This window comes from Microbispora cellulosiformans (assembly GCF_008728085.1).
Classification (GTDB): domain Bacteria; phylum Actinomycetota; class Actinomycetes; order Streptosporangiales; family Streptosporangiaceae; genus Microbispora; species Microbispora amethystogenes.
Window position 1 is genome coordinate 455,964 of record NZ_VYTZ01000007.1, and the last position, 56,049, is coordinate 512,012.

Consider the following 56,049-nt stretch of genomic DNA (forward strand, 5'->3'; position numbering starts at 1 on the left):
GGGGCCCACCGTGCCGAGCGCGTAGTCGCCCATGTGGACGCGTGCGTTGGCCGTCGCCAGACGCCGCGGCGGCACCAGCGTCGGCAGGATGCTCTGGAACGCCGGTTGGTAAAGCGGCTCGGCGCACGCCAGCAGGAAGGTGAGCGCGAAGACCAGCCAGACCGGCCGCGCTCCCGCCATCACGAACAGGGCCAGGGCGCAGGCGACCGCCCCGGCGACCAGGTCACCCGCGATCAGCACCCGCCGGTGGTCGAACCGGTCGGCGATCACACCTCCGAACATCGCGAGCAGCAGATAGGGCAGGTACTCCAGCGCGTACAGCGCGCCCGTGGCCAGGGCGGAGCCCGTCAGGTGCAGCACCAGCAGCGGAAGGGTCAGCCGGTACATCCAGTTGCCGACGGACGAGGTGAGATAGGCGCCCAGCAGCAGCCAGTACCGGTGGGTGGGATAGGCGGCCAAGGCCTCGCCCGGCACCGTGTCGTCAGGCATCTTCCAGAGCCTGCCGCACGTCCGCGTCGTCCGGCGCCAGGTCCGCCGCCCGGAGAAGGTCGGCCCTGGCCGGTTCCCGCCTGCCCAGGGCGCGCAGTGCGACGGCCCGGTTGAACAGCAGCGCGGCGTCCTCGCCGAGTTCGAGCGCCCGGGTCAGGTCGGCCACGGCACCTTCTGGGTCTCCGGTCTCGAAGGCGAGGGCACCCCGGGCGGCCCACGCCGACGCCAGCGCGGGGTCCCGGTCCAGCGCGGCGTCGAGCGCCTTGCGCGCCTCGGCGTGCCTGCCCTCCGCCGCCTCCACCTGACCCAGCACGCACAGCAGATGGGCGTTTCCCGGATCCAGCGCCAGGCCCAGCTCCACGTCCTCCCTGGCCCTGCCGTACTCCCCGGCGGCGGTGAGCAGTCCCGCCCGGTTGACGTAGGCGAGTGCGAATCCGGGGTCCAGCTCCAGGGCGTGGTCCAGGTCGGCCAGCGCCCCCTCGTGGTCCCCCTCGGCGAACCGGATCTCCGCCCGGTTGTAGTACGGCTCGGGGAAGGGCGGGCTCACCCGCATCGCGGTCTCGTAGTCGGCCGCCGCCTCGTCGTGCCTGCCGAGGCGGCACAGCAGGTTGCCGCGGTCGATGTAGTAGTCGGGATACTCCGGGTCGGCCTCGACCGCCGCCGTCAGGTCGGCCAGCGCCTCGTGCGGCCGCCCCAGCAGCACGCTCAACTGGGCCCGGTTGGCCCACAGGACCAGCCGGTGGATGGGGTGCTCGCCGGGGTCCAGGTCGCGTTCCGCCAGCTCGATCGCCGCCTCGACGAGCCGGTACGCCTCGGTGAGCCGGCCGCGGCGGCTCACCACGAGCGCCTTGCCGTTGAGGTCGAAGCCCAGGTGGAAGGCGCGCAGCCGGCGGTCGGGCAGCAGAGAGGTGAGCGCCACCGCCTCGTTGATCCAGGCCAGCGCCTCGTCGGCGTCCCGCCGGGCCGGGTCGTGGTGACGGACCAGCAGCATCGCGGTGGCGTAGGCCGCGGTCGCCCGGTCCTTCGGGTCGACGATCTCCCTGCGGGCCAGATCGAACAGCGCGCGGGCCGCCTCCTCCCGCTCGGTGGCGCCGAGCGCGGACGCGGTGCCGTGCAGGATCCGCCACCACGCCTCGGGGTCGGCCTCCCGCTCGATGATCCGCAACGCCCGCTCGCCCAGCTCGGCGGCGGCGTGGTGGAAGCCCTCGGTCAGGCACCGGTCCACCGCGAAGGCGAACGCGTCGATCACCGCCCGTGGGTCGCCCCCCTGCTCCAGGTGACAGCGCTCGCGGTGGTAGGGGATCGCACCGAGCCGCGGCGCGACCAGCCCGGTCGCGGCCAGCGCGTCGGCCCTCTCCCGGTGTCTGCGGGCCCGTTCTCCGGGACTCGCCCGCTCGTACGGCTCGCGCACCGAGGGCGCGTCGCAGGTGCCGTCGAGCTCGACATAGTCCCCCTCGGCGTCCCCGTCGGTGACGTGATCCCTCCTGGTGACCGGTCGCTCGGCGTACCGTTCGAGGGCGGCGGCCAGTTCGGGACCGGGATCGGCCGCGCAGACGACGAGCGTGAGCAGGGCGGGGTCGAGGCGGCGGAGCAGGACGGTGAGAAGCTCGCGGTCGGTGTGGTCGGCGTGGTCCACCTGTTCCACGACGAGCGCGCGCGGCCCCCGCGCCGGGTAGTCGCGGAGGAACTCGGCCAGGCCGTTGGCGATGCGCAGCGTGCGCCGTGGCGCGGGCACCAGGATGCGCTGGCTCCTGGGCAGAGCGGCGGCGATCGACTGCCGCCGGGCCGGGACCACATCGCACAGGTCGGGGGCGGCCGCACGGATCTCGATGTCGTGCGCGGACACCAGGTCGGGCCGGTGCTCCAGGGCCCGCGGCACCAGCGCGTGCAGCAGCGCGCCCGCCGCGGTGTACGGCCCGCACCGCCGCCGGTGTGCGTCGATCGGAGGCAGCAGCGGCTCCGGGACCGGCTCCCCCGCCCAGTGTGTTGCCCTGATCCACAGATGGCGCACGCGATCGGCCTCCCCGTGATCGGCGCCGGAAGATCCCCGCAGACGAGAACGGAGCCGGCGCCCCGGGTCGAACCCCTCGGGCGCCGGCTCCGTGATCGATCAGGTCAGGTGCCGGGGACTGGCGGCGGCGGACAGCTTGGCCGTGCCAGGCTTGTGGACGATGATCTTCTTCATGGTGCCCCCTTCGACCATTGTTCGAATGAGGGATATATCAACACGAACGAGACCGGCCAACAAGGCATGATCGGGAAATGCCCATAGTCGGATAGCGCCTCAGTCGCCGATCAGGGCGTCCACGAAGACCTCGGGGTCGAACGGCGCGAGGTCGTCCGGGCCCTCGCCGAGGCCCACGAGCTTCACCGGCACGCCCAGCTCACGCTGGACCGAGATCACGATGCCGCCCTTGGCCGTGCCGTCCAGCTTGGTCAGGGCGATGCCGGTCACGTTGACCACCTCGGCGAAGACCTGCGCCTGGCGCATGCCGTTCTGGCCGGTGGTCGCGTCGAGGACGAGCAGCACCTCGTCCACCGTCGCCTTCTTCTCGATGACCCGCTTGACCTTGCCCAGCTCGTCCATGAGGCCGGTCTTGGTGTGCAGCCGTCCCGCCGTGTCGATGATCACGGTGTCGGCCTTGTCCTCGATGCCCTTGGCCACGGCGTCGAACGCCACGGACGCCGGGTCGCCGCCCTCGGGGCCGCGTACGACGCCCGCGCCGACCCGGTCGCCCCACGTCTGGAGCTGGTCGGTCGCGGCGGCCCGGAACGTGTCGGCGGCGCCGAGCACGACCTTCCCGCCGTCGCCGACCAGCACCCGGGCGAGCTTGCCCGAGGTGGTGGTCTTGCCCGTGCCGTTGACGCCGACGACGAGCACGACGGCGGGCCGCTCACCGTGCGGCCGGGTGTGGAGGGTGCGGTCGAGGTCCGGCGCGACCTGCGTGAGCAGTTCCTCGCGCAGCAGCCTGCGCACCTCGTCCGGGGTGCGGCTGCCGAGCACCTTGACCTTCGTCCGCAGTTCCTCCACCATCGCGCGGGTGGGCGCGACGCCGACGTCGGCGGTGATCAGAGTCTCCTCGATCTCGTCCCAGACGTCGTCGTCGAGCCGGTCCCGCGACAGCAGTTCGAGCAGTCCGCGGCCGAGGACGTTCTGCGAGCGGGCCAGGCGGCTGCGCAGCCGGATCATCCGTCCCGCCGAGGGCGGCGGGACCTCGATCTCCGGAGCCTTGATCAGCTCCTCGATGGGGGGAGGCGGCAGCGTGGTCGTCGTGCCGCCGTCCTCCTCGCCCAGCCCTCCCTTGAGCGGCTCCTCGACGACGGGAGCCTTCGGCTCGGGCGGGGCCGGCGGCGCGGGCGGCAGGTCCTTCGCCTTCGGCCGGAACAGCAGCCACAGGCCACCCACCGCCAGTATGGCGACGATGGCCACGATCACGATGATGCCGAGGTAACCGTCCACACCATGCAGTTTCCCAGACAACCGGCAGTGCTCGGTCGCGCGGACCCGCTCGTCGCGCGCCTCCGCCGCGCCACGGCCCCGGGTTCACCGCCGACGACCGGGACCCGGTTTTCCTACACCTTCTCCCGCAGGCGCTGACTCACGACCTGGGTGACGCCGTCACCGCGCATCGACACGCCGTACAGCGCGTCGGCGATCTCCATCGTGCGCTTCTGGTGCGTGATCACGATGAGCTGTGAGGCTTGTCTCAGTTCCTCGAAGAGAGTCAGCAGCCGCTGGGTGTTGGTGTCGTCCAGGGCCGCCTCGACCTCGTCCATCACGTAGAACGGCGACGGGCGGGCCTTGAAGATCGAGATCAGGAACGCCACCGCCGTCAGCGACCGCTCGCCGCCGGACAGCAGCGACAGCCGCTTGACCTTCTTGCCGGGCGGCCGGGCCTCGACCTCGACCCCGGTGGTCAGCATGTCGGAGGGGTCGGTGAGCAGCAGCCGGCCCTCCCCGCCGGGGAAGACCCGGCCGAAGATCTGCTCGAACTCGCGCGCCACGTCCTCGTACGCCGCCGCGAAGACCTGCTCGACCCGGTCGTCGACCTCCTTGACCACCAGCAGCAGGTCGCGCCGGGTCTTCTTGAGGTCCTCCAGCTGGGAGGTGAGGAAGGCGTGCCGTTCCTCCAGCGCGGCGAACTCCTCCAGGGCCAGCGGGTTGACCTTGCCGAGCTGGGTCATCTGCCGCTCGGCCGTCCTCGCCCGTTTCTCCTGCTCCTCCCGCACGTACGGCACGGGCGGCTCGCCCGGCACCGGCGCCGTGGGGCCGTACTCGGCGAGGAGGGGTTCCAGCTCGATGCCGTACTCCTCCAGGGCCCGCTGCTCCATCTGCTCCAGGCGCAGCCGCCGCTCCGTCCTCGCCATCTCGCTGCCGTGGACCCGGTTGACCAGGGCGTCCAGCTCGGAGCCGAGCTCGCGGACGCGCAGGCGCACCTGCTTGAGCTCGGCGTCGATCTGCCCGCGCGCCCGCTCGGCCTCGTCGCGCTCCTCGGCGGCCCGCGCGAGCGAGCCCTCCAGGGCGGTCAGCGCGGTGCGGGCGCCCTCGGCGACCGCGGCGGCGATCTCGGCCTGCCTCCGCCGGCGTTCCCGGTCGGCCGCGGCCCGCGCGCGGTCCTGCCGCTCCCGCTGGGCCGCGCGGAGCAGGGCGTCGGCGCGGCCCGCGATGCCCCGCGCCCGCTCCTCCGCCGTACGGACGGTCAGCCGGGCCTCCATCTCGGCCTGGCGGGTGACGCCGCAGACGGCGGCGAGATCGTCGCGGGTGTCGGTGGTCGGCTCGGCCTCCAGCTCGGCGGCGTACTCCGCCTCGGCGAGCTGTTCCTCCAGCTCCACCACCACGGCCTGGGCCTGTTCGCGGGCCTCCTCCGCGTCGCGCACCGACCCGCCCAGCCGCGCCGCCTCGTCCTGGGCGGCCTTGACGGCGGCCTCCAGCCGGGCGAGCTGCTTGGCCGCCGCGGCGGCCTTCTGATCGGCCTCCCGCTGCCTGCCGCGCAGCCGGTCGAGCACGGCCTGGGCCGCGTTCAGCCCGTTCTGGGCGTCGTTGACGCCGTTCTGGGCGGCGCTGACACCGCTCTGCGCCTCGGCCACCCGCGCCTGGGCCTCCTCCAGCGCGAGCTGGCACTCCCGCTCGGCGGCCACGGCCTCCGTGAGCGCCTCGGCGTGCCGCTCGGCCCCGGCCCTGGCGGTGGCCAGGTCGGCGGCGGCCTCGTCGAGGGCGGTTCGCATCTGCAGCAGCGAGGACCCGCCGCCGGAGCCGCCGTGCGCCGCGTGGACCCCGAGCAGGTCGCCCGACGTGGTGACGGCCCGCAGGCCCGGATGGGAGTCCACGACCTTGCGCGCGGAGGGCAGATCGGGCACCACGACCACGTCGGACAGCAGCGCCTCCACCGCCGGGCGCAGCTCGTCCGGCACGGCCACCAGGTCGGCCGCCCACTCCGCGCCCGCGACGGGCGGCTCCGGCCGGTCGTACGCCTCGTGCCGGTCGGCCGCGACGAGCAGGGCGGCGCGTCCGGCGCCGGTCTCGCGCAGGTGCTCCACGGCCGCCACGGCCGCGGTGAGAGAGGCGACGGCCACGCCGTCCACGGCCAGCACGGCCGCGACGGCGGCCTCCGCCCCGGGCCGTACGGCCAGCAGCGTGGCGACGGGGCCGAGCATCCCGGGCAGGCCCGCCCCGAGCAGGGCGGCGGCTCCGTCGGCGCCTCCGGCCAGGCTCATCTCCAGGGCCTCGCACCGCGCCTGCAGGGCGGCGACGGCGCGCTGCGACTCGGAGTCGGCGGCGCGGGCGGCGCCGACGGCGGCCTTCGCGGCGGCCAGCGCGTCGCCCGGCGCGGCCAGGGCGGCCCGCTCCCGCTCCACAACGGCCCCGGCCTGCTCCGCTACGGCCCTGGCCTCCTCCACCGCGGCGCGGGCGAGGTCGACGCCCTCCTGCGCGGTCTCCAGCTCGGCGGCGAGCTCGGGGTCGGCCGGGGGCTCGTCGAGCGCGCCCGTGTCCAGCTCGTCCTGGGCCTGCTCGGCGCGGCGGGTGGCGTCCTCGACGGCCTTGGTGAGCCGGCCGATCTCGTCCCCGGCGGCCCTGGCCCGGCTCCTGGCCGACTCGACCTGGCCGCGCAGCCGGGCGAGCGCCTCCCTGCGGTCGGCCGCGGCGCGGGCGGCGACCGACAGGCGCCGCTCCTCGGCGGCGAGCGCCTCCTCGGCCTCGGCGCGCACCTCGACGGCGGCGGCGAGCCGCTCGCGCGCCTCGTCCAGCTCGTCGGCCAGCACCCGCTCCTGCTCGCGCACCTCGGCGGCCTCGCGCTCCAGGTCCTCCGGGTCGCGCCCGCGCCGTTCGACCGACGCGGCGTCGGCGGCGTGCCTCCTGCGCTCGGCCGCCAGGCTCTCCACGCCACGCAGCCGTTCCCGCAGGGCCGAGAGGTGGTAGAAGGTCTCCTGGGCCGCCTTCAGCCGCGGCTGCGCCTCGTTCTCCGCGGCCTCCAGCTCGGTTTCCCGCCGCTGCCCCTCGGCCAGCTCGGCCTCCACCCGGGCCCGCCTGGCCTGTACGGCCGCCTCGTCGGCCTCCTCGCGCTGCAGGGTGTCGCGGAGGGTCACGACGTCGTCGGCGAGCAGGCGCAGCCGCGCGTCGCGCAGGTCGGCCTGGATCACGGCCGCCTTCCTCGCGATCTCGGCCTGCCGGCCGAGCGGCTTGAGCTGGCGGCGCAGCTCGGCCACGAGGTCCTGGACGCGGGTGAGGTTGGCCTGCATCGCGTCGAGCTTGCGGAGCGCCTTCTCCTTGCGCTTGCGGTGCTTGAGCACGCCGGCGGCCTCTTCGATGAACGCCCTGCGCTCCTCGGGCCCGGCGTGCAGCACCTGGTCGAGCTGGCCCTGGCCGACGATGACGTGCATCTCCCGGCCGATGCCGGAGTCGGAGAGCAGCTCCTGGATGTCGAGCAGGCGGCAGGTGTCGCCGTTGATGGCGTACTCGCTCTGGCCCGACCGGAACATCAGCCGGCTGATCGTGACCTCGGTGTAGTCGATCGGCAGCGCGCCGTCACCGTTGTCGATCGTCAGAGTGACCTCGGCGCGGCCGAGGGGCGGGCGGCTGGAGGTGCCCGCGAAGATGACGTCCTCCATCTTGCCGCCGCGCAGCGACTTGGCGCTGTGCTCGCCCATCACCCAGGCGAGGGCGTCGACGACGTTGGACTTGCCGGAGCCGTTGGGGCCGACCACCGCCGTGATCCCGGGCTCGAAACGGAGGGTGGTGGCCGAGGCGAACGACTTGAAACCGCGTAAGGTGAGCGTCTTCAGGTACACGTCCGCCCCCCTCGGTGCCGCCCGTCGGCTGGGGGGAAAGACTACAGGTCCCGAAGCCGGGGTACGCGGAATAGACGCCGCTTGACCTCCGGCCGGCCGGGGTGGCAATTCCCGTGGAACGGTTCCGGAAATGGCAAGGGACGCCTTTGCGGGGCGTCCCTACAATCCTTTTCCCGTTCCGGCCGGTCCCTCAGGTGAGAGCCGGCTCGCGATCCTGCAGCCGGACCAGGGCCTCATCACGAGTTTGCGCTTCGAGCGCGTCGTTCTGGGCCTGGAGCCGGTTGAGTTCTGCCTCGAGGTCGCGGATGCGCTGCTGGAGGCGACGCATTTCCGAGATCATTCGAGGATCAGGACCGCCGACGTGGCCGAGTAGAGCCTTCGCCATAGTAAAGGGTCCTCCACGCTGAGTGACCAGACTGGTTCGCGCACTTCATGCCGCGGGAGGGGTGCGCGTGGTTCCTCTCAAGAGTCGCACCGGCATTGGAGACGGTCAAGTTGAACGCTCCGCACGATGAAGCCGGTGGGCACTCTCGCTAGGTAAATATACCGGATTTACGGGGTTTGAGGGAAGCCCTACCTCTCGACAAACCCGGCGATACTCCGCTTCGCTTCGCTCCAGCGCTCGACCACCCCCTCGACGTGGCCGGGCGTGTCACCGGTGCGTAACAGGTCCAGGAGCTTGTCGCACGACTCCCTGGGACCTTCGGCGACGACCTCGACCCTTCCGTCGGCCAGGTTCGCGGCCCACCCGACCAGCCCGAGTTCCAGCGCGCGGGCGCGGGTCCACCAGCGGAACCCCACACCCTGCACCCGTCCCCGGACCCATGCCGTCAACCGAATCACGAATACAAGTATCCAGATCGGCTCCGGCCGCGATCGCCGGGGGTGGCGCTAGGAGCGGCCGGGCTAGGGGCGGGCGTTCCTCGGGCGGGGCTGGCACTTCGGGCAGCTGTAGGAGGAGCGGTTCATGAACGCCTCCCGCCTGACCGGCGTGCCGCAGCGGCGGCAGGGCTCGTCGCGCCTGCCGTAGACGGCGAGCGACCGGTCGAAGTAGCCGCTCTCGCCGTTCACGTTGACGTACAGGCTGTCGAAGGACGTGCCGCCCTGGCCGAGAGCCTCGGTCATGACGGCCCGGACCGCCGCGAGCAGCTCGAAGATCTTCGGCCGGGTCAGCGTCTCGGTCGGGCGCGCCCAGTGCAGCCGCGCCCGCCACAACGCCTCGTCCGCGTAGATGTTGCCGACCCCGCTGATCAGCGACTGGTCGAGCAGCGCCCGCTTGATCCCCGTACGGCGCAGCCGCAGCCGGACGGCGAACTCGGCGTCGTCGAAGGCGTCCTCCAGCGGGTCGGCGGCGATGTGCGCGACCGGCTCGGGCACCGCCCGGCCCCGGCCGGCGGTCATCGGGGCGACCAGCAGGTGCCCGAAGGTGCGCTGGTCGACGAAACGTAACTCCGGGCCGCCGTCGGCGAAGCCCATGCGCACCCGCAGGTGCTTCTCGATCGGCGCCATCGGGTCCTCGACGAGAAGCTGACCGCTCATGCCGAGGTGGGCGAGCAGCGCCTCCCCCGCGTCCTCCGGCTCCTCCGGCTCCGCGGGGCCGTCGAGCAGGGGCAGCCACAGGTACTTGCCCCTGCGCTCCGCCGAGGCGAGGGTGCGGCCCTTGAGCTGGGCGGCGAGATCGCCGGGGTTGCGGCGGACCGCGCGGGGATTGAGCACCTCGGCCGCGGCGACCGTCCGGCCGGCGACCCAGCGCTCCAGGCCCCGGCGTACGACCTCGACCTCGGGCAGTTCGGGCATGTTCCCTCCCCGGGCGGGGTCAGGCGCGGACGGGCCCGGCGCCCTCGCGGGCGTCGCGCAGCGCGCGGATCGCGGTCCAGGCCGCCTCGGCCGCCTGCTGCTCGGCCTCCTTCTTGCTGCGCCCGGCGCCCTTGCCGTACTCCTTGCCGCCCACGCGCACGACGGCCGAGAAGGACTTGGCGTGGTCGGGCCCGCTCTCGTCGACGTGATACTCCGGCACGCCGAGCATCTCGGCGGCGGTGAGCTCCTGCAGGGAGGTCTTCCAGTCGAGCCCGGCGCCGAGCGACGCCGACCGCGTGATGAGGGGATCGAACAGCAGGTGGACGACGCGGAACGCCTCGTCCAGGCCCTTGTCGACGTACACGGTGCCGATCAGGGCCTCCAGCGTGTCGGCCAGGATGGACGACTTGTCCCGTCCGCCGGTGCCCTCCTCGCCGCGGCCGAGCCGCAGGTACTTGCCGAGGTCGAGCGCCCTGGCGACGTCCGCGAGCGCCCGCATGTTGACCACGGCGGCGCGCAGCTTCGCGAGCTGGCCCTCCGGCAGGTCCGGGTGGTTGCGGAACAGCGTGTCCGTCACCACCAGGCCCAGCACCGAGTCACCCAGGAACTCCAGGCGCTCGTTGGTCGGCAGGCCGCCGTTCTCGTACGCGTACGAGCGGTGCGTCAGCGCCCGCTCCAGGATTCCGGTGCTGAGCCGGACGTCCAGCACCTGGTGAAGCTCGTCTCTGGCGATCTCGACGGGCACGGGTTTCGCCGATGGTGCGGCCATGGAATCCTCCCAATTCCTCCGCGGGACAAAGCCGTGCGCGGGAGGCAGGTGGATCCGCCGATGGCCCGAAGGCGTGGTGGACGCCGGTCCGCCGGGAGCCGATGGCCCCGGCGTCCACCACGGCCGCGGGCGTGCATGCCGGTGCGTGTCTACCGTCCTACCGCCGCACGTTCCTGAAAGCACGGTAACGCCGGCCGGGTCCTGTTGACGATCCGGCCGGCGTCCCGATTACCACGCGCGGCCCGGAGATCCGGTCTCCGGAGCGCGCTTGCGGCAGCTTGCGCGCGATCAGGCCGACGGCTCGACGACCTGACGGCGGTTGTAGGTGCCGCAGGTCGGGCACGCCACGTGCGGGCGCTTGGGCGAGCGGCACTGCGGGCAGCTCACGAGTGCGACCGCCGCCGCCTTCCACTGGGACCTGCGGGCGCGGGTGTTGCTCCGCGACATTCTCCGCTTGGGGACGGCCACGTCAACCCTCCTGATCGTCTTTCTGTTCCTCAACCAAACCCTGCAGCGCCGCCCAGCGGGGGTCGACCGTCTCGTGCCGGTGGTCCGGGCCGGCCTCCGCCAGCCTGACTCCGCACTCCGCGCAGAGACCGGGGCAGTCTTCACCGCACACCGGGCTCAGCGGCAGTGCGAGCACCACCGCGTCACGGAATACCGGCTCGAGATCGAGCAGTTCGCCGTCGAGGAGCAGATCGTCCTCTCCGGCGTCCTCCGCCGAGTAGAAGTAGAGCTCCTGGAAGTCGACCTCGATCTCCGAGGTCAACGGGTCCAGGCAGCGCGAGCACTCCCCCGTGAGGGGAGCCTGCGCCGTGCCCGTCACGAGCACGCCCTCCATCACCGCCTCGAGCCGGATGTCCAGCTCGACGTCGGCGTCCTTGGGAACGCCGATCATTCCGACCGCGAGGTCCACCGGCGCCGGGAGGGTCGGGGTGAGGGTGCGCATCGATCCCGGTCGGCGTCCCAGATCGTGGGTGGAAATCACCCAGGGGGCTCGGGGATCGAGGCTGCGCAGACTCATCCTGCTCTCGTTAGGCATGGCGAATCACCGCCGTCGTGCAAGGCTGAAAGGCAAGAATACCAGCCCCGTTCAGCCTCTGAGCCGCTCGATGAGCAGCTGGTGGACGAGGTCCGGGACCAGGCCCGACACGTCGCCGCCGTACCGGGCGATCTCCTTGAGCCTGCTCGACGACAGGAACGAGTACTCCGGGTTGGTGGACATGAACAGCGTCTCCACCCCCGACATCCGGTAGTTGAGCTGGGCCATCTGCAGCTCGTAGTCGAAGTCGCTGACCGCCCGCAGGCCCTTCACGATGGCCGGGATGCCCTGCTGCCTGCAGAAGTCCACCAGCAGCCCGTGGAACTTCTCCACCCGGATGTTGCCGTACTCCTTCGTCACCGCCTGGAGCATCTCGATGCGCTCGTCGACGGTGAACAGGCTGTGCTTCTCGATGTTGATCAACACGGCCACGACGACCTCGTCGTACAGCCGTGACGTCCGGCCGATGATGTCCAGATGTCCGTTGGTGACGGGATCGAACGACCCCGGGCAGACGACGCGGCGCAACGCGCACCCCCATAGATTCACGGGTTCCCGGCGGCGCGACCGTACCAAACGGCCGCTTCGCCGTACCGGCGGACCCTGTCCTCGGTGAATCCCTCCGGCCACACCAGGTCCTTACCCCTGGACTCCCGCTCCACGGCCACCAGCGCGCCCTCCGCCAGCCAGCCGTTGTCGCGCAGCGCCCTGAGCACCCGCGAGACGGCCTCGTCCGAGACGGCGTAGGGCGGGTCGGCGAAGACGAAGTCGTACGGCTCCTCGCACGGGCGGCCGACCACCCGCTCGACCTTCTCGGCCCGCAGGAACGCCCCCGGCAGCCCGAGCGACGCGATGTTCTCCCTGATCGTCCGCGCGGCCCTGGCGTCCGACTCGACGAGCAGCGCGTGGACGGCTCCCCGGCTCAGCGCCTCCAGGCCCACGGCGCCCGACCCGGCGTACAGGTCGAGCGCCCGGGCCCCGTCCAGCGGCCCGAGCGTGGAGCCGACCGTCGCGAACACGCCCTCCCGGGTGCGGTCGCTCGTCGGCCTGGTCGATCTCCCCGGCGGGACGGCCAGCCTGCGGCCGCCCGCCGTCCCTGCGATCACCCGCGTCACGTCCTCATTGTCCCGCCCGCGACGGCCGCCGCGGCACGCCGGGGACGGGCCGGACGTAGATCAGCGGGGTCAAGAGTGGGCAAGCGGCGGCGAGGAAAGGGTAAGAGCCGTATCGCGGGCTCCGTCCCATGCGCATCATGAGTTCTGCGGCCTCCACGGTGACCCAGCGGGAGGCCGGCCGGCGTGATCGTGAGCCCTTCCGCACGTCGGCGCCTCCGGCACCTGACCCGGAGGCGGGCCCGGCCGGGGACGGCATTCGGGGGGAGGCCGTCCCCTGAGCCGGGCTCTGGGTCGTCACACGGGCGTCGTGTTCGCACGACGCCCGTTCCAATTCCCGGCCGCCTCCGATCTCCCCCGGCCACCTCGGACTACCCGGTCTCCCCGGGTCTCCCCGGGCTCCCGTCGAGCCCCACCCATCACCGAACGGCGCTCCTCGGCATCCACCCCGCCGAGGTCCGAGCGAGCCGGTCAGGCCTTCTCCAGGAACTCGGCGCGCTCGTCGGAGACCAGGGCGTCGATCTCGGCGCGCAGCGCCGGGTGACCCGACAGCCCGGGATCGGCGGACAGCAGCGAGGTCGCCTCGGCGCGGGCGGCCTCGATGACGTCCTCGTCCCGCAGCAGCTGCAGCAGCTTGAGCGACGACCTGCGCCCCGACTGGGCGGCGCCGAGCACGTCGCCCTCCCGGCGCTGCTCCAGGTCGACCCGGGACAGCTCGAAGCCGTCGAGGGTCGTCGCCACCGCGTCGAGCCTGCGGCGCGCGGCCGTGCCCTCCGGCGCCTCGCTCACCAGCAGGCACAGCCCGGGCAGGCCGCCCCGCCCGACCCGGCCGCGCAACTGGTGCAGCTGGGAGACGCCGAAGCGGTCGGCGTCCATGATGACCATGACCGACGAGTTGGGGACGTCGACGCCGACCTCGATGACCGTGGTCGCCACCAGGACGTCGATCTCCCCGCGGGCGAAGGCGCGCATCACCGCGTCCTTGTCCTCGGGAGCCAGCTTGCCGTGCAGCGCCTCGATCCGCAGCCCGGCGAGGGGGCCCTCCGCGAGCGTCCGCGCGACGTCGAGCACCGCCAGGGGCGGCCGGCGCTCGTCGTCGGCCTTCGCCAGGTCGCCCTCGTCGCCCTCCTGGTCGCCGATGCGCGGGCACACCACGTACGCCTGGCGGCCGAGGCCGGTCTCCTCGCGGACGCGCTGCCACGCCCGGTCGAGGTAGTGGGGCTTCTCGGCGGCGGGCACCACGTGCGTGGTGATGGGAGCGCGGCCGGACGGAAGCTGGGACAGCGTCGAGACCTCCAGGTCGCCGAACACGGTCATCGCGACCGTGCGCGGGATCGGCGTCGCCGTCATGACCAGCACGTGGGGCCGCCCGCCGCCGCCCTTCTCCCGCAGCGCGTCGCGCTGCTCGACGCCGAACCTGTGCTGCTCGTCGACCACGACCAGCCCGAGGTCGAAGAACTGGACGTGCTCCTGGAGCACGGCGTGGGTGCCGATCACGATGCCGGCCGTGCCGGAGGCCGCGTCGAGCAGCGCGCTCCTGCGCGCCGCCGCGCCCATGGACCCGGTGAGCAGCGCGACCGCGGTGCCGCCGAGCATGCCGCCGCCCGCGAGATCGCCCAGCATGGCCACGATCGACCGGTGGTGCTGCTGGGCGAGCACCTCGGTGGGGGCGAGCAGCACGGCCTGGCCGCCGGAGTCGACCACCTGGAGCATCGCGCGCAGCGCGACCACGGTCTTGCCCGCGCCGACCTCGCCCTGGAGCAGCCGGTGCATGGGGTGGGCGCGGGCGAGGTCGGCCGCGATCTCCTCGCCGACACGCTTCTGCCCCTCGGTGAGCTCGAACGGCAGCCGCTTGTCGAACTCCCCGAGCAGTCCGCCCTCGCGCCGGGCGCGGGGCGTGGCGGCCCAGGCGGAGGCGGCCATCCGCCGCCGCACCAGGACGGCCTGCAACACGAACGCCTCGTCGAACTTCAGCCGGTCGTGGGCCCGCGCGACGTCCCCCTGGCCGCGCGGCCGGTGGACCAGGCGCAGCGCGTCCTCGATCGGCAGCAGGCCCAGCCGCTCCCGCAGCTCGCCGGGGACGGGGTCGTCCAGGCTGAGCACGTCGAGCACGGTCTGCACGGCCCGGCGGATCTTCCAGCTCGGCAGCCCCTGGGCCGAGGGGTAGATCGGCACCAGCGCGGAGGCGAACTCCTCGGCCGTCTCCGCCGTCTCGTCGAACGACTCGTACTCGGGATGGGTGAGCGACACGCGCCGGGACTTCCCGGCCACGAAGACGTTGACCTTCCCCGAGAACATCGCCTCGGTGCCCGGCGGCAGCCGCTGCTCGGCGACGTAGGCGCCCTTGCCGAAGAACGCCAGGTGCAGCCGCTCCCTGCCGTCCGTCACCACCATGTCGAGCCAGGTGCCCTGCCGGTTCTTCATCGGCCTGCGGACCGCGGACGACACCTTGGCGACCACGGTCACGTGCTCGTCGTTCTCCAGTGACGCGATCGGCGTCAGCTCACCCCTCTGGGCGTAGCGCCGCGGATAGTGGCGCAGCAGTTCACCGACCGTGCTGATGCCCAGCGCGCTCTCCAGTGGGGCGGCGGACCTGCCGACCGCCTTCTTGAGCGGCTCGTCGAAGCTCGTCACGACACTCATTAGTACCCGTACGCGCCGACAATCGGGCTCACTCGGCCCCGATCAGGAGGGGATACCCGCCCTGCCCGCCCTCGTACACGACGATCTCGAGGTCGGGCCGCGTCCGCTCCAGGTCGTCCTCGACGGCCCGCGCGACCTCGGGCGGCGCGCCCGCGCCGACGACGAGGGTGACCATCTCGCTGCCGCCCGACACCAGGCGCCGGGCGACCTCGACCGCGGTCGCGGCCAGGTCCGCGCCGATCAGCGCGACCTCGCCGTCCACCACCCCGAGCACCTCGCCGGGACGGCACAGGCCCGCGCTGGTCACCGCCGCGCGGTCGGCCACCCACACGTGCCCGTGGCGGGTGTGCCCGGCCGCGTCGGTCATCGCCACGATGTCGTCGTCGAACCGGCGGAGCGGGTCGTGCACGGCCAGCGCGGCGAGTCCCTGCACGGAGGCCCGGGTGGGCAGGACGCTGACCGTCGCGCCCTCCTCCCTGGCGATCTCGGCGGCGGCGACGGCGACGTCGTACACGGCGGCGTCGTTGGGCAGCACCGCGACCTCCGCGCCCGCGTCGCGGATCCCCCGCACCAGCGCGGCGACCGGCGGAACCGCCCCCGGATCGCGCCGTACGACCACCGCGCCCGCCTCCGCGAACAGGCCCGCCAGGCCGTCTCCGGCGGCGACCGCCACCACTCCCCTGGCCGGGCCCGGCTCGTGCGGCCGCGCCCCGAGCCAGGTGACCTTGATCCGGTGCGGGCGTCCGGCCCGGAGCCCGGCCTCGATCGCCGCGCCCGCGTCGTCCACGTGGACGTGGACGTTCCACAGGGCCTCCCCGCCGACGATCACGAGGCTGTCCCCGAGCGCGTCCAGCTCCGCCCTCAGCCGGCTCACCTCGTCCGCGCCCGCGTCCAGGAGGTACATGACCTCGTACCCGGGGCCGTCCGCGTGCCGCCCGGCCACTTCCGGCGCCACCGTCCCACGAGCCTCCGGCGTGAGCCCATTGCGCGCCTCCGGCGCGCCCCGGCCGGCCGGGGCGGGCACCTCGTGCCGCTCGCTGTAGGCCTCGGTCACCACCTCGGCCAGGCTCTCCAGGACGATCACCAGCCCGGCCGCGCCCGCGTCGACCACTCCGTTGCGGGACAGCACGTCGAGCTGCCCGGTCGTGCGGCGCAGCGCCCGCCGCGCCTCCTCCGCCGCCAGGCGGGCCACCCCGGCCAGGTCGTCCGGCGCGTCCCGTACGGCCCGCGCGGCGGCGGACAGCACGGTGAGCAGCGTGCCCTCCACCGGCCTGGCCACCGCCGCCCTGGCCGTCTCGGCCGCCCTCGCGAGGCCGGCGCGCAGGTCGGCGCCGTCGCCCCGGGCCGGGCCGAGCGTGTCGGCGAGGCCCTTGAGCGCCTGGCTGACGATCACGCCGGAGTTGCCCCGCGCGCCGAGCAGCGCCCCGCGGGCCAGCGCGGCCCAGGTGGCGCCGCCGTCCGCGCCCGCGGGCAGCGCGTCCAGCGCGTCCGCCGCGGACAGGAGCGTGAGGTGCAGGTTCGTCCCGGTGTCCCCGTCCGGCACGGGGAAGACGTTGAGTGCGTCGATCTCCGCTCTGGCCCGGCCGAGTGCCGTGGCGCAGTGCCGGGACCAGCGCCGTACGGCAGGGGGATCGAGCTCCTTGAGCATCCGCCGTCCTTCCTTCCGCGCGCTCCGGGCCCTCGATGCGCTACCGTTGGCGGGTACGAGACTATCCCCGTTCGTCGGCCTCCCGTTTGGCGTGGACCGGCGCACATCGGATATCCTCGTGTGGCCAGCCGGTTGTCCCGGCATTGCTCGGATGAGCCGCTGCACCGGCGCCGGGCCGATCGACTGATTCAAAGGAGCGATTACCGTGGCTTCCGTCTGCGACGTCTGCGCCAAGAAGCCGATTTTCGGCAACAACATCTCCCACTCGCACCGCCGCACCCGCCGCCGCTGGAACCCCAACATCCAGACCGTGCGCGCGGTGGTCAACGGGACGCCGAAGCGGATGAACGTCTGCACCTCCTGCATCAAGGCCGGCAAGGTCACCCGCTGACCCGCTGACCCGCTGACCTACTGACGCTTCGCCCGAGCCCGTCACCTCTGCCGGTGACGGGCTTTCGCGTGCCCGGACCCCGGCTGCGCGCACGCGCTGACCGCGTACGACTCCAACGGAGCCGGATTCCGGTCCGGGATCATCCGCTTCGGCGAGCCCGCGCACGCGGGATCATGTGGATCCGGTCCGTGACGCCGACGCCGTTCCAGGAATCGGCGAGCCAGGAAGGATTCAGGCTGTTGAGCGAATACACGCTGCGCGTGATCGGTCGAGTGGAGTCACCCCTCACCGATCGGGCGACGGCACCCCTGCAGGCCGACGAGGGCGCCCCCGGCGCCTGGCTGGTCTTCGACGAGCGGTACGCGTCCGCCCTGGAGGGCCTGTCCCCGGGCACCGACGTGCTCCTGCTCACCTGGCTCGACCGTGCCGACCGCGACACGCTCACCGTCCACCCGCGCGGCGACATCACGCGTCCGCGCGCCGGCGTCTTCACCACCCGCAGTCCCGACCGGCCCAACCCGATCGGCCTGCACGAGGTCCGCATCCTCGCCATCGCCGGAACGCGCGTCCAGGTCGGCAACCTCGAAGCCCTCGACGCGACCCCGATCCTCGACGTCAAACCTCTCCTCACGCCGGAGCGATGACACGCCGGACCGTCGCCGACCACGCCGACCGCGCTACGGGTGCGGTCGGCGCGGTGCTCGCTCAGGCGTCCCGGCGCAGGCGCCAGCCGTGGTCGACCGGGCCGATGCCCGCGCCCAGCGGGAACCCGTGCGCGATCGCGCCGGTGACGTACTCCTTGGCCCGCCGTACGGCGCCGGGGACGTCCTCGCCGAGGGCGAGGTAGGACGCGATGGCGGAGGCGAGCGTGCAGCCGGTGCCGTGGGTGTGCCGGTTGTCGAGCCGCTCGGCGGTGAAGCGGTGCTCGGCCGACCCGTCGGTCAGCAGGTCGACCGGCTCGCCGGGCAGGTGCCCTCCCTTGATGAGCGCCCACTTCGGGCCGAGCGCCAGCACCGCCTCGGCGGCGCGGGGCAGGTCGGCCTCGTCCTCGACCTTGACGTCCGTGAGCTGCTCGACCTCCCACAGGTTGGGGGTGACCACGGTCGCCGTGGGCAGCAGCGCCCTCCTGACGGTCTCCACGGCCTCCGGCCGGAGCAGGCTGTCACCGTGCTTGGACACGCCGACCGGGTCCACCACGACGGGAACGGCGACGCCCGCGAGGACCTCGGCGACGGTCTCCACCAGCACCGGCGAGGCCAGCATGCCCGTCTTGATCGCCTGGGCTCCGATGTCGCCGAGGACCGAGTCGAGCTGGGCCCGCACCGCCTCCGGGGGCAGCTCCCAGTAGCCCTGGACGCCCAGCGAGTTCTGCGCCGTCACCGCGGCGATCACGCTCATGCCGTGTACGCCGAGGGCCAGCATGGTCTTCAGGTCGGCCTGGATGCCGGCTCCGCCGCCGGAGTCGGAGCCCGCGATCGTCAGAACACGTGGTGGGGTGGTCATGGCTTCCATCCAACCAGGTCCCCCTCGACGCGAGCCGCACCCCTTCGGGCGCACCCGGCCCGGGCACGCAGGGGCCGGGCGACACGCTTTCCGGCGCTCATCGCGTCACCCACCGGCGACATCCCGGCGGCGGTGTTGCGAGACGAGCGCACAGCCCCGACCCGGGCGCGAGCGTCAGCGGTGGTGGTGGCCGGAGTTGCTCGCGACGGCGCACCGGCCCTCGGCGAGCGCGCATTCGGCCGGGGCGCGGGAGGAGCCCTCGGCGTCGAAGACGACGCCGATCTCGCCGTCCTCGCCGAGTGACTCGCCGGTGACGACCAGAGTGTCTTCCTGCTGCTCCCAGTGGGCGGCGCCCCGCACCGCGATCACCCGTCCGCCGACCGGCAGCCGGAGCGTCCAGGAGGAGAGCGCCGGGCCCTCGTTGCGTACGGCGAGCCGGGCCGTGTAGGTCGCGCCGCGCCTGCCCGTCACCGCGTACGCGACGCGGACGGCGCCGTCACCAGGCGCGGCGGCCGGGGCGGCCGAGTCGGTGTGCGGGGCCTCCCCGCCCGAGTCCGACGAGCCCGCGCCGCCCGGCTCCGAGGAGTCCGAGGCGTCCGAAGTGGCAGGGCTGCCCGGGTCCGCGCCGTCCGTCTTGCCGTCCGTGGTGCCGGCCGTCCCGGGGGCGTCGGCCGTCGCCGGGGCGCCGACGTCGGCGGGCGTGGAACCGGCGCCGGTCCGGGCGCCGCTCCCGTGCCCGGCGGGCGACGTGGCGCGCGCCTTGGGCGAGGCGGAGGCGCGCGCCTTCTGCTGAGTGCGCCCCGGATGGGCTCCCGGGCCGGCAGGGCCGGAGTCGGGCTGGGAGGCCGACTGGGAGCCGGGGCCGGGAGGCGTTCCGGGACCGGTGTCGCCCCGCGCCGGGTCCTCGCCGGTCCGGCCGCCCACGGCTCCGTCCCCGGCGGCGCCGCCCGTCGTCTCGCCTCCGGCGTCGCCTGCCGCGTCACCTATCTGGGGGGCGGTGCCGGTCTCCTGCGGCGTCCCCGCGCCGAGAGAGGGGGCACCGGTCACGACACAGTCCACGGCGGACGCGCAGGCCTGCCGGGGCGGCTCGGCGGTCAGCGTGGTCCGCCCGGCCATCAGCCGCACCCCGCCCGTCGTGACGCCGACGGCCAGCAGCACCGACAGGCCGGACACCAGCGCCACCCGCCGCAGGCGCTTCGGCGGCTCCGGCCGGTCGTTCCAGCCCGAGCCGAGGAAGCCACGAGGTGGGCCGTCGTCGTGGGAGGCGAGGCTCTCGGGAGACAGCGCGGCGAAGGTCCTGGTGCCCGGCCCAGGGTCCGGGTCGGCGGGCTCACCCACGACCGGCGTCTCCTCCCCGGCGGGGGCGAGCGTGCCTTCTCCGGTGCTTCGTCCTGCCGCGTGACGGCCCATGACGGTCCTCTCTGTCGCCGACCGCCATACTTAATAACAGATTTAATACACCTATGTCACAAATTTCACTTCATTCACGGAAGTGATCCCATCCGCCCACCGCCCGGACCTGCCCGTCGACGCGTACGCCGTGACCCTGCTCGACCTGGCCGATTACCGTCCATTCCGGCGGCAGCCGTACGGCGGGAGGGAAGGTCGCGGCGAGCGCGTGGTCGTCGCCGCCGGTCAGCACCCACTCCAGCGGGTCGGCTCCCAGTTCGGCGGCCGCCGCGGCCAGGACCTCCGCCACGGGGAGGGCGGCGGCGTCCAGGGCGACGGCCACTCCCGAGGCCTCCGCGACGTGCCCGAGGTCCTGCAGCAGGCCGTCGCTCACGTCGAGCATGGCCGTCGCGCCGAGCAGCGCGGCCCGGGGCCCGCAGGCGTACGGCGGCCGGGGACGCCGGTGCGCCTCCGGAAGCTCCCGCAACTCCGGCGCGCCGGCGCCCGCCCCCGCCGTGAGCAGGGCGAGACCCGCCGCCGCGTGGCCGAGGCGGCCCGCCACCGCGACCACGTCCCCGGGCCGTGCGCCCGAACGGGTCACCGGCGGCCGTCCGCCGAGGTCTCCCAGCGCGGTCACCCCGAGCACGACGGTCTCCGAACGCGTGACGTCGCCCCCCGCCACGGTCGCGCCCACGAGGTCGCACTCGTCGCGGAAGCCGTCGGTCAGCGCGTCGAGCCAGTCGGCGGCCGCGTCCGGCGGCAGGCCGAGCCCGACCACCAGCGCGGTGGGTTCGGCCCCCATGGCGGCGATGTCGGCGAGGTTCTGCGCCGCCGCCTTGCGGCCGATGTCGTAGCCGCCCGACCAGTCGCGGCGGAAGTGCCTTCCCTCCACCAGAAGGTCGGTGCTCACCACCACCCGGCCGTCGGGCGCGCGCAGAATCGCGGCGTCGTCACCGGGGCCCAGCAGTACGGCCGCGCCCTGGGGAAGCCGTCCCGATATTCGCTGAATTACTCCGAATTCGCCCAGTTCTCCGACTGTGATGGCACACCCCTTGTGCATCCGAGGTACGGTTACGCTCCGGCACTGATCTCTACCCGGAGGGCGTCATGGTGCAGGCCTACATCCTTATCCAGACCGAGGTCGGCAGGGCGGCCAACGTGGCCGAGGAGATCTCCTCCATCCCTGGGGTGACACAGGCCGAGGACGTGACCGGCCCCTACGACGTGATCGTCCGCGCCCGGGCCAACAACGTGGACGAGCTCGGCAAGCTCGTGGTGGCCCAGATCCAGGCGGTGCAGGGCATCACCCGCACGCTGACGTGCCCGATCGTCCACATCTGACCGCGAACCGACCGGGGGGACGATGCGCGTGGCGAGGGGCACGGCCGCGACCGCGGCGGGTGTGACGCTGGCCCTGCTCACGGCCTGCTCGTCCACCGTCCACGTGGAACCGCCGGCACCGGCCGGCGAGGCCGCCGCGGCCTGCCGCAGGCTCGGCCCCGCCCTGCCCGGGACGCTCGACGGGCTCGGCCGGGCCGAGTCCGAGCCGCCCTCGCCGTACGTCGCCGTCTGGGGCGACGGCCAGATCGCCCTGCGCTGCGGCGTGCCGCGCCCGGCCGAGATGGAGCCCACGGCCGAGGTCGTCGACGTCAACGGTGTCGGCTGGTTCCAGGACCCCCGGCTGCCGACGCTGTTCACCTCGGTCAACCGGGTGGCGTACGTCGAGGTCACGATCGCCAAGAGCCACCAGCCGGCCGCGGTGCTGGTCGATCTCGCCGAGCCGGTCAAGCGCAACGTCCCGGAGTAGCTCAGCGCAGCCCGGCGGGGCGGCGCAGGGCGAGCTGGATCAGGCGGTCCACCAGGTCGGCGTACGGCAGCCCGGTGGCGGCCCACAGCTGCGGCGCGACCGACAGCGAGGTGAACCCCGGCATGGTGTTGATCTCGTTGACGATGAGCTCGCCGGACGGCGTGTAGAAGAAGTCGACCCTCGACAGTCCCTCGCAGCCGAGCGCCTCGTACGCGCGCACCGCCATGGCCCGCAGCGTCTCGGCCACCTCGGCGGGGATGTCGGCCGGGGCCCGGAGCTCCATCTGGCCGGGGTGATACTTGGCCTCGAAGTCGAAGAACTCGTGGTCGCCCCGCACCAGCACCTCGCCGGGGACGCTGGCCTCGGGAGCGGCGCCGTCCGGCGACTCCAGCACCGCGCACTCGATCTCCCGGCCGACGACGGCGGCCTCGACCAGCACCTTCGGGTCGTGCTCACGGGCCCGCTCGATCGCCTGCTCCAGCGACTCGGGGTCGTGCGCCTTGGAGATGCCCTGCGACGACCCGGCCCGCGACGGCTTGACGAACACCGGCCAGCCCAGTTCCTCGATCTCCTTCAGCACCCGGCCGCGGTCGAGACGCCAGTCGCGGTCGCGAACGACCACGAACGGGCCGACCGGCAGGCCGGCGGCGCGCAGGACGAGCTTCATGTACGCCTTGTCCATCCCGACCGCGCTGGCCAGCACGCCCGAGCCGACGTAACGGACCCCGGCCATCTCCAGCAGGCCCTGGATGGTCCCGTCCTCGCCGAACGGGCCGTGCATCACCGGGAACACGACGTCCACCTGCCCGAGGGAGCGTGGGATCTCGCCGGGCTCCAGGGCCACCAGCGCGCCCGAATCCCCCGGCAGCGCGAGCGCCGTGCCCGAGTCGTCCACGACGGGCAGGCGGCCCGACTCGATCGCGTACGTCTGGCTGCCCGAGGCCAGCACCCAGCGCCCGTCCTGGGCGATGCCGATGGGGACGACCTCGTACTTCGTCCGGTCGATGGCCTGCAGCACGCTGCCCGCGCCCATCAGCGAGACGGCGTGCTCGGAGTTGCGCCCGCCGAAGACGACTGCCACGCGCACGCGTGACGGGGACTCGCGATCCTCATTCATGATGCCCGAATCTACCGTGTTCGAGGGGCATAACGGCTTGTCAGCCGCGCGCCGCGGAGAGCCGGGCAGCTGGTCAGACGCCGTAGCGCTCGGGTTTCGGCGTGCGGGACATGAGCAGCACGGCGGCCTCGCCGGGGGTCATGCCGTCGTGGACGACCCCCACGACCACCTCGGTGATCGGCATCTCCACGTCGTGCTTCCTGGCCAGTTCGAGCACCGACTCGCACGACTTGACGCCCTCGGCGGTCTGCTTGGTGGCCGCGACGACCTCGGCCATCGTCATCCCGCGGCCCAGGTTCTCGCCGAAGGTCCGGTTGCGCGACAGCGGCGAGGTGCAGGTCGCGACGAGGTCGCCCATGCCGGCGAGGCCCGCGAAGGTGTGCTGGTCGGCGCCGAGCGCCGCGCCCAGCCGGGCGATCTCGGCGAGCCCGCGCGTCATGAGCGTCGCCCGCACGTTGTCGCCCAGGCCCATGCCGGCCGCGACGCCGACGGCCAGCGCGATGACGTTCTTGACCGCGCCGCCGAGCTCGACACCGACCACGTCCGGGTTCGTGTACGTCCGGAACCACGGCAGGTGGCACGCCTCCTGCAGCCGGTCGGCCACCTCCTCGTCGGCGCAGGCGACGACGGCCGCGGCGGGCTGCCGCCGGGCCAGCTCGGGGACCAGGTTGGGCCCGGAGACCACGGCCACCCGGCTCTCCGGCACCTCCGCCACCTCGCAGGCGACCTCGCTCATCCGCTTGCAGGTGCCGAGTTCGACGCCCTTCATCAGGCTGACCAGCACGGCCCCGGGCGGGATGTGGCGCTTCCACTCCTGGAGGTTGGCGCGCAGCGTCTGGGACGGGACGGCGAGGACCACGAAGTCCGCGCCGTCCATCGCCTCGGCGGGGTCGGTCGTCGCGCGGAGGGTGTCGGGCAGCCGCGTCCCCGGCAGGTACTCCGGGTTCTCCCGGGTCTCGTTGATCGCGTCGACGATCTGCGCCCGCCTGCCCCACAGGGTGGGAGTGGTGCCCGCCTCGGCGAGGATCATCGCGAACGTGGTGCCCCACGAGCCCGTACCAAAAACAGCCGCCCTGGTCACTGGACGCACCACTCCTCTTGCCTTGCCCGCTCACCCCTCACCGTACGCTCCGGTCAGCCGTTGGAGTCGTTCTTCGGGTCATAGGGGACCTCTGGCGCCTTCTCATCCCGAATCTCGGCGAGCAGGGCGGTGATGGCCGCCATGATGTCGGCGGTCGCGTCACGCAAAACCGAGCCGCGCAGCGGCTGCCCGGCGTACCGGGACAGGTCGACCGGCGGCCCCGCGAGCACGTGGAAGGTCGTGCGGGGCAGGAGCCGCGGCTTCTTCTCGCCGTACGGCAGCAGGTCCTGGGCGCCCCAGTGGGCGATCGGGATGACCGGCACGCCGCTCGTGAGCGCCAGCCGGGCGACACCGGTCTTGCCGGCCATCGGCCACATCTCGGGATCGCGGCTGATCGTGCCCTCGGGATAGAACATGATGCAGGCGCCGTTGCGGAGCCGCTCCTCGGCGGTCTTGAGCGACCGGGTGGCCTCGGTGCTGTTGCGCTCGACCGGGATGGCCTGGAGCTGCCTGACGGCGCGGCCGAGGAGGGGCAGCCGGAAGAGGCCGGCCTTGGCCAGGATCGTCGGCCACCGCCCGTTGTTGTAGAGGTAGTGGGCGAGCAGCACGGGGTCGGACCACGACAGGTGGTTGGCCGCGATGATCAGCCCCCCGGTGCGCGGGATGTTCTCCCCGCCGCGCCACTTCCGCCGTACGAACAGCCGGGAGATCGGCTTGACGACGACGACCGCGAGCGCCTCCCACCGGCGGGGCGGCCGCCCGGCACGCCGGTTCACCTCCCCGCCGACAGGGCCGGCGGCGCGGGGCGCGGGAGTGCTCGGGTCGGGTGCGGGGTCGCTGGGGTGGCTCACAAGGTCTCCAAAATCACCAGAATCCGGGACAAGTCTCCCGGTTGGCCATGCGCGATGTCGAGGCGGGATGCTACAACCATGCCCCTGGTGCGATGGTCAATTGTGGTTCCGGTGAAGACCCTGATCCGGGCCAAGACGCGGCTCGCCGCCGCGGCGGGGCCGCACCGGGCCGACCTGGCGGTGGCGGTCGCCCGCGACACCGTGGCGGCCGCGCTGCGCTGCCGCCTCGTGGCGCGGGTGGTGGTCGTGACGGCCGACCCGCTGCCCACGCGGCGGCTGGCCGCCCTGGGCGCCCATGTGGTGACCGATCCCGACCGGGGCCTGAACACGGCCCTGCGGACCGGCGCGGAGGAGGCCATACGGCTCGCGCCGGGCGACGCCGTCGGCGCCCTGCAGGCCGACCTGCCCGCCCTGCGGCCCGCGGAGCTGGAGACGGTGCTCGGGGCCGCGCCGGAGTTCGACCAGGCGTTCGTCCCCGACGCCGCCGAGGTGGGCACCACGTTCTACGGCGTACGGCCCGGCGTGCCCTTCCGGCCCGGGTTCGGCGGCGAGTCACGGGCCCGGCACCTCTCACGGGGGGCCAAGGAACTGACCCCGCCCGAAATCGCCTCGGTGCGCCGGGACGTCGACACGATCGAGGACCTGCGCGAGGCCCTCGCCCTCGGAGTCGGCCCCGCGACCGCCGAGGTCGCGGCCCGGATCCTCGGCGGCACGCTCCGCTGACGCCCCGGAACGGAGGAGGCGGTCACGCCGAGCCCCCGCTCCGGCATGACCGCCCCCGACGCCGTCGTGCCCGTTGGTCGCTAGTGCGCCGCCTCCGCGTTCTCGCGGGCGTGCCTGGGCAGGAGGAACGCCACCGCGAACGTCACGACGAGCATCCCGGCGACGACCCAGAGGGTGACCTTCATGGCCTGGTCGAAGCTCGCGGCGGTGGGCAGGTCGCCGAGCAGGTCGAAGAAGATCGTGCCGAGCAGGGCCACGCCGAAGGCGTTGCCCAGTTGCTGCACCGCGGTCAGCGTGCCGGAGGCCGAGCCGGTCTCGTGCTCCTCCACCCCGGCCAGGACGATGTCGAAGAACGGCGACATCAGCATGCCCATGCCGACCCCGCTGACCAGCAGGGCGGGGACGAGCTGCCAGGGGTTCACCTGCGTCCCGGTGATGGTCAGCGTGAGCAGGACGCCGAGGACCCCCAGCGTCATGACCAGCGTGCCGAGGTGCAGCAGCCTGCGCCCGAGCTTCTGCAGCGGCTGGGCGACCCCGAAGCCGACGATCATTCCGGCGGACCACGGGACCAGCACCAGGCCGGCCTTCAGCGCGGAGTAGTGCAGCCCGATCTGGCAGTAGAGGTTGAAGGCCAGCATGAACCCGGCCATGCCGGAGAAGAACACCATCCCGGTGAACAGGCCGCCGGTGAACGCGCGCTTGCGGAACAGGCTCGGCACGATCAGCGGGTCGCCGCCCGCGCGGCTCCTGCGGGACTGGAACCATCCGAAGGCGGCGAAGACCACCACCGAGGCGGCCAGCATGACGAAGGCCCACACCGGCCAGTCGTGCTCACGCCCCTGCACGAGGGGGTAGATCACCAGGAAGCCGCCCACGGAGGCGAGCACGACGCCGCCCAGGTCGAGCCGCAGCGGGTGCGGCGACCGCGACTCGGGCAGGAAGCGCAGACCGGCGGACAGCGCGGCCAGGCCGAGCGGCAGGTTGACCAGGAAGATCATGCGCCAGCCGGTGCCCCAGTAGTCGGCCTCCACGAGCCAGCCGGCCAGGATCGGGCCGCCCACGGCGGACAGGCCCATGATCGGCCCGAACATGCCGAACGCCTTGCCCATCTCGGCCGGCGGGAACATCTCCTTGATCATGCCGAGCCCCTGGGGCAGCATGACCGCGCCGAACAGGCCCTGCACCACCCGGGCTCCGATGAGCATCTCGGGCGACTGCGCGACGGCGCACAGCAGGGAGCCCGCGGTGAAGCCGGCGGCCCCGATCAGGAACATCCGCTTGCGCCCGAAGATGTCCCCCAGCCGGCCGCCGGTGATCAGGCCCACGGCCATGGCCAGCGTGTAGGCGGCGCCCAGCCACTGGATGACCGACTCCGACCCGCCCAGGTCGGCGCGCATGCTCGGCGCCGCGATGTTGGTGACCATCGCGTCGAGCAGATCCATGATCTCCGCTGCGAGGACCACGAAGAGCGCGGCCCAGCGCCACCGGTACGCGGGCGCCTCGTCCACCGGCGCCTCACCCACTGGCTCGGACGCCGCGGTGCTGACGGTGTTCGCCATCACCCCTCCTTGAGTATCTGAACACTGTTCACCAATAACTGAGCGCTGTTCTATCATTGAACATCGTTCAGTACAAAGTCCGCTGTTCTCAAGATATATCTCGTCCAGCCGGTGCACAAGATATATCTCGTGTGGAGAGCGGTGTTCGCTGAGTGGAAGCGGTGTTCACTACCATGAGCGTGAGAGTGGGAGGTTCTCGTTGACGCAGCCCGACATGCCGACGCCGCCGTGGGAACGCCCGCCGAAGCGGCGCAGGCCGCCGAGGGTGCCCCTGAGCCGGGAGCGCATCGTGGACGCCGCGTACGCCGTCCTCGACCGCGAGGGCTACGACGGGCTGAGCATGCGCCAGGTGGCCGCGGAGCTGCACGTCGCCGTCTCGGCGCTGTACGTCCACGTGCGGGACAAGGACGAGCTGCTGCGGCTGATGTACAACCGGCTGTTCGACGGCTACGAGCTGCCCGATCCCGATCCCGAGCACTGGCGGGAGCAACTCAGGAACTTCGCCCGTCAGGGCAGGAAGCGCCTGCTCAGTCACCGGGACATGGCGAAGATCTCGATGGCCCACATCCCCTTCACCCCGGAGCTACTCCCCCACGTCGAACGACTGCTGGCGATGTTCGTCGCGGCCGGGCTGCCGAAGAAGGTCGTCGCCATCGCGGGCGACCTGCTGTCGACGTACATGGACGGGTTCGTGCTGGAGGAGAGCCTCTGGCGGGACCGCTATCCCGAGAGCGGCGGAGCGGCTCCGGAGAAGATGCGCGAGGAGATCCAGAGCTACTTCGCCTCGCTGCCGCCGGACCGGTTCCCGAACCTGGTGGAGCTCGCCGACGTCATGGTGGACGAGTCGAACGACTACCGCTTCGAACTCGGCCTGGAGATCATCCTGCGCGGCATCGCCTCCTACGTCGGCGAGCCGGACGACTAGTCCCGGCCCAGCCGCCGGATGCCCGGCGCCAGCAGGATCGGCACATGCGCGATCGCGTACGCGCCGCAGGCCGTCCAGAAGGCCACGCGCACCCCGGCGAGCTGCCCGAGCGTGCCGGCCAGCAGGCCGCCGAGCGGCGCCGGGCCCCACATGAGGAACCGCATGGTGGCGCTCAGGCGGCCGAGCAGGTGCGGCGGGCAGATCGACTGACGGTAGGTCCCCTGCGCCACGGAGAAGACGGTCGTCGCCACGCCGCTGGCCGCGAGGGCCGCCGGGAAGATCAGCAGGCGTGCGCCTCCCGCGGTGAACACGAGCGGAGGGAGGAAAAGCGTGGCCGCCAGCGCCGACGCGTACATGGCCCGGCCCGTGCCCATCCTGGCGACGGCTCTCGGGGCGAGCCAGGCGCCGAACACCCCGCCGGCCGCGCCCGCCGACAGCAGCGTGCCGTACGCGCCCGGGGACACGCCGACCTCACGGACGAGGTACAGCGGCACCGTGGCCGACCACAGGCCGAACGACGTCATCGTCAGCGCCCCGACCATGGCGACGCGCCGCAGGACGGGCTGCCCGAGGACGAACCGGAGCCCTTCGGCGATCTCGGACCGCAGCCCGCCCCGAGCCGCCTCGCCGCGCTCCTCGAACTGTTCCTCGTCCGCGCTCGCGGCCTGCCCGCGCCGCTCGTCCGTCCGTACGCGGACGAGCAGCAGCGCGGAGGCGACGTAGCTGAGGGCGTCGGCGACGACCGCCGCGGGCGCGGTGAGCGCCTGGACCAGCCAGCCGCCGATCGCGGGGCCGGACAGTTCGGCGACCGAGATGTTGGCGGCCAGCACGCCGTGCCCGCGGGCGAGGCCGCGAGGGCCCACGATCGCGGGAAGGTAGCTCTGGTGCGCCACGTCGAAGAAGACCGTGCACACCCCGGTCAGCAGGGCCACCGCGTACATCTGCGGAAGTCCGAGCACGCCGGCCGCCGCGGCGGCGGGAATCGACAGCAGCGCCGCCGCGCGGACCACGTCGGCCGCGACCAGCACCGGACGGCGCGGCATCCGGTCGACCCAGGCTCCGGCGGGCAGCCCGACGAGCAGGAAGGCCAGCATCTCCGCGGCGGTGAGCAGGCCCACCTGGAACGGGCTCGCGCGCAGGGTGATCGCCGCCGTGAGCGGCAGGGCGACCAGGGAGACCTGGCTGCCGATCTTGCTGATCGCGTCGGCGCCGGCGTAGCGCCGGAAGTCCCGGGCACGCCACAGGCTCCCGCTCGCCGTCGTGGTCACGCCGGCGATGCTGGCACCCGCGCGATCAGGGCGTCAAAGGGGTTTCGCGACGGTCCGGGCGGCGGCGATAGGCTGGCGACGTGCGGGTGACGGTGCAGGCGACGGTGCGGAGCTTCGATCCGGAGAGCCGGTCGGGCGTGGTCTTCCTCGACGACGGCACCCGCGTCCCCTTCGACGGCGAGGCGTTCGACGCCGGGCCGCTGCGCCGTCTGCGTCCCGGCCAGCGGGTCGCCCTCGTCATGGCGGACGGCCGGGTCTCCTACCTCACGCTGTCGACCTTCCCCGTGCCCGGAGAAGGGGAACTCTTGGTTGACACCGGGCGGGTTTGACCGGACGCCCTGGCCAGGGGTCTACTGGAATCACAGGCACCTCGTTCGGTGAGGCGTCTGCGCGGACACAGGCCACTGACCCTCCTCGTCGAGAGACGTCCCGGGTCAGGACAGGTCTCCCCGGCTTAAGGGGTGACCCCAAGTGGCTTCCCCGTCGCGGGGATCACGCCGCGCAGTGCCGAAGCTCTTACGTGAGGGGTGCGCACTGTTCACGACGCCGTACGGCGAGGGGCGCGGTCGTCGCCCCCACGACCCTGAGGAGGTGGTCGGGATGAGTTCCGGCAGTAGTCCGCAACCAATCCATCCCGTCACCTGCCCCGGCACGACGTGGGGCTCCCGCGTCGTCGAGGCGGTTCCCGCCCGCTGTCACGCCAGGTGACGGGTTCTCATCCGTGCCGGACGCCCGGCACGAGACAGGAGGTCCGTCATGACGATCACGATTACCGTTCCGTACGGGCTGCCGCAGACCCTGGTCAGGGCCGCTCGTGCCCTGTTCCCCGTCCTGGTGCCGCTGGCTCTCGCTTTGGTGGGCGGCGCCGACGCGGGAGTCGGCCTCGTCGTGGGGCTGGAGATCGGGCTGCTGGTCCTCCGGCGCCTGCTGGGGACGTGAGAGGAACCGGGCTCCTGGCGCCCGCCGGCGGCGAGCGTCCGGCCGGGGGGCTTATGCCCTGACCCGACCGGCCCGGGACTCCAGGTAACGCTGCTCGGCGATGCTGGCGGTGGACCTGGCGGCACGCCGGTAGTGCTCGTACGCCCCGGCCGTGTCGCCGGTCTTCTCCAGCAGATGCGCGCGCACGGACAGCAGCCGGTGATGCCCGGCCATCCGCTCGTCACCGTCCAGGGTGGCCAGCAGGGCGAGCCCGGCCTGCGGCCCCTCGGTCTCGGCGAGCGCGATCGCCCGGTTGAGGGTGACCATCGGGTTGGGCGCGATCCGCTCGAGGATCAGATACAGGGCGTGCACCTGCGGCCAGTCGGTCTCCTCGGCCGTGGCCGCGTCGGCGTGCGTGGCGGCGATGGCGGCCTGCAGCTGGTAGGGCCCCAGCGCCGGGCCGGCCAGCGACGCCTTGACCAGCTCGACGCCCTTGTCGATCAGCCCCCGGTCCCACTTCGTCCGGTCCTGCTCGTCCAGCGGCACCAGGTCGCCGGCCGGCGTCGTACGGGTCTCCCGGCGGGCGTGGGTCAGCAGCATCAGCGCGAGCAGCCCGGTCACCTCACCGTCCTCGGGCATCTGGGCGTGCACCATCCCGGTCAGCCGGATCGCCTCGTGGGCGAGGTCGGCGCGGTGCAGCTCCCTGCCGGAGGAGGCGGTGTAGCCCTCGTTGAAGATCAGGTAGAGCACGTGCAGGACGACTTGGAGCCGCTCCTGGAGCTCCGCGCCGGCCGGCAGGCTGAACGAGCTGCCGGCCGCCCTGACGCGCTGCTTGGCCCGGCTGATCCTGGCCGCCATCGTGGCCTCCGGGACCAGGAACGCGCGGGCGATCTCGGCGGTGGTCAGGCCGCCGACCGCGCGCAGCGTCAGGGCGATCTGGGAGGCCGCGGTCAGCGTGGGATGGCAGCACAGGAACAGCAGGACGAGCGTGTCGTCGGTGTCCGGCACGTCCTCCGGCGGCGCCTCGACGGCGGCCGTCGCCGACTCGCGCTCGCGGCGCGCGTGGTCGCTGCGCAGCTGGTCGATGAGCCGCCGGGACGCGACGGTCAGCAGCCAGCCGCGCGGGTTGCCCGGCACTCCCTCGGCCGGCCACTGCACGGCGGCGGCGAGGACGGCCTCCTGCACGGCGTCCTCGCACCCCTCGAACTGGCCCTGCCGGCGTACCAGCGCGCCGAGGACCTGCGGCGTGAGATCACGCAGCAGGTCCTCGATGGCCGGTGCCGTCATGCCTCCAATTGTCCGTCGGCGAACATGACCTGCCGCACCTCGATCCCGAGGCCCTCGATCGCGGCGTCCGGGATCCGCGCCGCCAGCTCGATCGCCCGCTCCTTGTTCTCGCAGTCGACCAGGTAGAAGCCGCCCAGATACTCCTTGGCCTCCAGGAAGGGGCCGTCGGTGACCACCGTCCGGCCGTCGCGCACGGACACCACCGCGGCCTGCGACGGGTCGGCCAGCGCCTGCGTGGTGATCAGCTCGCCGGACTGCTTCAGCTCCTCGATGAACCTGCCGTGACCCGCGCCGATCGCCGCCCTCTCCTCGTCGGTCAGCGCGTCCAGCACGGCCGGGTTGATGTGCATGCCGATCAGGAACTTCATCTCGTTCTCCTCATGGTTCGCGAGCCTCCACCGAGCCCGTCCACCGGTTGGTCGGAGCCGCCGCCGCCGTCTTGACACCTTCCCGGGTCGAAAAACTCCCCGCCTTAAGAGGTGACTCCCGCGTGGTCACCTGCCGGCGGCAGGCGCAGGGCGATCATGGCGATGTCGTCCTCACCCGTCAGGGGCATCCCGGTGAGCAGTTCGTCGCAGAACCGGCCCAAAGGCGCACGGGCGAGCGGCTCGGCGCACCGCCGCAGCCGTTCGAGCCCGTCGCCGATGTCCTCTCCCCGCCGTTCGACGAGGCCGTCGGTGTAGAGCAGCAGGGTGCCGTGCGGCGGCAGCGGCTCCACGGCGCTGGCCCACGGCCTGCCGTGACGCAGGCCGAGGAGGGGGTTGCGCGCGTCCCGCAGGAAGCGGCTCCGCCCGTCGCCGGTCACCAGCAACGGCGGCGGATGCCCGGCCACCGAGTAGGCCAGCCGCCATCCGTCCTCCTCGTCCCGTTCGACGCGGGTCAGGACGCAGGTCGCGGTGCTCTCCCCGTTCAGGGTCTCCAGGGCGTCGTTGAGCCGTCGCAGGACGTGCCCGGGAGACTCGTCGCGGTCGACGGCGAGCGCCCGCAGCATGTTCCGCACCTGGCTCATGCACACGGCCGCGGCGAGGTCGTGCCCGGCCACGTCCCCGATCACCAGGTCGAAGACTCCGGCGGACGGCGTGAACGCGTCGTACCAGTCTCCGCCGATCTCCGCGGCGGTCGGGCTCGCCTGGTAGCGCGCGGCGAGCTCCAGGCCGGGCACCTGCGGCGGCTCCGCCAGCAGGCTGTGCTGCAGGGCCAGCGCCACCCTCTGGTTGCGCCGGAACCGCAGCGCCTTGCTGACGGCGTCGTGCGTGTGGTCGAGCATCTCCCGCATCAGCCGGACGTCGTCCGGCCCGATCGGGGGGCGGTCCCCGCAGACGCCGGTCACGACCACCGTCGCCACCTCGCCCTCGACGACGACCGGCATGATGGCCAGGCTGTGCTCCCCGGCCTCCTTGATCCAGGTCATCACGTTGTCCGCGCAGGGGAACGGCGGCTGCCCGGGCGGGAAGGTCGCCTGCAGGGGCCGGCGCTGCCGCACCGCGCGGACGAACCCGCTGTCGGCGGGGTGATACTCCTTGCGCCGCGACGGCAGGCTCGGCAGTCCCTCCCGTACGGCGGAGGCGACGCGCTCGGTGACGATCGACGCGGGCGGCGCGCCGATCGCCTCGGGCAGAAGGTAGACGTAGCACGAGTCGGCCAGTTCCGGCACGATCACACCGGCGAACTCCTCGCACATCTCCTCCAGGTTGGAGATGTCGCTCGCCGCGGCGGCGGCGCGGTCCAGCAGCCGGCGACGCCGGGCCTCCTGCCAGTCCTGCTCGACGTCGGTGGAGGCGCCCACCCACTCCACCACCTCGCCGTCCTCGTGCACGGGCACGGCCCGGAAGCGGACGTGACGGTAGCGGCCCTCGGCGGTGCGGACGCGGTAGATCTGCTCGTAGAGCGAGACGGCCCGTTCGGTGGCCCTGTCCCAGGACTCCTCGGCGGCCGCGCGGTCCTCGGGGTGGATGGCACCGAACCAGCCGTCGCCGAGGCTCTCCTCCACGGTCTGCCCCGTCAGCCGCTGCCAGCCCTGGCTCATCTCCCTGACCTCGCCACGCGGGCCGGTCACCCAAACCAGGTGCGCGTCCGCCCACACCATGCTCTGGTAGCGGCGCTGGATGCGGCGCCACTCCTTCTCCATGACCCGGACGCGCCGCGCGGCGGCGAGGTGCGCCGTGACCTCCTGGACCACCGCCAGCAGGCCGCTCTCCCCGGACGTGAGGGGAACCCTGGACAGGCTCAGCCGGAAGGAGCCCTCGCGGGACGCGCCGCCGGGACCGGTCACCGTGACGACGACCTCGTCGAGGCACGCCGCCTCTCCCGTCTCCAGGACGCGGCCGAGCGCGTCGAGGGAGATCCGCCGGACGAGGTCGGGGAAGGCCTCCCGGACGGGCGTCCCGGCCGGCCACTCGCCGCCCGGCCGTTCGCCACACGTCCACCCGTCGCCCGACCACCCACCATCCGGCCGCTCGCCGAACATCGCGGCGAAGGCGGCGTTCGTGTAGACGAGCCGATGGTCCTCGCCCCCGGTCACCAGGACCCCGACCGGCGCCTGGTCGAACAGGTCGAGTGGAATGCCGCTGGTCTCTCGTTCGTGGCCGACGTGCACTGACTTTCCCCCGGTCGCATCAGGCGCGTCCCGCCGGGGCCGACCGGCGCCCAGCGATTCGCTTACCTGATGGTTGCACAGGTTTACGCAGTTCAGGCCCCAGTTTCGCCCTGTTTACCCCGTCATGACGGGCACAAGACGAACGGCGCCCGGGATTCCCCGGGCGCCGTTCACAGTGTCGAACCAGCGTGTGCCAAATCTGCGTGGAACTTGCTGAAACCACGATGCCGGCGACGACCACAGGGCCGGCCGTCGCCGGACCCCGCGGGCCGGCTACTTCTTCTTGGCGGCCTTGCCGCCCGCGTTGACCTGCTCCTTGAAGTCCGCGCCAGGGCGGAACCTTGGCGCCCAGCTCTCCTCCACCTTGATCGGGTCGCCTGTGGAGGGGTTGCGAGCCGTACGGGCGGGCTTGTGCACCATCTCGAAGGCGCCGAAGCCGGTGATCGAGACCTTGTCGCCGCTGGCGACGGCACCCTGGATGGCGTCGAGGACGGCGTTGACGGCCTCGGTGGCCGTCTTCTTGTCACCGACACGATCCGTGATCGCGTCGACGAGTTCCTTCTTGTTCATTTTGGTTCCTCCCCCTTACGCGCTTGAAATTAGGGGACGAGGTCGCGGGACTCAATCACCGGGGGGCATGTTTCACCTGCTCGGCGTGTCGGATGCGCCGTCCAGATAGGCGATGAAGACGTCCAGCCGGGCGGCCGCATGGGCTATGTCCCGCTTTGCCACGTCACAGATAGCAAGCAGCCGTCGCGCCAGGCGGGCCTGCTCCTCCTGTGGTAAGGCTAACGCCCTGACGCGGCGATGCGCATCACGCAGTCGCCGCGCCAGCAGCGCGTCTTCGGTCTGAGGCTCGTTCAGACGGTCGTCGGCAGCCATGGCTGCCGTCCATTCTCGTACTCCTCGACGGCGTCCGCGTGACGCAGGGTCAGGCCGATGTCGTCGAGGCCCTCCAGCAGCCGCCAGCGGGTGTAGTCGTCGATCTCGAACGGCGCGACCAGGTCGCCCGCGCGCACCTGGCGTTCCACGAGGTCGACGGTGATCTCCGTCTTCGGGTCGGCCTCGACCGCGTCCTGCAGGCTCTTGACGACGTCCTCGGGCAGAACGACCGGCAGCAGGCCCATCTTGGTGGAGTTGTTGCGGAAGATGTCGCCGAACCGCGAGGCGATCACGGCGCGGAAGCCGTACTGCTGCAGGGCCCAGACGGCGTGCTCACGCGAGGAGCCGGTGCCGAAGTCGGGCCCGGAGACGAGGATCGACGCGCCCTCGTACGCCGGGTCGTTGAGCACGAACGACGGGTCCTCCCGCCAGGCGGCGAACAGGCCCTTCTCGAAGCCCGTACGGCTGACCTGCTTGAGCCAGACGGCCGGGATGATCTGGTCGGTGTCCACGTTGCTGCGGCGCAGCGGCACGGCCCGGCCGGTGTGCGTGGTGAAGGCGTCCATGATGATCTTCTCCTGGGACGTGGACGGACTAGAGGTCGGCGGGGGCGGTCAGCCGGCCGGTCACCGCGGTCGCGGCGGCCACCTGCGGCGACACGAGATGGGTGCGCCCGCCCTTGCCCTGGCGGCCCTCGAAGTTGCGGTTGGAGGTCGACGCGCTGCGCTCGCCCGGCTTCAGCGTGTCGGGGTTCATGCCGAGGCACATCGAACAGCCGGCCTCCCGCCACTCGGCGCCGGCCGCCGTGAAGACCTCGTGCAGGCCCTCCTCCTCGGCGGCCTTCTTGACCCCCATGGAGCCCGGGACGATCAGCGTGCGGGTGACGACCGAGCGCCCGCGCAGGATCTCGGCGGCGGCGCGCAGGTCCTCGATGCGGCCGTTGGTGCACGATCCGACGAAGACCGTGTCGACCTGGACGTCGCGCAGCGGCGTGCCGGCGGTGAGGCCCATGTACTCCAGCGCCCGCTCGGCGGCGGCCCGCTCGACCGGGTCGGCGAACTGCTCCGGCGACGGCACGGCGGCGCCGAGCGGCGCGCCCTGCCCCGGGTTGGTGCCCCAGGTGACGAACGGTGTGAGGGCCGCGGCGTCGATCTCCACGACCTTGTCGAACACGGCGTCGTCGTCGGTGCGCAGCGTCTTCCAGTACTCGACCGCCTGGTCCCACGCCTCGCCCGAAGGCGCGTGCGGACGGCCGCGCAGATACTCGAACGTGGTCTCGTCGGGCGCGATCAGGCCCGCCCGCGCGCCCGCCTCGATCGACATGTTGCAGACGGTCATGCGGCCCTCCATGGAGAGGTTGCGCACGGCCTCGCCGCGGTACTCGACGATGTGGCCCTGCCCGCCGCCGGTGCCGATCTTCGCGATGATCGCCAGGATCAGGTCCTTGGCGGTCACGCCGACCGGAAGCTCGCCCTTGACCTCGATCGCCATCGTCTTGGGCCGGTAGGCGGGCAGCGTCTGGGTGGCCAGCACGTGCTCGACCTCGGAGGTGCCGATGCCGAAGGCGATGGCGCCGAACGCGCCGTGGGTCGAGGTGTGCGAGTCGCCGCAGACGATGGTCATGCCGGGCTGGGTCAGCCCGAACTGCGGGCCGATGATGTGCACCACGCCCTGGCCGGCGTCGCCCATCGGGTACAGGCGGACGCCGAACTCGGCGGCGTTCTTGCGCAGCGTCTCGACCTGCGCGCGCGACACCGGGTCGGCGATCGGCCCGAGCACGGTCGGGACGTTGTGGTCCTCGGTGGCGATCGTGAGCTCGGGGCGGCGCACGGGGCGGCCGGCCATGCGCAGGCCGTCGAACGCCTGCGGGCTGGTCACCTCGTGGATGAGGTGCAGGTCGATGTAGAGCAGGTCGGGCTCGCCCTCGGCCCGGCGTACGACGTGCTGCTCCCAGACTTTCTCAGCCAGTGTTCGACCCATGGTTGACGCCTCCTCGCGTTCGTACCCCCGGTCATGTCTCTCATGATGAGACGGATATATCGGGATATGGACAGTCTATCTAGTTATCCCCACCATTGCGTTTGCATCTCGTATGGCGAGACGGCAGTATCGGGGTATGGACAACTCTAGCGGGGTCGGAGTACTCGACAAGGCGGTTCTCGTGCTCAACGCCCTGGAGGCGGGCCCCGCTTCCCTGGCACAGCTCGTCCAGGCGACCGGCCTGGCCAGGCCCACGGCCCACCGGCTGGCCGTCGCCCTGGAGCACCACCGCATCGTCTCCCGCGACACGCAGGGCCGCTTCATCCTCGGCCCCCGGCTCTCGGAGCTGTCCACCGCCGCGGGCGAGGACCGCCTGCTCGCCGTCGCCGGGCCGGTGCTCATCCAGCTCCGCGACCTCACCGGCGAGAGCGCCCAACTCTACCGCCGCCAGGGCGACGAGCGGGTCTGCGTGGCCGCCGCCGAGCGCGCGAGCGGCCTGCGCGACACCGTGCCCGTCGGCTCCGCGCTGCCCATGACCGCCGGGTCCGCCGCGCAGATCCTGCTCGCCTGGGAGGAGCCCGACCGGCTGCACCGCGGCCTGCGCGGCGCCAAGTTCACCGCCGCCACGCTCGCGAGCGTACGGAGGAGGGGCTGGGCGCACAGCGTCGGCGAGCGCGAGCAGGGCGTCGCGAGCGTGTCGGCGCCCATCCGCGGCGCGGGCGGCAAGGTGATCGCGGCGGTCTCCGTGTCCGGGCCCATCGAGCGGCTGACCCGCACGCCCGGCCGCATGCACGCCGCGCCGGTCGTCACCGCGGCCGAGCGGATCACCGAGGCCATGCGCCGGGCGAACTGACGCACGGACCGGCCGTGCAACTGAGCGTGCGAACTGATGCGAACTGATTGGAGAGCGGCGTCCCGATAGCCCTAGGCTGGCGGGGTGACAGATCGCATCGAGGCAGCCGCCGCTGAACTGCGCCCCCTGCTCCAAGAATTCATCCTCTGGACGCCGGGCAACGCGCCGGGCAGCGACCCCGATCTCGTGGGCCCGGTCGCACTGTGGCATCGCCTGATCGCCCGTACGGACGTCGGGCTGTGGAAGCGCGGCGATCTGCGCACGATCCTCCTCGAACGCATGCCCCAGGTCGTGGAGGACCCCGACGCCGCGGCCGACGGGATGATCCCGGCCGTCCGGGCGTACCTGACCTTCCTGTCCTCCACCGGACGGCTCACGCCCGGCTCGGCCTCCCTGGAGACCCTGCTGGCCGAGCTGGACGAGGTCGAGGACGACTTCGTGGAGGCGATGGAGGACGTCATCGCCGAGCGCGACTGGGACGAGGAGGAGGACGAGCTCGACGAGGAGGGGTCCGACGAGGGCCTCGGCGACTTCGAGCCGTTCGCCGACGAGATCGCGGCGCTGCCCACGATCCGACTGCGCCCCGACGTCGAGCTGGCCGAGGCGGCGCGCGGGGTCCCGCTCATCGCCCAGGCCCGCGACCTGGCGCTGTGGGTCGGCACCGGGCGCAAGGTGGGCGAGGAGACCCTGCTCGGCGAGGCCGAGGTGGACGAGGCGGTGCGCACGCTCGGCCTGTCCGACCCGCGCAACATCTGGAACCTGTGGAACCTCGCCATCGACCTGGAGTTCCTCGCCCCCGACGGCGACGACACCGTCAGCGTCGACTCCGACACCGAGGGCTGGCCCTACGAGGACGACGACGACGTCCTCGACGTCTGGATGCTCGGCCTGCACTCGGTCGACTACGGCGACCCCGAGCTGGACGACGACGACCTCACGCTGGCCCTGTCCGGCCTGACCCGCGCGCTGCTCGTCCGCCTGCTGCTGGCGGGGGGCGGCCGGCGGGTGCCCGAGCTGCGTGAGGAGCTGGCCGAGGCGGCGGCCGAGTACGACGATCTCGGCGCGGACGCCTGGGCCGCCGCGGGCGACCCGCTCGCCTCCGTGCTCACCTGGCTGACCGGTTACGGCATGGTGACCGTCGAGAACGACACCGTGACCCTGACGCCGCTCGGCGCCGAGGGCCTCGTCCACCTGCTGGACGACGAGGACATCGAGGTCGACGCCCGGCCCGCGATCGACGCGATGACCGCCCTCGACCTGCTGTCGTTCAGCGCGGACATGTCCGAGGAGGAGGCCGACGAGGAGTTCGCCGCCTGGCTCGCCCTGCGCGACCCGGCGCGGGCCGCCGCCGAGCTGCTGGCCGCCGCCGCCGAGGAGGAGGCGGACGCCCTCGTCCGGGTGCAGGCGGCCAGCCTGGTGGGCGCGCTGGGCGAGGCGGCCATACCGGCCTGGCAGGAGGCGCTGAAGGAGCCGTCCCTGCGGCCGTACGCCGCGACGCACCTGACCCAGATGGACGTCGAGGACGCCCCCGAGCCCACCCAGGCGGACACCCACTGGCTGATCCTGGACATGTGGACGATCTCCGCGGGCCTCGGCCGGCCGGAGTTCGTGTCGAGCCTGCACGACATCGGCCCGGCGCCGACGCTCATCGGGCTGCTCGACGTGATCTGGAAGGTCCGGCACCCGCACCTCGAAGAGCTGCTGGAGCTCATCGACGAGGCCCACCCGGACAAGCAGGTGGGGAAGGCCGCCAAGCGGGCCCTGTTCAAGGCGCGCTCGGGGCGGTGACCCGCCTCGTCCCGTCGTGGGCGAGCCCGGCCTCCGGCTGAGCCTCACGGAGCGGCGCGATCAGATCGGCGACCCGGTCGAGCTGGTCGCGCTGGCCGTGCAGGCTCAGGGCGCCCAGGCGGACGACCAGGTGCCGCGCCCCCGCGGCCACGTAGCGGCGCAGGCCCGCGAGCACCTGGCCGCCGGTGCCGGTGACGACCGCCTGGATCCGCTCCAGCTCCTCCAGCGGCATGCCGTACGCCGCCCGCGCGTACGCGTCGAGGGCCCGGCGACCGGCCTCCGGGCCGTCCTCGTCGATCCACACGGACACGAACAGGGCCGGGGTGACGTCCCCGGGCCGCCGCCCCGCCCCGCCCGCCGCGTTCCGTACGGCCGCGAGCCCGGCGGCGTAGTCGGCCGGGTCGGGCGGATAGGGCAGCCACCCGTCGTAGTGCCGCCCCGCGCGGTCGAGCGCGGCCGGCGTGGCGCCGCCCAGCCAGATCGGCGGCCCGCCGGGGCGGAACGGCCGGGTGGCGGGCGGGATGTCGTCGAACCGGAGGATCTCGCCGCGGAAGGAGGTCTCGCCCTTCCACAGCGCGCGCCACAGCGCCACCGTCTCGTCGAGCCGCGTGAAGCGGCGCTCCCACGGCACCTCCGACAGCGTGTAGAACGGCCGCCCGAACCGGCCGGGAAACCCCGCGCCGACCGCGACCGTCAGCCGGCCCCCGCTGAGCAGGTCGATCGACGCGAGGGCCTGGGCGGCCTGGATCGGCCGCCGCAGGAAGGGCAGCAGCGCGCCCGTCCCCAGGGTCACGTTCGCGGTCGCCGGGGCGAGCGCCGCCAGCATGGTCAGCGCCTCGACGCGCGGGCTGATCAGGGAGTCGTTGACGAAGAGCGAGGAGAACCCCGCGCGTTCCGCCTGGCGGCCGAAGGCGACCAGCTCTCGGGGATCGCCGTCCGCGCCCCACTGGGCGGTTCCGGTCGGAAGCAGCACACCGATGTCCATGCCGGCGATGCTCGCGACCCGCGCGGACCGACGGCAATTCCCCGCAGGGAATGGCCGGGACGCCGCGGATGCCGCTAGAAGGGTCGTCGTGGACTTCCCCCGCGCGCTCCGCGACCGCCGCACCCGTCGTCGCCTCAGCCAGCTGGAGCTGGCGCTGCGGGCGGGCACCACCCAGCGCCACCTCAGCTTCATCGAGTCCGGCAGGTCCGTGCCCGGCCGGAACATGGTCGTACGGCTCGCCGAAGGGCTAGAACTGCCGCTGCGCGAGCGCAACGAACTGCTCGTGGCGGCCGGGTACGCCCCCGCCTACCCGGAAAGCTCCCTCGACGACCCGGCGCTCGCCCCGGTGCGCACGGCGATCGGCCACATCCTGCGCGGCCATCTGCCCTACCCCGCGCTGGTCGTGGACCGCGACGGCGGCCTGGTCGCCGCGAACGAGGCGTTCGGTCTGATCACCGAGGACGCGGATCCGGACCTGCTCGGCGCCGGGGCGAACGTGTACCGCCTCGCGCTGCATCCGCGCGGCCTGGCGCCCCGCATCGGAAACCTCGCCGAGTGGGCCCGGCACATCCTGACGCGCCTCGGCCACCTGCCGGAGCTGCGCGACGAGCTGGCGCGGCACGTGCCCGCGCTGGAGCCGTCCGCCGGGCAGCTCGGCTTCGCGGTGCCGCTCCACCTGCGCACCTCGCTCGGCGAGCTGCGTCTCCTGACGACCGTGACGACCTTCGCCACCGCCGTCGACGTCACGCTCGCCGAGCTGAAACTGGAGGCGTTCCTGCCGGCGGACGCCACGACGGCCGGAATCCTCCGGACGTTCGCCGGCGGAACGAGCGAAACGGACCCCGGCACGACACCGGGCCGGGCTCTCGGGGTCGTGTAACCGGCGGGTGGCCGGTCTTAGTCTGGTTCTCGTGACGCCGGTATCACTGGCCGTGGAGGCGGTCCCGGAACTGGAGCAGGCGGTGGACCTCGCCATCGCCCTGGTGCTGTCGGCCGCCATCGGGGCGGAGCGGGAGATCCGGCAGAAGAGCGCGGGGCTGCGCACCCACACGCTCGTGGGGTTCGGTGCCGCGCTGTTCATGCTCGTGTCCAAGCACGGCTTCTCCGACATCCTCAGCGAGCACGTCACGCTCGACCCCTCCCGGGTCGCCGCCCAGATCGTCTCCGGCATCGGTTTCATCGGCGGTGGGCTGATCTTCGTACGGCGCGACGCGGTGAAGGGCCTGACCACCGCCGCCGCCGTGTGGCTCACGGCGGGCGTCGGCATGGCCGCGGGCGCCGGTCTGTGGCTGCTGGCCGCCCTGGCGACCGTGGGGCACTTCGTCGTGATGCTCGGGCTCACCCCGCTGGCCGCCCGGCTCCCCCGCTCCCGGCACACGCCGTACGCCCTGACGGTGTCCTACATCGACGGCCGCGGCGCGTTCTCCCGGATCCTGACCGAGTGCGGCGCACGCGACTTCGCCGTGAGCGAGCTGTCCATCGAACAGCCCGGCGAGCGCCGCGAGGCCCGTACGGTCACCGTCTCCATGACGGTCCACGGCCCTGGCTCGATCGGCGACCTCACCTCCGCCCTCGCCGGCATCGACGGCGTGCTGACCGTTTCCAGCCAGGACGCCGGCGCCCGCCAGCTCTGAGTGCGTCCGCGGCTCTCCCGCCGTCGGCTCTCCGCCTTCAGCAGACCGAGCTCGCACAGGATCTCGGCCACCTCCAGAAAACTCAGCACCGGACCGTCTCGGCGATCGTCTTCGAGCGTGGGTACGGCGCCGGTCCAGACGGCCCACCGCGTCCACGACGCGCCGCATCGCCTCGGCCTCCGCGTCGGCGTCACCCCGGTCGCGGGCGTCCCACAGAGCCGCCTTGTCGCGCAGGTAGCCGAGCCGCGCCCGCTGAGCGGAGATCCCGGCCTCGATCCGCCCGGCCTGGCGCAGCAGCAGATCGCGCTGCCCAGCCGCCGCGGCCCGCCCGCGCGTGCGGTTGGCCAGGTAGATGCTTAACGGCGAAACCCCCGGCACGGGGAGGTGCCGAGGGTTTCGGTGATGTAGCCCCGACCGGATTCGAACCGGCGCTACCGCCTTGAGAGGGCGGCGTCCTAGGCCACTAGACGACGGAGCCGAGTGCAGTGAAGTAGTCCCGAGCGGATTCGAACCGCCGTTACCGCCTTGAGAGGGCGGCGTCCTAGGCCACTAGACGACGGGACCATGCACACTGCGCTGCTTCCAGCAGAATCCCTTGTGGGGGGATCCAGCTGGGGTACCAGGACTCGAACCTAGACTAACGGAGCCAGAATCCGTCGGGCTGCCAATTACCCCATACCCCATCTGCTTGCGGGGGCCTCGCGGCTCCCGCTTGCGACTCCGAAAGGATAGCCCAGCTTGCGACCCACTACCAAAACGATTGCGGCGCGCCCCGCGATCTCGTGATCCGATCCTCCCGGGCGAAGGCTCCGGGGCTTCTGTGCGAGGCTGGGACAAACGCCAGCGCCACGTGAGGAGCCGCCCGCCATGACCTCGGCCGCGAACCCCTTCCTCAGTCCCAGCGACCTGCCGTACGGGCTGCCTCCGTTCGAGGAGATCAGGGAGGAGCACTACGCGCCGGCGTTCGAGCAGGGCATGGCCGAGCACCTCGCGGAGGTCGAGGCGATCGCCGCGAACCCGGAGCCTCCGACGTTCGAGAACACCATCGAGGCGCTGGAGAGGTCGGGCGCGCTGCTCGACCGCGTCTCGGCGGTGTTCTTCAACCAGGCGTCGTCCGACACCACTCCAGGCGTGCAGGAGATCCAGCAGGCCGTCACGCCCAGGCTCGCCCAGCACGCCGACGCGATCCACCTCGACCGGAGGCTGTTCGAGCGCGTCCAGGCGGTCGAGGCGGCCGACGAGGAGCAGCGGTGGCTGCTGAAGCGCTACCTCACCGACTTCACCCGCGCGGGCGCCACGCTGGACGCGCGGGACCAGGACCGGCTCAGGGAGATCAACGAGCGCCTCTCGGCCCTCGGGACCACGTTCCAGCAGAACCTGCTCGCCGACACCAACGAGCGCGCCGTGGTGGTCGAGGACGTCGCCGAGCTCGACGGGCTCTCGCCGGACGCGATCCAGGCGCTCGCCGACCAGGCCGGGGAGCGCGGCCTGGACGGCAGATATCTGATCTCTCTGGTCCTGCCCACCGGGCAGCCCGCCCTGGCGGAGCTGACCGACCGGTCCCTGCGAGAGCGGATCCACCGCGCCTCCGCCGGCCGCGGCGCCGGGAACGCCGGCCTCATCAGGGAGATGGCCGCCCTGCGGCGGGAGCGGGCGCGGCTGCTCGGCTACGAGAACCACGCGGAGTACGTCCTGGCCGACCAGACCGCGGGCACGACGCGGGCCGTCACCGAGATGCTGGACCGGCTCGTGCCGCCCGCGGTGGCCAACGCCCGCAAGGAGCAGGCGGACCTGGAGGAGATCGCCGGGCACCCGATCGAGCCGTGGGACTGGGCGTTCTACGCGGAGAAGGTGCGCAAGGCCCGCCATGACATCGACAGCCGCCGCATGCGGCCGTACTTCGAGCTGAACACCGTGCTGGAGAAGGGCGTCTTCAACGCGGCGACGCGCCTCTACGGCGTCACCTTCCACGAGCGGCCCGACCTGCGGGGCTACCACCCGGAGGTGCGGGTCTTCGAGGTGCGTGACGAGGACGGCTCGCCGCTGGGCCTGTTCCTGGGCGACTACCACACCAGGGCGTCCAAGCGGGGCGGGGCGTGGATGAACAGCCTCGTGAAGCAGTCGGGCCTCGAGGGCACCCGGCCGGTGGTGGTCAACAACCTCAACGTCGTCAGGGGCGAGCCGACCCTGATGACGTTCGACGAGGTCAACACGATGTTCCACGAGTTCGGGCACGCGCTGCACGGCCTGTTCTCCGACGTGCGCTTCCCCCGGTTCTCCGGTACGGCCGTGCCGCGCGACTTCGTGGAGTATCCCTCGCAGGTCAACGAGATGTGGGCGACGCATCCGGAGATCCTGGCGGAGTACGCGCTGCACCACGAGACGGGCGAGCCGATGCCGCGCGACCTCGTCGACCGGATGCTGGAGACCCAGAAGTTCGGCCAGGGCTTCGCGACGCTGGAGTATCTCGCCGCGACCCTGCTCGACTGGGCCTGGCACACGGCGTACGACGGCGACGAGGACGTGGAGGAGTTCGAGCGGCGGGCGCTCAGGGACGCCGGGGTGGACCTGCCCGCCGTCCCGCCGAGGTACCGCAGCGCGTATTTCGCCCACATCTGGGCGGGCGGCTACAGCGCCGGCTACTACTCCTACATCTGGAGCGAGGTGCTCGACGCCGACACGGTCGAGTGGTTCGGCGAGAACGGCGGGCTGCGCCGGGAGAACGGGGACGCCTTCCGTACGGCCCTGCTCTCCCGGGGCGGCAGCGTGGACTCGATGGAGGCGTTCCGGGCGTTCCGCGGCCGGGACCCGGAGATCACCCCGCTCCTCGACCGGCGCGGCCTCCGCTGACCCCTCAGGGGATCAGGACGCGCCCTGGAGGCGGGTGAGGGCGGCGCGGAGGCGGTCGAGCGAACGCTCCCGGCCGAGCACCTCGATCGACTCGAAGAGCGGCAGGCCCACGGTCCGGCCGGTGATCGCCACCCGGACCGGCGCCTGCGCCTTGCCGAGCTTGAGACCGTGGGCGAGGCCCACCTCCTCCAGCGCGGTCTTCAGCGATTCGGGGTCCCAGCTCACCGTCTCCAGGCGCTCGGCGTACCCGGCGAGGATGGCGTCCGCCCCCGGCTTCATGGCCTTGTCCCAGGACGGCTGGTCGAAGACGGGCTCGTCCAGGAACAGGAAGTCGACGTTGGCCGTGACCTCCGACAGCACCGCGACCCGGGTCTGCACCAGGTCGGCCACGCGGGCGAACACCGCGCGGTCCCAGGACGGGTCGAGCCACGGCTCGCAGCGGGCGGCGAACACCTCGCGGGGCAGCGCCCGGATGTACTCGCCGTTGAAGGCCCGCAGCTTCTTCTCGTCGAAGAACGCCGGGGCCTGGTTCACGTCCTCCAGCCGGAACAGCGGCATCATCTCCGACCACGGCATGATCTCGCGGTCGTCGCCGGGCCCCCAGCCGAGCAGCATCAGGTAGTTGACCATCGCCTCGGCGAGGTAGCCCTCGTCGCGGTAGGACTCCAGGGCGACCTTGTCGCGCCGCTTGGAGAGTTTCTGCCGCTTCTCGTTGACGATCACGGGCACGTGCGCCCAGACCGGCGGCTCGGCGCCGAGGGCCCGCCACAGCAACTGCTGCTTGGGCGTGTTCGACAGGTGCTCCTCGGCGCGGACCACGTGGTCGATCCGCATCTCCATGTCGTCGACCACGTTGGCGAGGATGAACAGCGGCGAGCCGTCCCCGCGGACGATGACGAAGTCCTCCATCGCGGCGTTCGGGAACTCCACCCGCCCGCGGACGCTGTCGTCCACGACCGTCACGCCCTCGTCGGGCGTGCGGAACCGTACGGCGCCCTCGGTCAGGCCGAGGTCGCGGCAGTGCCCGTCGTAGCCCTGGTGCTCGGAGCCGGTCCTGGCCTTCACGTCGTCCCGCGTGCAGGTGCAGTGGTAGGCCTTGCCGTCCTTGAGCAGCTTCGCGGCCGCCTCGCGGTGCTGCTGCTCGTACGCGGACTGGAAGTAGGGCCCCTCGAAGCGGGGCGAGTCGCCGTTGATGCCGATCCAGGCGAGGGCCGAGATGATGCCCTCGGTCCACTCCGGCCGGTTGCGCGCGGCGTCCGTGTCCTCGATGCGCAGCACGAACGTGCCGCCGGACTGCTCGGCGATCGCCCAGTTGAACAGCGCCGAACGAGCGCCACCGACGTGGAACATGCCGGTGGGCGAAGGGGCGAAGCGCACCCTAGTCACGTGAGATCACCCGGTTAGTGAGAGTTCCGATTCCTTCGATGGAGACGCCGACCTCGTCGCCGACGGCCATGGGACCCACCCCGGCGGGGGTGCCGGTCAGGATGACGTCGCCGGGCAGCAGGGTCATGACCGCGCTCACGTACGCGACGAGCGCGGGGATGTCGTGCAGCAGGAGGGAGGTGCGGGCGCTCTGCCTGACCTCGCCGTTGAGCGTGGTCGTGATCGCCAGGTCGGCCGGATCGAGCTCGGTCTCGATCCACGGGCCGAGCGGGCAGAACGTGTCGAAGCCCTTGGCCCTGGCCCACTGGCCGTCCCTGGCCTGCAGGTCGCGTGCGGTCACGTCGTTCGCGCAGGTGTACCCGAAGATCACCTCGCCGGCCCGCTCGGCCGGCACGTCGCGGCAGAGCCGGCCGATCACCACGGCGAGCTCGCCCTCGAAGTCGACCCGCTCCGACAGCTTCCCGGGGTACGCGATCGCCTCCGACGGCCCGATCACGGTCGTGTTGGGCTTGAGGAACACGACCGGCTCGGCCGGGGGCTCGCCGCCCATCTCCCTGGCGTGGTCGGCGTAGTTCTTGCCGATCGCGACGATCTTGCTGGGCAGCATGGGGGCCACCAGGCGGACCTCCGCCAGCGGGAACCGCTCACCGGTGAACTCCACCCCGTGGAAGGGGTGCCCGCCGATCCTGGCGATGACCTGCTCGCCCTCTTCCACCACGCCGAAGGCGACCTGGTCGCCCATCGAGAACCTCGCGATACGCACGTCACGAGCCTAGTGCCGCGACCGTCAAGGTTTGCCCGTACGGAGCGGTGTCCAGGGTGGTGCATCGCAAGGCGGAGGAGGAGCTCGTAGCGGAGCTACGGGCGACGACGACAACGCCGCGAGGTGCCGCTCCGGGCGACGCGACGGGGCAAAGATTGGCGGGAGGGGCACTTAGTGGGGTACGCACCATGGGCGTACTTAAGGTGGTCTGGAGTCGATGAAGTCGAGCGTACGGGAGTCGATGTGCCTTCGGTCGTGAAGATCAACGTGCTGACGGTGCCCGAGGAGATGCGGCGCGAGCTGGAGCAGCGGTTCGCCGGCCGGGCCGGGATGGTGGAGTCCGCCGACGGGTTCGAGTGGTTCGAGCTGCTGCGGCCGGTGGAGGGCGGCGACCGCTACCTGGTCTACACCCGCTGGCGCAGCGAGGAGGACTTCCGGCGCTGGCAGGAGAGCCAGGCGTTCCAGGCGGGACACGCGCGGGCCGCGGCCGAGGCCGCCGCGCAGGGCGAGGGCCAGGGCCACGGGCACGGCCAGGGACACGGCCATGGGCACGGGCACGGCGGTCCAGCCGCGACCGGCTCCGAGCTGTGGTCCTTCGAGGTGGTCGAGAGCGCCGGACCCAAGGAGGAGTGACCCGGCCCCTCAGCGGGTTGGGCCGGGCCGCGCGAGCCGGTCGGGCGTCCAGGAGGGTCGGCGGCGATCCGGCCGCCGATGTCGCCGTCGACGGAGCCGGCCGCCGCGCGGCCCGGCTCGCGTCGCGCGAGGGCGCGTCGCCACCGTGAGCGACGACGGAGGTACGCCAGAGCGACAGCGGGGCCGCCCTGAGGCGACGACAGGGTGAAGACCGAGGTCAGTTGTGCAGTTGTGATCAAAGTGGCTTGACCGGATCATCAAAAACCGGACAGCATGGCGCACCCCTGCCCTGATCCCGGAAGGAACCGGCGTGCCCCGCCGCCTCACCGCCCTCCTCCTGTCGGCCGTGCTCCCCCTCGGCGCGCTCGCCGCCGCGACGGTCGTGCCCGCCGCGGCCCGGGCGCCGCAGCGCACGCCGGAGTGCCAGGGGGACTGGCTGCCCTCCACCCCCACCTCCCCCGACGTCATGAACGGCAGGCTGTCCTTCCTCGATCTCCCGGCCGTCACCGTGGGCAAGGACGTCAACTGGCGCATGGACCCGTACCGGAACCGGTCCTGGCAGATGGTGTTCCAGTCGCTGCGGTGGATGGGCCGGCTCGTGGCCGACTACGAGTCGACGGGTAAGACCGACTACCTCGACCGGGCCGTCGAGATCGCCAGGGACTGGGTCGCGGACAACCCGTACGGCGGCCGGACCACCGCGAAGTACGCCTGGGCCGAGCATCCCATCGCGCTGCGCGCCCCGGCCCTGGTGTGCCTGAGCAGGTACGTGAAGGCGGGCTGGCTCACGTCGAGCCTCGCCCTGCACGCGAAGCTGCTGTCGGACCCCAAGCACTACGAGCTCGGCCACAACCACGGGCTCGACCAGGACATCGGCCTGCTGCGCATCGGCTGCCGCTACGGGAACCCGAAGTGGAAGAACCTCGCGGTGAGCCGGATGGTCAGGTCGATGACGCTCGACATCGACGGGCAGGGCGCCCTGCGCGAGCAGGCGCCGCGCTACGCGATCTACGTGCACGACCGGCTCAGGGTGGCGGTCGACACGATCAAGGACTGCGGGATGAAGGTGCCGGCGGCGCTGGCGAGCCGCTGGGAGAGCCTGCCGCGGCACATCAGCGCCGCGACCCAGCCCAACGGCTACATGGTGCCGATCGGCGACGGTCCCGCCGACGTCCAGCCCGCCGCGTTCGACCACGCCGACGCCACCGTGCAGGTCTTCAACGCCGGGTACGTCTTCGGCCGTACGGCCTGGGGCGACCCCCAGTCGGCCTACTACTCGATCCGGTTCGGGCCGGCCCTGAAGTTCCACGGCCACGAGGACCACATGGGCGTCACCTACTACGCCCAGGGCCGCTCGATCCTCACCGAGGCGGGCTTCCACTCCTACGAGAACACGCCGTACCGGCGGTGGACGCTGAGCCCGGAGGCCCACAACGTGCCGGTCCTCGTGGGCCGGAAGTTCCGGGGGCACACCCCCACCACGCTCGTGCGCCGGTCACTGGACAAGGAGCGGCAGTCGTTCACGTTCACCGACCGGGCGTACGGCGTGGCGCGCACGCGGTCGGTGCTGGTCAGCCATCACCAGGACGTGATGGCGGTGCTCGACGGCGGCGGCGGCAAGCTGCGCAACCTGTGGCACCTCGCCCCGAACCTGAAGGTCGTGTCGAACGCGGGCGGCCGGGTGGTGGTCGCCGACGGCGCGTGGAAGGCGTCGATCGTCCAGCTCGCGATGCCGTCGTGCCGGCCGGTCGGAGGCCAGCGGGTGGTGCGCGGGCGCACCTCGCCCTACCAGGGCTGGATCTCTCCGGCGTACATGCGCAAGGAGCCCGCCGACGTGATCGTCTCGCCCGTGGCCGGCTCGCTGCTGACCGTGGTGGTGCCCGGGACCGACCGGCCGGATGTCACCTGTTCGGGACGCACGCTGATCGTGCACACTCCGGCCGGTCCGGTCACGCTGCGCACGAGTTCGTCCGGCACGCTGTCGTAGCCCTCCCCCCGGGGCAGGCAGGCGGCTACCCGTAGACCGAAGGGGAGCCGGCCGCGAACTGCTTGGCCTGGTCCGGCACGTGGCCGAGCTTGCCGACCTCGTTGGCGAGCCCCTCCAGGACCGCGCGCAACTGCACCTGCGTGACGTCGGCGAACGTCCGCAGGTAGGCGATCCGGCGCTCCAGCTCCTCGGCCTCCGCGCTCTGAACCCCGTCGCCCGCGCGGTAGGCGCCGACCGCCTGGTTGGCCGCCTCCTCCGCCTGGCGCTGCGCCTCCGTCAGCATCTCCTCGTACTGCTGGCGGGCCTGGCCGACGATCCGCCGGGCGTAGTCCTCCGCCTCGGCGATCTGGGCGTCGGCGGTCTGCTGCGCGCGGGAGAGGATGTTGATCGCGTCGACGCTCGGCGTCTGCGACCCGGTGGCCTGCTCGGGGTTGAGGCCGTGCTCCTTGTACCACTGCTTCATGCGGTCGATGTACGCCCGCAGGTCCGCCTTCTCCTTGTCGCCGGCGGCCATGTCGTCCGCGACCCGGTACAGGAACGCGCGCACCTCGTCCTCGCTGTAGCCACGGCGCCCGAGGGGGGTGCGCGTGAACTCGTGCTTGCGTACCCGATCCGGGGTGAGAGGCTGGCGCTCACCCGCCGGGCTTCCCCAAGGCATATCCGCCGTCATGACTCCCGACCTCTGTCGCTCGTGAACTCGTCGAAGTGGATCTGCTCGGACGGCACGCCGGCGTCCAGCAGCCGTCCGTTCGTGGCCTGGACCATCTCCTCCGAGCCGCAGACGAAGACGTGCTGGCCACGCCATCCCTGCAACGCGACGTCCACGGCGTACCCGCGGGTGCCCCGGTAGAACGGGTCGTGGGAGACGACCGGGACGACGTTGAGCCAGGGGTGCTCGGCCGCCATCTTGCCCAGCGCCTCCAGGTCGTACAAGTCCCTCGACGTACGGGCGCCGACGACGAGGTCCACCCTGCGCGACGGGCCCTCGAAGGCGATCTGCTCCACCAGGGCCTTGAGCGGCGCGAGGCCGGTGCCGCCCGCGATCATCAGCAGGTCGCCCGTGACGTCCGGGGCGAGCGTCAGCCGTTCACCCACGGCCGCGCCGACGCGCAGGACGTCGCCGCGGCGCGCGCCCATCACCAGCGCTGAGCTGAGCGCGCCGCCGTCGACCATGCGTACGTGCAGGTCGATGGTGTTGTCCTGGCGCGGGGCGTTGGCGAACGAGTAGAACCGCCAGATGCGCGGCCGCATGGAGTAGGAGATCGACGCCGACTGCCCCGGGCGGAAGGGGTACTGGTAGTTCAGCCGCGCCCGGATGACGGCGATGCCGAGCGTGCGGGTCTCCTGGCCGATGATCTCGGCCTCCCACCACGGCGGGGACACCTTCGCCGCCTCGTTGGACGCCTCGACCATCACCTGCGCGACCAGGTTGTAGGCCTGCGTCCAGTCGTGCGCGAGCGCCGGGGTCCACCGTTCGCCCAGGAAGTGTTCGAGCGTGGCGAGCAGGGCCTGGCCGACGGCGGGGTAGTGCGCGGCGGTCACCGCGAACTTGCGGTGGTCGCGGCCGAGCTGCTGGAGGAACGGGACGACCTCCTCCACCTGGTCGACGTTGCTGACGACCTGCCCGAGCGCGCCCACGAGCCGGTCGCGCTGACGCGCCATCGACACGGGGAACATGTCCCGCACGTCCGGATTCATCAGGAAAAGAACGGAGTAGAAGTACAGCGGCACCTGGTCACCCGAACGGGAGACGAGGTGCCAGCTGTCCTTGAGAGCCTGCGTGTCCACTCAGCCGGCCGTTTCCGCCGGCGTATCCGCGGGCCCGGTCACGATGGACGGCTTCACCTTGCCCAGCACCAGGCCGACGTCGCGCAGGATGTCCTCGCCGACGCCGCCGGCCTGCAGGACCGCGAACAGGTGCTCGCCCACCTTGTCGTAGTGCTCGGACGTGACGCCCATGCCGGCGTGCGCCTCTCCGAGGTCACGTCCCTCGTACGGCTCCGGGCCGCCGAGGACGGAGCACAGCAGCACGACCATGTGCCGCTTCAGCCTGGGCATGTCGATGCCGGCGAAGTACGGCTTCAGGTCGTCGTCGGCGAGAACGCGCACGTAGAAGGCGTCGACGACGTCGCGGACGACCGGCGCGCCACCGATCTGGTCATAGTAAGACGGCGAGGTGATCACAAGACCCTCCCATTCCGGGTGTGCCAGCGAGGGGATGACCGGTGTCCGAAAAATGTTCGAACCGAATACAGTCACGTGGCTGGTCATGGTGATGGACATGGCTCGGCTCCCGCGGCGCCCGCCGCTTCCGGGGGGACACGATCAGAAGCCGGGCGGGCGCGCGAAAGCACGGGGTTAGGTGCGCAGATGCTTCTTGCCGTCACCCTCCGTTGAGCCAGAGCATGGACGCTGAGGCTGGAACCGTGGCCGGGATCGCCGATCGTGGCGAAGACCGCCTCAGGAGCTTCGCCTATCTAAGCACTAAGTAGACCAAATGTCACTAAAACCACAGACCTTAACTCACGTCCCGTGAGCGTCCGATCGCGATCCGATCATCCCGGTTCGTCCGGTGGTGCGGGGATCAGGCGCGGTGTCCGGCCCGCAGCAGACCATAGGTCACCGCCTGCTCCAGCGCCTGCCAGGACGCCTCGATGACGTTCTCCGCGACACCGACCGTGGCCCACTCGCCGGTCGCGTCGCTGGAGGTGATCAGCACCCGCGTCACCGCGTCCGTGCCGTGGGTGCCTTCGAGGATCCGCACCTTGAAGTCGATCAGCTCGACCTCGGCCAGCTCAGGGTACAGCTTCTCCAGGCCGAGTCGCACCGCGCGGTCGAGCGCGTTCACCGGGCCGTTGCCCTCGCCGGTCGCGACGATCCGCTCCCCCTTGGCGTGGAGCTTGACGGTCGCCTCGCTGACCACGTCGCCTCCCGGCCGGCGCTCGACGATGACCCGCCACGACTCGACCGTGAAGTGCCGCCGCTGCCCGCCCTCGACCATGTCGCGCAGCAGCAGCTCGAAGGACGCGTCGGCGGCGTCGAACGTGTGCCCCTTGGCCTCCAGCTCCTTCACCCGCTCGACCAGCCACCGCGACTGGTCGCCGCTGAGCTCGTAGCCCAGCTCGCGGCCCTTGAGCTCGACCGAGGCCCGGCCGGCCATGTCGGAGACGAGCATGCGCATGTCGTTGCCGACCTGGGCGGGGTCGATGTGCTGGTAGAGGTTCGGGTCCACCTTGATCGCCGACGCGTGCAGGCCCGCCTTGTGCGCGAAGGCCGACATGCCGACGTACGGCTGGTGGGAGTTCGGCGTGACGTTGGTGACCTCGGTGATCGCGTGCGCGATGCGGGTCATGTCGCGCAGCGACTGCGTCGGGACCAGATCAAAGCCCCGCTTGAGCTGGAGGTTCGCGACCACGGTGAACAGGTTGGCGTTGCCGGAGCGCTCGCCGTACCCGTTGGCGCAGCCCTGCACGTGCGTGGCGCCGGCCCTGACCGCGGCGAGGGTGTTGGCGACCGCGCAGCCCGTGTCGTCGTGGCAGTGGATGCCGACGCGGGCCCCCGTGCCGACCGCGTCGTGCACCACGTCGGCCAGCTCGTCGGGGAGCATGCCGCCGTTGGTGTCGCACAGCGCGATCACCGAGGCCCCGGCCTCCGCCGCCGTGCGCAGCACCTCCAGCGCGTACGCGGGGTTGGACCGGTAGCCGTCGAAGAAGTGCTCGGCGTCGAGGAAGACCCGCTGGCCCTCCGTGACCAGGTGGGAGACCGTGTCGCGGACCATCGCGAGGTTCTCCTCCAGCGTGGTCCGCAGAGCCAGTTCGACGTGCCGGTCGTGACTCTTGGCGACAAGCGTCACGACCGGCGCGCCGGATTCGCGCAGCGCGGCCACCAGAGGGTCGTCGGCGGCCTTCACGCCCGCCCGGCGGGTCGCGCCGAACGCGGCGAGCTGCGCGTGCTTCAGGTCGAGCTCGGTCTGAGCCCGCCGGAAGAACTCGGTGTCCTTGGGGTTGGCGCCGGGCCAGCCGCCCTCGATGAAACCGACCCCGAGGCCGTCCAGGTGCCGCGCGATGGCCAGCTTGTCGGCGACGCTCAGGTTGAGCCCCTCCTGCTGGGCTCCGTCCCGGAGCGTCGTGTCGTACACGTGGAAGCGGTCGTCGGCCATCTCTGTGTCTCCTTCGCGGGGTCGCGTCTCGCCGCGCGTTCTGTTCACCGGGCCGCGTCGACCGGACTGTGTTCAGTGACCTGTGTTCACCGGTACGGGGCCCAAACAAAAAGACCCCTCACGGACGTGAGAGGTCTGCGCGCCGGCGATGTCCTTCAGCCGGCGCGCCTGCCGATAATGAGCAGACCGTTGTTCATGGTGCTCAGCAGTTTGCCACAGCCGGTCGCCCTCTGGCACATCGGTCTCATCTTACGAGATGTGCGCGGGTGTCCGCCCAGCTCAGCGGGGTACGGCTTAGAGTGATCACCATGAAGGCCGCCGAATTCATCGCACCCGCCGTCGCCGAGTACGCCGCCGCGCACACCACGCCGCCCGACGCCCTGCTCGCCGAGCTGGCGGAGGAGACCCGCAGGCTGATGGGCGACCGCAGCACCATGCAGATCGCCCCGGAGCAGGGCACCCTGCTCACCCTGCTCGTCCAGATCAGCGGCGCCCGGCTGGCCGTCGAGGTGGGGACCTTCACCGGATACTCCTCCATCTGCATCGCCAGGGGGCTGCCCGCCGACGGCCGGCTGATCGCCTGCGACGTGAGCGAGGAGTGGACCGACGTGGCCCGGCGCTACTGGGCGAAGGCGGGCCTCGGCGACCGTGTCGAACTGCGCCTCGGCCCGGCCGCCGACACGCTGCGGGCGATTCCTCCGGACGAGCACGTCGACTTCGCCTTCATCGACGCCGACAAGGCGGGCTATCCCGTCTACTACGAGGAGGTCCTGACCCGGCTGCGGCCGGGCGGCCTGATCGCGGTGGACAACACGCTCCAGCACGGAGCGATCACGGACCCCGCCGCCGGGGGCAACGTCCCGGTCATGCGGGAGTTCAACGACCTCGTCGCGCGGGACGACAGGGTCACCAGCGTGCTGCTGCCCGTCGCCGACGGGCTCACCCTCGTCAGGAAGAACGCCACCGGCCCGCGCTGATCGGGACGCCGGCATCCCCGGCATCCCCCTGACCGGCCCGCCTCTACGACGCCAGAGGCAGACGCAGGACGAGCCTGGCGCCGACGGGGCTGTCGGCGACGCACAGGGTGCCGCCGTACATCTCGGCGATCGCTCGCGCGATGGTCAGGCCGAGCCCCGAGCCGCCGGGGTCCCGTTCCCGGGCCTCCTTCCGGCGGTACATGCGCTCGAAGACCCGCTCGCGGTCCGCAGGAGGGATGCCGGGACCGTCGTCGACGACCTCCAGGACGGCGTCGGGCGGGTCGACGCCCAGGTGGATCTCGATCTTCGTGCTGGCGTGCCGTTCGGCGTTGGCCATCAGGTTGCCCAGCAGGCGGGCCATCCGGATCCGCGAGGCCCGCACCAGCACGTCAGGGGCGAGGCGGGTGCGGACGGCGACCGCGGTGCCCGGAGCGCGGCGGTTCAGCTCGTCGTCGACGAGTTCGGCGAGGTCGACCGTCTGGGCCGGAGGCTCGCCGGACTCGGCTTCCACCCGCGCGAGGTCGAGCAGGTCGGCCACGATGTCGTTGAGCCGTTCGGCGTCGCAGAGGGATTTCCGCAGAATCCGCTGCAGGTCGATGCCGGGCTCGGAAAGCGCGGACTCCAGCTCGATCATGAGGCCGGTGATGGGGTTGCGCAGGTCGTGCGAGGCGTCAAAGATCAGCCGCCGCTGCCGCTCGATGGCCTCGCGCAGCGCGGAGATCCTTTCGCGCAGCGCGGAGATCGTGTGGTGCTGCTCCTTGTGCGCCTGCCTGAGTTCCTCGTTGAGCGCCTGCAACCCACGGGTGAAGGTGTCCACATCCCTGGCCGGGGGACCGACCTCGCCGGCCCTGCCCTCCTCCGCGGCTTCCGGCGGCCGCCGAAGCGCCCGGACGAGATCGGTGATCTCCTCGGTGCTGAGGATGATTCCCTCTACTTCGCCGCGAGGGCCGAGCACGGGCGTGTTGACCGT

Annotated in this window: 54 protein-coding genes, 3 tRNA genes and 1 riboswitch (2 of these 58 running past the window's edge); of the genes, 17 read left to right on the top strand and 40 right to left on the bottom strand. The window is 72.3% G+C overall.

Annotation, left to right across the window (positions count from 1 at the left end):
- From F5972_RS21860 to F5972_RS21925, 14 genes are all read right to left on the bottom strand, one after another.
- On the bottom strand, nt 1-489 hold the start of the coding sequence (locus tag F5972_RS21860; RefSeq protein ID WP_150935428.1) for an MFS transporter. The gene continues 762 nt to the left of window position 1, outside the view; the window shows 489 of its 1,251 coding nt (coding positions 1-489); it begins with the start codon at nt 487-489; its stop codon lies off the left edge, out of view.
- Nucleotides 482-2,500, bottom strand: a complete 2,019-nt coding sequence (locus F5972_RS21865; RefSeq protein ID WP_225311718.1) for a tetratricopeptide repeat protein — start codon at nt 2,498-2,500, stop codon at nt 482-484. Before F5972_RS21865 ends, F5972_RS21860 begins: the two co-directional genes overlap by 8 nt.
- A 273-nt stretch (nt 2,501-2,773) precedes the next feature.
- Nucleotides 2,774-3,949 carry a signal recognition particle-docking protein FtsY gene (ftsY, locus tag F5972_RS21870; protein ID WP_150935429.1) on the bottom strand — a complete coding sequence of 392 codons (1,176 nt, stop codon included), beginning with the start codon at nt 3,947-3,949 and terminating at the stop codon, nt 2,774-2,776.
- Between the two features lie 113 nt (nt 3,950-4,062).
- Nucleotides 4,063-7,776 (bottom strand): chromosome segregation SMC family protein, encoded by a 3,714-nt coding sequence (locus tag F5972_RS21875; protein WP_150935430.1) that lies wholly within the window; start codon nt 7,774-7,776, stop codon nt 4,063-4,065.
- 190 nt (nt 7,777-7,966) lie between these two features.
- Nucleotides 7,967-8,161 (bottom strand): hypothetical protein, encoded by a 195-nt coding sequence (locus F5972_RS21880; protein ID WP_142571989.1) that lies wholly within the window; start codon nt 8,159-8,161, stop codon nt 7,967-7,969.
- 188 nt (nt 8,162-8,349) lie between these two features.
- On the bottom strand, nt 8,350-8,619 hold the full coding sequence (locus F5972_RS21885; protein WP_150935431.1) for an acylphosphatase: 270 nt from the start codon (nt 8,617-8,619) through the stop codon (nt 8,350-8,352).
- Between the two features lie 63 nt (nt 8,620-8,682).
- Complete coding sequence (mutM, locus tag F5972_RS21890; protein WP_150935432.1) at nt 8,683-9,573, bottom strand: bifunctional DNA-formamidopyrimidine glycosylase/DNA-(apurinic or apyrimidinic site) lyase; 891 nt, start codon at nt 9,571-9,573, stop codon at nt 8,683-8,685.
- Nucleotides 9,574-9,592: 19 nt separating this feature from the next.
- A complete protein-coding gene (rnc, locus tag F5972_RS21895; RefSeq protein WP_150935433.1) occupies nt 9,593-10,342 on the bottom strand; it encodes a ribonuclease III in 750 nt (249 codons plus the stop codon).
- A 288-nt stretch (nt 10,343-10,630) separates the two neighbouring features.
- Nucleotides 10,631-10,810, bottom strand: coding sequence for a 50S ribosomal protein L32 (gene rpmF / locus F5972_RS21900; RefSeq protein WP_111698173.1), 180 nt, complete (start codon nt 10,808-10,810; stop codon nt 10,631-10,633).
- Nucleotide 10,811: 1 nt separating this feature from the next.
- The gene (locus F5972_RS21905; protein ID WP_150935434.1) at nt 10,812-11,366 is read right to left on the bottom strand and encodes a YceD family protein; all 555 of its coding nucleotides are present in this window, start codon (nt 11,364-11,366) and stop codon (nt 10,812-10,814) included.
- A gap of 69 nt (nt 11,367-11,435) precedes the next feature.
- Entirely contained in the window at nt 11,436-11,912 is a 477-nt protein-coding gene (gene coaD, locus F5972_RS21910) for a pantetheine-phosphate adenylyltransferase (protein WP_150935435.1), read from the bottom strand.
- A 17-nt stretch (nt 11,913-11,929) separates the two neighbouring features.
- Nucleotides 11,930-12,499 carry a 16S rRNA (guanine(966)-N(2))-methyltransferase RsmD gene (gene rsmD, locus F5972_RS21915; protein ID WP_150935436.1) on the bottom strand — a complete coding sequence of 190 codons (570 nt, stop codon included), beginning with the start codon at nt 12,497-12,499 and terminating at the stop codon, nt 11,930-11,932.
- A 468-nt stretch (nt 12,500-12,967) separates the two neighbouring features.
- Complete coding sequence (recG, locus tag F5972_RS21920) at nt 12,968-15,130, bottom strand: ATP-dependent DNA helicase RecG (protein ID WP_225311719.1); 2,163 nt, start codon at nt 15,128-15,130, stop codon at nt 12,968-12,970.
- A gap of 37 nt (nt 15,131-15,167) precedes the next feature.
- On the bottom strand, nt 15,168-16,787 hold the full coding sequence (locus tag F5972_RS21925) for a DAK2 domain-containing protein (protein ID WP_150935438.1): 1,620 nt from the start codon (nt 16,785-16,787) through the stop codon (nt 15,168-15,170).
- Nucleotides 16,788-16,992: 205 nt separating this feature from the next.
- On the opposite strand from F5972_RS21925, the gene rpmB reads away from it, so the two are divergent.
- Nucleotides 16,993-17,178: a 50S ribosomal protein L28 gene (rpmB, locus tag F5972_RS21930; protein WP_030506042.1), complete on the top strand. Its 186-nt coding sequence runs from the start codon at nt 16,993-16,995 to the stop codon at nt 17,176-17,178.
- A 239-nt stretch (nt 17,179-17,417) separates the two neighbouring features.
- Nucleotides 17,418-17,822, top strand: coding sequence for a tRNA (N6-threonylcarbamoyladenosine(37)-N6)-methyltransferase TrmO (gene tsaA / locus F5972_RS21935; protein ID WP_225311720.1), 405 nt, complete (start codon nt 17,418-17,420; stop codon nt 17,820-17,822).
- 61 nt (nt 17,823-17,883) lie between these two features.
- Here the strand turns inward: tsaA and thiD are convergent, their stop codons facing one another.
- The 3 genes from thiD to F5972_RS21950 all read right to left on the bottom strand — a co-directional run bounded on the left by thiD (nt 17,884) and on the right by F5972_RS21950 (nt 21,130).
- On the bottom strand, nt 17,884-18,690 hold the full coding sequence (gene thiD / locus F5972_RS21940; RefSeq protein ID WP_150935440.1) for a bifunctional hydroxymethylpyrimidine kinase/phosphomethylpyrimidine kinase: 807 nt from the start codon (nt 18,688-18,690) through the stop codon (nt 17,884-17,886).
- A 165-nt stretch (nt 18,691-18,855) separates the two neighbouring features.
- Entirely contained in the window at nt 18,856-20,091 is a 1,236-nt protein-coding gene (locus tag F5972_RS21945) for a hypothetical protein (protein ID WP_150935441.1), read from the bottom strand.
- A 70-nt stretch (nt 20,092-20,161) separates the two neighbouring features.
- A complete protein-coding gene (locus F5972_RS21950; protein ID WP_150935442.1) occupies nt 20,162-21,130 on the bottom strand; it encodes a thiamine-phosphate kinase in 969 nt (322 codons plus the stop codon).
- Between the two features lie 47 nt (nt 21,131-21,177).
- Here F5972_RS21950 and F5972_RS21955 point away from each other — a divergent pair, with 47 nt between their 5' ends.
- On the top strand, nt 21,178-21,411 hold the full coding sequence (locus F5972_RS21955; RefSeq protein WP_111698157.1) for an Lrp/AsnC family transcriptional regulator: 234 nt from the start codon (nt 21,178-21,180) through the stop codon (nt 21,409-21,411).
- A 22-nt stretch (nt 21,412-21,433) separates the two neighbouring features.
- Nucleotides 21,434-21,877, top strand: coding sequence for a DUF3515 domain-containing protein (locus F5972_RS21960; protein WP_150935443.1), 444 nt, complete (start codon nt 21,434-21,436; stop codon nt 21,875-21,877).
- Between the two features lies 1 nt (nt 21,878).
- Here the strand turns inward: F5972_RS21960 and F5972_RS21965 are convergent, their stop codons facing one another.
- The 3 genes from F5972_RS21965 to F5972_RS21975 form a co-directional block, all read right to left on the bottom strand.
- Entirely contained in the window at nt 21,879-22,994 is a 1,116-nt protein-coding gene (locus F5972_RS21965) for a D-alanine--D-alanine ligase family protein (RefSeq protein ID WP_150935444.1), read from the bottom strand.
- Nucleotides 22,995-23,067: 73 nt separating this feature from the next.
- Nucleotides 23,068-24,075 (bottom strand): NAD(P)H-dependent glycerol-3-phosphate dehydrogenase, encoded by a 1,008-nt coding sequence (locus tag F5972_RS21970; protein WP_150935445.1) that lies wholly within the window; start codon nt 24,073-24,075, stop codon nt 23,068-23,070.
- A 53-nt stretch (nt 24,076-24,128) separates the two neighbouring features.
- Nucleotides 24,129-24,926 (bottom strand): lysophospholipid acyltransferase family protein, encoded by a 798-nt coding sequence (locus F5972_RS21975; protein ID WP_318527620.1) that lies wholly within the window; start codon nt 24,924-24,926, stop codon nt 24,129-24,131.
- 78 nt (nt 24,927-25,004) lie between these two features.
- Here F5972_RS21975 and cofC point away from each other — a divergent pair, with 78 nt between their 5' ends.
- Nucleotides 25,005-25,649 carry a 2-phospho-L-lactate guanylyltransferase gene (gene cofC, locus F5972_RS21980; protein ID WP_150935446.1) on the top strand — a complete coding sequence of 215 codons (645 nt, stop codon included), beginning with the start codon at nt 25,005-25,007 and terminating at the stop codon, nt 25,647-25,649.
- Between the two features lie 80 nt (nt 25,650-25,729).
- Here the strand turns inward: cofC and F5972_RS21985 are convergent, their stop codons facing one another.
- Nucleotides 25,730-27,208, bottom strand: coding sequence for an MFS transporter (locus tag F5972_RS21985; protein ID WP_150935447.1), 1,479 nt, complete (start codon nt 27,206-27,208; stop codon nt 25,730-25,732).
- A gap of 199 nt (nt 27,209-27,407) precedes the next feature.
- On the opposite strand from F5972_RS21985, the gene F5972_RS21990 reads away from it, so the two are divergent.
- Complete coding sequence (locus F5972_RS21990; protein ID WP_225311721.1) at nt 27,408-28,133, top strand: TetR/AcrR family transcriptional regulator; 726 nt, start codon at nt 27,408-27,410, stop codon at nt 28,131-28,133.
- Here the strand turns inward: F5972_RS21990 and F5972_RS21995 are convergent.
- A complete protein-coding gene (locus F5972_RS21995; protein ID WP_191910257.1) occupies nt 28,130-29,401 on the bottom strand; it encodes an MFS transporter in 1,272 nt (423 codons plus the stop codon). The genes F5972_RS21990 and F5972_RS21995 overlap by 4 nt on opposite strands.
- An 80-nt stretch (nt 29,402-29,481) precedes the next feature.
- Here F5972_RS21995 and F5972_RS22000 point away from each other — a divergent pair, with 80 nt between their 5' ends.
- Nucleotides 29,482-29,730: a hypothetical protein gene (locus F5972_RS22000; protein WP_225311722.1), complete on the top strand. Its 249-nt coding sequence runs from the start codon at nt 29,482-29,484 to the stop codon at nt 29,728-29,730.
- A 33-nt stretch (nt 29,731-29,763) separates the two neighbouring features.
- Nucleotides 29,764-29,935: riboswitch (M-box (ykoK) riboswitch) on the top strand.
- Nucleotides 29,936-30,157: 222 nt separating this feature from the next.
- Complete coding sequence (locus F5972_RS22005) at nt 30,158-30,340, top strand: hypothetical protein (RefSeq protein WP_150935449.1); 183 nt, start codon at nt 30,158-30,160, stop codon at nt 30,338-30,340.
- Between the two features lie 51 nt (nt 30,341-30,391).
- Here the strand turns inward: F5972_RS22005 and F5972_RS22010 are convergent, their stop codons facing one another.
- From F5972_RS22010 to leuC, 7 genes are all read right to left on the bottom strand, one after another.
- Nucleotides 30,392-31,606 carry an RNA polymerase sigma factor gene (locus F5972_RS22010; RefSeq protein ID WP_150935450.1) on the bottom strand — a complete coding sequence of 405 codons (1,215 nt, stop codon included), beginning with the start codon at nt 31,604-31,606 and terminating at the stop codon, nt 30,392-30,394.
- Nucleotides 31,603-31,974 (bottom strand): YciI family protein, encoded by a 372-nt coding sequence (locus tag F5972_RS22015; protein WP_150935451.1) that lies wholly within the window; start codon nt 31,972-31,974, stop codon nt 31,603-31,605. Before F5972_RS22015 ends, F5972_RS22010 begins: the two co-directional genes overlap by 4 nt.
- A 104-nt stretch (nt 31,975-32,078) precedes the next feature.
- Nucleotides 32,079-34,202, bottom strand: coding sequence for a SpoIIE family protein phosphatase (locus F5972_RS22020; RefSeq protein ID WP_225311723.1), 2,124 nt, complete (start codon nt 34,200-34,202; stop codon nt 32,079-32,081).
- Between the two features lie 273 nt (nt 34,203-34,475).
- Entirely contained in the window at nt 34,476-34,772 is a 297-nt protein-coding gene (locus F5972_RS22025) for an HU family DNA-binding protein (RefSeq protein ID WP_111698130.1), read from the bottom strand.
- Between the two features lie 72 nt (nt 34,773-34,844).
- The gene (locus F5972_RS22030) at nt 34,845-35,084 is read right to left on the bottom strand and encodes an SCO5555 family protein (RefSeq protein ID WP_150935452.1); all 240 of its coding nucleotides are present in this window, start codon (nt 35,082-35,084) and stop codon (nt 34,845-34,847) included.
- Nucleotides 35,063-35,650: a 3-isopropylmalate dehydratase small subunit gene (gene leuD / locus F5972_RS22035; protein ID WP_150935453.1), complete on the bottom strand. Its 588-nt coding sequence runs from the start codon at nt 35,648-35,650 to the stop codon at nt 35,063-35,065. The genes F5972_RS22030 and leuD overlap by 22 nt, the downstream gene beginning before the upstream one ends.
- Nucleotides 35,651-35,678: 28 nt before the next feature.
- Nucleotides 35,679-37,064 carry a 3-isopropylmalate dehydratase large subunit gene (gene leuC, locus F5972_RS22040; RefSeq protein ID WP_150935454.1) on the bottom strand — a complete coding sequence of 462 codons (1,386 nt, stop codon included), beginning with the start codon at nt 37,062-37,064 and terminating at the stop codon, nt 35,679-35,681.
- A gap of 136 nt (nt 37,065-37,200) precedes the next feature.
- Here leuC and F5972_RS22045 point away from each other — a divergent pair, with 136 nt between their 5' ends.
- The gene (locus tag F5972_RS22045) at nt 37,201-37,917 is read left to right on the top strand and encodes an IclR family transcriptional regulator (protein ID WP_111698126.1); all 717 of its coding nucleotides are present in this window, start codon (nt 37,201-37,203) and stop codon (nt 37,915-37,917) included.
- 84 nt (nt 37,918-38,001) lie between these two features.
- A complete protein-coding gene (locus F5972_RS22050; RefSeq protein WP_150935455.1) occupies nt 38,002-39,705 on the top strand; it encodes a hypothetical protein in 1,704 nt (567 codons plus the stop codon).
- Here F5972_RS22050 and F5972_RS22055 read toward each other — a convergent pair.
- Nucleotides 39,683-40,690, bottom strand: coding sequence for an LLM class flavin-dependent oxidoreductase (locus F5972_RS22055; protein ID WP_150935456.1), 1,008 nt, complete (start codon nt 40,688-40,690; stop codon nt 39,683-39,685). The two genes, F5972_RS22050 and F5972_RS22055, sit on opposite strands and share 23 nt — an antisense overlap.
- A gap of 88 nt (nt 40,691-40,778) precedes the next feature.
- Here F5972_RS22055 and F5972_RS22060 point away from each other — a divergent pair, with 88 nt between their 5' ends.
- The 3 genes from F5972_RS22060 (at nt 40,779) to F5972_RS22070 (ending at nt 42,684) form a co-directional block, all read left to right on the top strand.
- Nucleotides 40,779-41,570, top strand: a complete 792-nt coding sequence (locus F5972_RS22060; RefSeq protein WP_150935457.1) for a helix-turn-helix domain-containing protein — start codon at nt 40,779-40,781, stop codon at nt 41,568-41,570.
- Between the two features lie 31 nt (nt 41,571-41,601).
- On the top strand, nt 41,602-42,324 hold the full coding sequence (locus F5972_RS22065) for an MgtC/SapB family protein (RefSeq protein WP_225311724.1): 723 nt from the start codon (nt 41,602-41,604) through the stop codon (nt 42,322-42,324).
- 117 nt (nt 42,325-42,441) lie between these two features.
- On the top strand, nt 42,442-42,684 hold the full coding sequence (locus tag F5972_RS22070; protein WP_150935458.1) for a hypothetical protein: 243 nt from the start codon (nt 42,442-42,444) through the stop codon (nt 42,682-42,684).
- A gap of 45 nt (nt 42,685-42,729) precedes the next feature.
- Here the strand turns inward: F5972_RS22070 and F5972_RS22075 are convergent.
- The 3 genes from F5972_RS22075 to F5972_RS22085 form a co-directional block, all read right to left on the bottom strand.
- A tRNA-Glu gene (locus F5972_RS22075) sits at nt 42,730-42,802 on the bottom strand.
- A 13-nt stretch (nt 42,803-42,815) separates the two neighbouring features.
- Nucleotides 42,816-42,888, bottom strand: a tRNA-Glu gene (locus F5972_RS22080).
- A gap of 47 nt (nt 42,889-42,935) precedes the next feature.
- Nucleotides 42,936-43,007 (bottom strand) — tRNA-Gln (locus F5972_RS22085).
- A gap of 184 nt (nt 43,008-43,191) precedes the next feature.
- On the opposite strand from F5972_RS22085, the gene F5972_RS22090 reads away from it, so the two are divergent.
- Nucleotides 43,192-45,174: a M3 family metallopeptidase gene (locus tag F5972_RS22090; RefSeq protein ID WP_150935459.1), complete on the top strand. Its 1,983-nt coding sequence runs from the start codon at nt 43,192-43,194 to the stop codon at nt 45,172-45,174.
- 12 nt (nt 45,175-45,186) lie between these two features.
- Here F5972_RS22090 and gltX read toward each other — a convergent pair whose 3' ends face one another.
- Both gltX and F5972_RS22100 read right to left on the bottom strand, forming a co-directional pair.
- Nucleotides 45,187-46,560, bottom strand: coding sequence for a glutamate--tRNA ligase (gene gltX / locus F5972_RS22095; RefSeq protein WP_150935460.1), 1,374 nt, complete (start codon nt 46,558-46,560; stop codon nt 45,187-45,189).
- Nucleotides 46,553-47,323 carry a fumarylacetoacetate hydrolase family protein gene (locus tag F5972_RS22100; protein WP_150935461.1) on the bottom strand — a complete coding sequence of 257 codons (771 nt, stop codon included), beginning with the start codon at nt 47,321-47,323 and terminating at the stop codon, nt 46,553-46,555. Before F5972_RS22100 ends, gltX begins: the two co-directional genes overlap by 8 nt.
- A gap of 243 nt (nt 47,324-47,566) precedes the next feature.
- Between F5972_RS22100 and F5972_RS22105 the strand changes: the two genes are divergently transcribed.
- Both F5972_RS22105 and F5972_RS22110 read left to right on the top strand, forming a co-directional pair.
- Entirely contained in the window at nt 47,567-47,956 is a 390-nt protein-coding gene (locus tag F5972_RS22105) for an antibiotic biosynthesis monooxygenase family protein (RefSeq protein ID WP_225311725.1), read from the top strand.
- Between the two features lie 310 nt (nt 47,957-48,266).
- On the top strand, nt 48,267-49,943 hold the full coding sequence (locus F5972_RS22110) for a heparinase II/III family protein (RefSeq protein ID WP_150935462.1): 1,677 nt from the start codon (nt 48,267-48,269) through the stop codon (nt 49,941-49,943).
- Between the two features lie 25 nt (nt 49,944-49,968).
- Here F5972_RS22110 and F5972_RS22115 read toward each other — a convergent pair whose 3' ends face one another.
- From F5972_RS22115 to cimA, 4 genes are all read right to left on the bottom strand, one after another.
- Nucleotides 49,969-50,601, bottom strand: a complete 633-nt coding sequence (locus F5972_RS22115; protein WP_225311726.1) for a DivIVA domain-containing protein — start codon at nt 50,599-50,601, stop codon at nt 49,969-49,971.
- An 8-nt stretch (nt 50,602-50,609) separates the two neighbouring features.
- Nucleotides 50,610-51,731 carry a globin domain-containing protein gene (locus F5972_RS22120; protein ID WP_150935464.1) on the bottom strand — a complete coding sequence of 374 codons (1,122 nt, stop codon included), beginning with the start codon at nt 51,729-51,731 and terminating at the stop codon, nt 50,610-50,612.
- Complete coding sequence (locus F5972_RS22125) at nt 51,732-52,226, bottom strand: group I truncated hemoglobin (protein ID WP_225311727.1); 495 nt, start codon at nt 52,224-52,226, stop codon at nt 51,732-51,734.
- A gap of 301 nt (nt 52,227-52,527) precedes the next feature.
- Nucleotides 52,528-54,102, bottom strand: coding sequence for a citramalate synthase (cimA, locus tag F5972_RS22130; RefSeq protein ID WP_150935465.1), 1,575 nt, complete (start codon nt 54,100-54,102; stop codon nt 52,528-52,530).
- Nucleotides 54,103-54,410: 308 nt separating this feature from the next.
- On the opposite strand from cimA, the gene F5972_RS22135 reads away from it, so the two are divergent.
- Nucleotides 54,411-55,079 (top strand): O-methyltransferase, encoded by a 669-nt coding sequence (locus F5972_RS22135; RefSeq protein ID WP_150935466.1) that lies wholly within the window; start codon nt 54,411-54,413, stop codon nt 55,077-55,079.
- Nucleotides 55,080-55,122: 43 nt separating this feature from the next.
- Here the strand turns inward: F5972_RS22135 and F5972_RS22140 are convergent, their stop codons facing one another.
- On the bottom strand, nt 55,123-56,049 hold the 3' portion of the coding sequence (locus F5972_RS22140; RefSeq protein ID WP_225311740.1) for a PAS domain-containing sensor histidine kinase. It continues 330 nt past the right edge of the window; 927 of the gene's 1,257 nt are visible here — the last part of the coding sequence; the start codon falls outside the window, past its right edge — the gene reads right to left on this strand; it ends in the stop codon at nt 55,123-55,125.

Excerpts from the sequence above, each read along its gene's own strand:
- F5972_RS22125 (WP_225311727.1), bottom strand. The coding sequence starts at position 52,226 with ATGTCCATCACCATGACCAGCCACGTGACTGTATTCGGTTCGAACATT.
- F5972_RS21880 (WP_142571989.1), bottom strand. The coding sequence starts at position 8,161 with ATGGCGAAGGCTCTACTCGGCCACGTCGGCGGTCCTGATCCTCGAATG.
- F5972_RS21985 (WP_150935447.1), bottom strand. The coding sequence starts at position 27,208 with ATGGCGAACACCGTCAGCACCGCGGCGTCCGAGCCAGTGGGTGAGGCG.
- F5972_RS22010 (WP_150935450.1), bottom strand. The coding sequence starts at position 31,606 with ATGACGGCACCGGCCATCGAGGACCTGCTGCGTGATCTCACGCCGCAG.
- cofC (WP_150935446.1), top strand. The coding sequence starts at position 25,005 with ATGCCCCTGGTGCGATGGTCAATTGTGGTTCCGGTGAAGACCCTGATC.
- F5972_RS21960 (WP_150935443.1), top strand. The coding sequence starts at position 21,434 with ATGCGCGTGGCGAGGGGCACGGCCGCGACCGCGGCGGGTGTGACGCTG.
- F5972_RS21925 (WP_150935438.1), bottom strand. The coding sequence starts at position 16,787 with ATGCTCAAGGAGCTCGATCCCCCTGCCGTACGGCGCTGGTCCCGGCAC.
- leuD (WP_150935453.1), bottom strand. The coding sequence starts at position 35,650 with ATGGACGCCTTCACCACGCACACCGGCCGGGCCGTGCCGCTGCGCCGC.
- F5972_RS22055 (WP_150935456.1), bottom strand. The coding sequence starts at position 40,690 with ATGGACATCGGTGTGCTGCTTCCGACCGGAACCGCCCAGTGGGGCGCG.
- F5972_RS21945 (WP_150935441.1), bottom strand. The coding sequence starts at position 20,091 with ATGGGCCGTCACGCGGCAGGACGAAGCACCGGAGAAGGCACGCTCGCC.
- F5972_RS22135 (WP_150935466.1), top strand. The coding sequence starts at position 54,411 with ATGAAGGCCGCCGAATTCATCGCACCCGCCGTCGCCGAGTACGCCGCC.
- thiD (WP_150935440.1), bottom strand. The coding sequence starts at position 18,690 with ATGGAAGCCATGACCACCCCACCACGTGTTCTGACGATCGCGGGCTCC.
- rnc (WP_150935433.1), bottom strand. The coding sequence starts at position 10,342 with ATGGCCGCACCATCGGCGAAACCCGTGCCCGTCGAGATCGCCAGAGAC.
- F5972_RS22045 (WP_111698126.1), top strand. The coding sequence starts at position 37,201 with ATGGACAACTCTAGCGGGGTCGGAGTACTCGACAAGGCGGTTCTCGTG.
- leuC (WP_150935454.1), bottom strand. The coding sequence starts at position 37,064 with ATGGGTCGAACACTGGCTGAGAAAGTCTGGGAGCAGCACGTCGTACGC.
- mutM (WP_150935432.1), bottom strand. The coding sequence starts at position 9,573 with ATGCCCGAACTGCCCGAGGTCGAGGTCGTACGCCGGGGCCTGGAGCGC.
- F5972_RS21950 (WP_150935442.1), bottom strand. The coding sequence starts at position 21,130 with ATGCACAAGGGGTGTGCCATCACAGTCGGAGAACTGGGCGAATTCGGA.
- F5972_RS22015 (WP_150935451.1), bottom strand. The coding sequence starts at position 31,974 with ATGAAGTTCCTGATCGGCATGCACATCAACCCGGCCGTGCTGGACGCG.
- cimA (WP_150935465.1), bottom strand. The coding sequence starts at position 54,102 with ATGGCCGACGACCGCTTCCACGTGTACGACACGACGCTCCGGGACGGA.
- F5972_RS22115 (WP_225311726.1), bottom strand. The coding sequence starts at position 50,601 with ATGCCTTGGGGAAGCCCGGCGGGTGAGCGCCAGCCTCTCACCCCGGAT.
- F5972_RS22005 (WP_150935449.1), top strand. The coding sequence starts at position 30,158 with ATGACGATCACGATTACCGTTCCGTACGGGCTGCCGCAGACCCTGGTC.
- F5972_RS22025 (WP_111698130.1), bottom strand. The coding sequence starts at position 34,772 with ATGAACAAGAAGGAACTCGTCGACGCGATCACGGATCGTGTCGGTGAC.
- F5972_RS22090 (WP_150935459.1), top strand. The coding sequence starts at position 43,192 with ATGACCTCGGCCGCGAACCCCTTCCTCAGTCCCAGCGACCTGCCGTAC.
- F5972_RS21905 (WP_150935434.1), bottom strand. The coding sequence starts at position 11,366 with ATGAGTCTGCGCAGCCTCGATCCCCGAGCCCCCTGGGTGATTTCCACC.
- F5972_RS21965 (WP_150935444.1), bottom strand. The coding sequence starts at position 22,994 with ATGAATGAGGATCGCGAGTCCCCGTCACGCGTGCGCGTGGCAGTCGTC.
- F5972_RS21955 (WP_111698157.1), top strand. The coding sequence starts at position 21,178 with ATGGTGCAGGCCTACATCCTTATCCAGACCGAGGTCGGCAGGGCGGCC.
- F5972_RS22030 (WP_150935452.1), bottom strand. The coding sequence starts at position 35,084 with ATGGCTGCCGACGACCGTCTGAACGAGCCTCAGACCGAAGACGCGCTG.